Source organism: Bacillus sp. SG-1 (assembly GCF_000181495.1).
In the GTDB taxonomy this organism is placed as follows: Bacteria; Bacillota; Bacilli; order Bacillales; family Bacillaceae_B; genus Rossellomorea.
Genome location: NZ_ABCF01000001.1, coordinates 461,373 through 519,043, shown reverse-complemented (window position 1 = coordinate 519,043; position 57,671 = coordinate 461,373). Strand labels below are relative to the sequence as shown.

Genomic DNA, 57,671 nt, shown 5'->3' with positions numbered 1-57,671 from the left:
GTTATATCTATCACACTGCCGAAGAGCACCCGTTTATCGCATATGATCTCCATGTAGCTTTGAATTTCTGTGTATATTAACTTCCCTTGTTTATTAATGTTTCGTACACGATATCTCTCTACCTTCTTGTTCCCTTGATTCCTGCCTTCAATTCTAGCTTGAACCGTTGGGTAATCTTCCGGATGAATGATTTGTTGCAGGGAAACGAGTCCTTGAGTGAATTCTTCTCTTGTATATCCCAATAGGTCCGAATAATAGTTATTAATGTATGAAACAGACCCTTCCTCCAGTATATAAACACCAATAGGCGCTTTCTCTATTAAACTTTCAAACATAGACCGGGCAAAATCCGATTGGGGATGATCCTTTTCAAGTAAGGTCCCTAGCTGACTAAAGAATTGACGAGAATTCTGCTCCTTATTATCTGTTAACATTTACTCTCTCCTATGACAAATGATTCTATGGTGAAAAACAATTTCGATTGTCTGGATGATTAAAGGCTTGATGGAGAATCGATATATTGCCTTTTTAAAGCTGAACTTTTCTTTTATTTAAGCATTTGTCGTTTTTGGTTTTCAAATATTTGTATAAACTACCTAATTTATATTTTACGCTAAAACAAAATGTAAAGGAAGAAAGATTTGTATATACAAGTAATTCTGCAAAGTCCTTTCCTATTATTTTTGCACATCAAGTTATCTATATAACTCCTGTCAAACTTTAGACTCCTTTTGCCAGCAAGGTGTGATTCCTCTCAAAGAAACACGCGCTTTTTCATCATAAGACGCCTTCTATTTAAACTTTTTAAAAAACAACAACAAAAAATGATACAAAACTTCCCCTAACTGCCTAATAACCACCAGTTTCCCCTAGAGAAAGTCGCCGTACCCTGCAACATAGCCTCTCCAAGCCTCTTTGTCCTAAACACACCCCCTCCCTTATGCTGAACTCACCCGGGAATACATGAAAAGTGCGCGCCTTTTGGAAGGATAGCAGATTGAAAGAGTTTAATGAGGTGCTTGCCCAGTATGAGCCAATGATTCATAAGATCATCAATACCCTTCAGATATACAAGGAGAAAGACGAATACTATCACATCGGGATGACGGCCCTTTGGGAGGCTTGGGAGAAGTATGATGAAGAGAAAGGCAACTTCACGGGCTACGCTTACTCGACGATCCGTGGAAGGCTGCTGGATGAACTGAAACTTAAAGTGAAGTGGCAGGAGTCCTTTATTTACCCTGAAGAAAACTTTTGGGAGGTGGTTTCTGACGACTCCCGAGAGAGCTATCTTGAAGGCGAAACCTTGCTTACTTACTTTGAGCCGTTAACCGAGACGCAGAAGAAATGGGTGATGTACACCTTTATCGGGATGATGAAAATCAGTGAAATTGCCGAACGGGAACAGGTATCCGTCTCTGCTGTGAAAAAATGGCGCAATGGAGCCAAAAGCAAACTCTTAATACGGAAATAGACCGAATGAACACGAAGCCTCTCTGCCTAAGAGAGGTTTTTGTCGATTTATACCAGAATTTTGTCTGATTTTTCAGAAATGCACTCTATAGACTGTGTTTATTGCCAATTATATCCATAATAATAAACTAGTAAAGAAATTGAAACGACAGTCCGCTTGAGGAATGTGTAATTTCCCTCCCGCTGTACTGTCAATCTATTAGAGGAGCGTGTTACATGAAAGAAATTGTATCGAGCTACACCATATCCAAAAAAACAGCAGCATTGATTCCCGTAAAACACCCCGACTACCTCACAAAAGTCATCGAAACGGACAACATCTTCTATGTAACCAAGCCACCCCTGAGCATCATTAAGAAAGCCTGCTTGAAAGGATATTCCAGCTATGAAGGCCGACGGGAAGCTGTGAAGCATTATACAGGCTATCAACGGAAAGTGCCGATCCCCATCATTCCGAAACATAACATCTTTGCATTCCCGTCTCTTTCCCCTGAAGCCTTTGAATGTATCTGGCTGTTTCCTGCTCATATCAAATCCATATCTAAAGCAAATACAGCTGATAAAGCCATATCTTCTCTTGTCACATTAAAAAACGGCAGAACGGTTTACATGAGTGAATCCCCCGCTGTCATTAAGAAACAACTACAGCGGACTGCTTACTTCTCAATGATGTATTACACGGACAGTGTTGGAGTGTAAATGATAGGTAAATAACGCAGCAGCCAAGAAATTTTTTAAAAAAAGTTCAAAAAAAAACAACATTTTACCAATAACTACCTTTTTACACACTATAGACTGTGTCACCTTTTTTCTATCACTTTAATAATGAAGAAAAAAGGGTGATAACTATCAAACTAGAGGAACTTCTCAAACAAAGTTTCGGAAAAGTAATCAGGGCTCATCGAAAATACAAAGGACTTTCGCAGGAAGAGCTTGCACACCGCTCAGGTTTTCATCATAACCATCTAAATAATATAGAACTGGGCAAGGCTGGGATGTCTCACCATACTGTTTTTAAAGTTGCCGCCGGACTTAATGTGACTCCCAGCCAACTTCTAAAAGAAATAGAAGAAGATGTTTTTCCTTTATATAAAGAGGACGTAAAATCACGTACATAATGAATCTTTGGGGGAATGCTCCCCCTTTATTTTCTCGCACACCGCCCCCTTCTCAACGCCTATAATACGTTCCCCCCCTGAAGCACATTTTTACTGTGTCATTCCCCTCTTTTCTCGGTACCTGCCTCAAAAACTCTTAATCTTCTTTAAAACTTATGTACATTTCTTCATAGAAATTGAAACTTTCTGGTAATGGCAATCGTACATATACTATAAGCAAACAAAGGAGTGGAAAAATGAAAAGAATCTGGAAAGTCATGACAGCCGCCGCACTCGCTCTATCTCTGGGTGCCTGTTCAACAACCGCCTCACCGGAAGCTGATGTAAAAAATAAAAGTGATTTGACACTGGAACAGGTTTTTAAGAATACTGTACAAGCAGACTCTGAATTATCCAGCGTACATATGGATATGGAGATCAACCAAGTCACACATGATGAGGCGAATGAAGAAGGATCAATGAACATGAGCACCACCTCTTCCACCGATCTAGTCATGGAACCGATGACCATGTACCAGACTTCGACTGTGAACATGCAAATGGATGAAATGGAAGGCAATGAAATACCTGTGGCCCAAGTTGAAATGTATTTAACAGAAGAAGAGATTTATCTAAAAGACAACATGCAGAACGAATGGACGAAACTCCCCAATGAAATGGCAGACTTGATGAAGGACAGCGCCCTGCAGGAATCTTCTCTTCCAGAAAATCAACTAAAGCAATTTCAGCCTTACCTGGATCAATTCACCTTCAAACAAGATGATGATACATTTATTCTCCATCTCTCTCTGGAAGGAGCCCAAGCAGATGAGATCCTTGAAGAAGGAATGGGAATGATGAACGAAAAACTCCAAGCTTCTTTTGACGGTATGATGGAAGACATCTCTATCGCAAATATGGAACTAAAAATGTGGATTGATAAAGAAAGTTTCAACACCGTTAAAATGGAACTGCAGCAAAATATTGAAATGAAGCAAAACGGAGAAACTCTCACAATGGATCAAACCATGAAGAGCGAGTTCTCAAAGTTCAATGAAATCCAGGCAATCGAGGTTCCTGCAGAAGTCACTGAATCAGCGGTTGAGATGGAATCGCCTTTTGGGCAGTAATTGAGGCAGCCTTCAAGACCGAAAAGCAGATAAGAGTTAGATAAAATGATAAAGTTGACACCCTGCTAAATAGAGGACGAAATCCAATTGATTTCGTCCTCTTTTCCTATGGAAGAAACAAGAATTCTGCGTCCCGTCTTCAATCTGAGTGCACCGGCTCACTGGCTGACTGGCGTTAACAGGCTGCTCGTAAGCCGCAAGTTCTGCAGACGAGAAACCCCCGTTGCACGATGAAAAGACGAAAGTGACCGGCAGCGGGATGTATAATACCATTGAGTAGGCAGAAAAGTCCCTGGCATTAACACTTAAAGCGCCTATCAAGCATTCTAACAAAAATAAAAAAGCCAGCCATTACAGCCAGCTCACAAAACTTGGCAGACGGAGCAGCCCACCACTAGTTATATTTCGGTATTTCACCCGACATTTAATCGGCTCTATATAAACGTAATCTTCTCGCTCTTCCTTAATCTTACTACCACATACTTTTGCTCTTTCCTTCACCGGTACCCCTAGTTCCATCATTCCCTGTGGGTTCCCGGCTTCATCAGCAAGCAGCCAGCCGAACTTAGACTTGCGAAAACCAGTCACGAGCACATCGGCGAACTGATAATTAATGACCTTCAACCACGAGTGACTTCGCTTACCGACTTCATATAAAGACTCTTTTCGTTTCAGCACAATTCCCTCAAGCGCTTGCTGACAAACGGCTTCATAGTAAGCAGGTCCGGACCCCTCGACAAATTTCACCTTAGATACCGTCGCATCATCTTCTGCAATAATATCTGCCAGCAATTCCTTCCGATCAAGCAATGGTAATTGAGTGGTTCGGCTGCCAGCCCATTGCAGTACATCAAAAGCTACATAGCTGACAGGCGATTTGTCCTTACCGCTCATAAAACGAGCCATTGTCCGTTCGAAATCCGGCTTGCCTTTCGTGTCAGTCACAATCAACTCACCATCTAATACCGTGCCAGGCTGTATACTAGTCCCCCAACTGACGAGCTCAGGAAACCGGTTTGTAACTTCGTTGTTATGTCTGGTATATAGCCGGACCTTGCCAAGTAAATCTTTCGTATATAATAATCGGATGCCATCAAGTTTCAATTCCGTAATGTAGTCGGCTGAATCGAATGGCTCTTCCACTTTGTGTAACAACATTGGCGAGATAAACACTACACATCACCTCACGCCAATTCTAGCACGATACGGAGTTCCGGAGTTTAGTAGAATGATGGTAAATGAAATGATGGTCGGAAAACCAGCTGTAAGGACCACCCTTCTTCCTTGATTGCGTCCACTAAAAAGTGCCATCCACATCTAAAAATTATTGAAAACGACATGACAAAAAACCGTAATAAAGATTGGCACGTCTAATAAATTGTTCCTTAAATCACTTAATATTGCTTTGAAAGTGGCTCTTTTATCAAAATGAAGAATATCCCAAATTAGGTCTAATCAAAAAACACACTCTCTCTATTGATCAGACTTTTTCGCTTCTTTACTTAAATCATCCGTTTTCACAGTCACCATTGCTTTTTCCACCCGATTATCCTTTATTTCCAAAACTTCAAATTGTAAGTGTTTATAATCTATAACCGGGCGTTCCTGCACAGAGGGAAAATAGCCTAGTTCGTGTATAAGGAATCCGCTGAGTGTATCCAGCTCCTCGGTAGAGAAGTGGACCTTAAGTACCGCTTCCAGCTCCCAAAGTCTTGCGATCCCTTTAACTTCATACTGATTCGGCGATATCTGTTTAATTTCTTCCTCATAAATGCCTTCTTCTATACTCTCGCTATAGATTTCCCCGACAATTTCTTCGATGACATCTTCAATCGTAATCATCCCTTCCGTACCACCGAATTCATCGAGGACAATCGCAATATGAACATTGTTCGTTTGCATGGTTGTGAAGAGAACATCTATTGTCTGGGACTCCAGGACAAAGTATGGTTTTCGGATTACATTTCGCAGGTCAAAATCCTCATCTTTCCCGATATACTGGAATAGATCTTTTGAATGGAGCACGCCGACAATGTTATCTCTGACTTTTTCATATACAGGAAATCTGGTGTATCCCTCTTTGCTGACCATCTCAAGAACTTCCTCCAGATCTGCGTCGATTGAGAGTACACACATATCCGTGCGGTGTGTAATAATATCTGAGGCAATCTTATCATTGAATTCGAATATATTATTGATCATCACCTTTTCAACTGTGTTGATCGTGCCTCTCTCCCTGCCGATATCGACCATCATCCTGATGTCTTCTTCGGTCGCCTCTTCATTCTGCTCATTGGGATCAATTCCGAATAAACGTATGACAGTATTGGAAGAAAAGGTAAGTATTTTGACAACCGGCAATGTTATTTTTGCTATTAATGAAATCGGAGCCGCTGCAAAGTTAGATATTTGCTCCGCCCGCTGTAATGCCAGCTGCTTCGGTACGAGTTCCCCAAACACTAAAGTGAAATACGATAGAATGACAGTGATTGCGATAACGGAGATTGTATGCAATAGTTCCAGGGACAACGGTAATCCCACTTCATACAATTTCTGAGCCAATGGCTCGGCAAAAAAATCGGCTGCAAATGCACTCGACAGAAATCCTGCCAGCGTAATACCAATTTGGATGGTGCTCAAGAATAGGCTTGGCTTTGAGATAAGGTTATGTAACTTCTTAGCTTTGCTGTCTCCATTTTCAGCGAGCCGCTTGACTTTATTATCATTTAGGTTGACCAATGCAAGCTCGGAAGCCGCAAAAAAAGCATTGATTAAAATTAATACAATAAGCGTGATGATTGCTGTAGTCAATGATCCATCCTCCTAGCCATAAACATATAATTACTTAGTATAGGTTGTTGCTGAACCGATGCATTTATACTTGATGAGTAGTTGATTTCCACTTCAGGTGTGCGACTCCAATCAACCATTCGTAAAAAAACACCAGAAGAATTAGTTGAAAAGCTACTATCTTTTAGAAAACAGCCTTATAAAAAGATTAACCTCATTAATTTTGTGTAAACATATAAGTAGTTCTTTATTATAGGGAGAGGTAAAAAAGTGGTTTATATTTTATTAATTTTAGGCTTTGTATTATTAATTAAAGGTGCAGATTTATTTGTTGACGGCTCTTCCAACATTGCACGCGCTCTGCATGTTTCCCCGCTTCTGATTGGTTTAACATTTGTGGCCTTAGGGACAAGCTCTCCTGAGGCTTCTATCAGTATCATTGCCGCAATGGAGGAAAATGCCGGAGTTGCTCTTGGGAATGTGGTAGGAAGTAATATTTTGAATACAACTTTAGTAGTGGGGATAGCTGCATTCATTTATCCGCTGAAAGTGGAAAATGAAACGATTAGAAAAGAAATTCCATTTACGTTATTAGCGAGTGCAGCTTTGTTGATTTTGATTAGTGATATAGCGCTTCAAGGGGCCAGTGAAAACCTTCTTACAAGAGGTGACGGCTTCATCATCTTACTGCTTTTCTCCATTTTCTTGTACTATATATTTGAAGTGGCAAGAAACAGCCGGGAAAAGATCAAGGAGGAAAGCAAGGAACAGGCGCCTGCTTCTTGGATGAAGAATAGTTTACTTACGCTTGGAGGCCTTGTTGGAATAATAGTTGGTGGAGAATTAGTTGTAAAGAATGCCACTGAGATTGCACTTTCTCTCGGGATGAGTGAAACGTTAACCGGCCTGACCATTGTAGCTATTGGTACCTCTCTACCAGAGTTGATTACATCCATAACGGCTGCATTGAAGAAAGAAAGTGATATTGCTTTAGGAAACATCGTGGGCAGTAATATCTTTAATATCTTATTCGTATTGGGAGCTACCGCTTCTATACACCCGATCATCGTCGATAACAGGATATTGTTTGATATTCTAATAATGATATTCCTGACAGGGACATTGCTTATCTTTTCAAGAACAAACTTTAAAATTGGAAGATTTGAAGGAAGCTTCCTAGTTATTGCGTATATACTTTATATGGTTTTTATCATCATTAGAAATTAATTAATTGTCTAATGAACCAGTAACAATTTGTTTGAATCCTTTCTTTGCGCTTTATCAAATGAAATAATAGTCAGATGGGTGTTATGAGAACGCTGTTTTCGTATATATTGTTGCTCTCGGAAAAACCCAAAGCGCCGAATTTTTCCCATGGAGACAAGGGCTATTTTCTCTGAACAGGGTGAATTAGCTCTTTTCTTCATATTTATCAGCTATTTCTGGTACATTCTGGCGCGTTTCACCACATAAAAGACAAAAATCTTGCAGAGAGACAAAACACGGTGTGTCTCTATAAGCTGAGGACGTAATCGAACTGATTGCGTCCTCTTTTTTCATGCATAAAAGGAAAACTCTATTCCCATATTGGTTCTTTATGACCATACATAAGAGAATCATTCCCTTTTTCTCTGGCGAAGGTTTATCATGGCCTGGGCAGGGTAAGTAAAATGAGGCATTTCATTCAGAAAACATAGATTTTCAATCAATAATAGAGTTATAGATTGAGAACTCTTTGAATAGTGAAAGCCACCTTCAACACAAGAATTTTTAAAACAGGTGGGATAACATGAATAAGAGATTTAGAACGAGAGCTGGCCTCGCAGCAATTCCTTTCTTACTGTTAACGGGCTGTTCGCAAACAGCAAGTTCTGCAGACCAGGAACCCCAGCAGCATGAAAAGTCGAAATTGGCCGTCAGCGAGGAACATAAAGTTATTGAGAAGACAGAAACGTCACCGAGATTCACACAGGAAGCTCCCTATCAAGCTATCAAACCTTCCGAAAGTGCACAACCGTTGAAAACCAACTATACAGATAAGCAGCTGGCGGAAATGCCTAGAACGCAGGCGCATGGAGGCGACACGGCAAGAAGCGTGCCTTTAGGTCAAACCCTGCAAAAAGGCGCAGAAGATCTAACAGACGGGCCTCTTAAGGAACATAGAATCGTTTCCTATTATGGTCACCCCAATTCGGTCAATATGGGGATTCTGGGAGAACACAGCCCTGAAGTATTCATGGAGAAACTGATCGAACAAACCAGGGAATATTCTGAACTGGATCCTGAAAGACCCGCCATTCCTGCAATTGAATTGATATCGACCGTAGCACAGCGAAGTCCCGGAGAAGATGGTGATTACATACACCCGACATCAGCCGAAGATATCGAAAAATATGCTAAGCTGGCCAAAGAAAACAATGCCCTGCTGATCCTGGATGTCCAACTGGCCCGGGATACAGTCATGAATCAAGTCAAATCGCTGGAAAAATACCTGAAACTCCCTCACGTCCATTTAGCCATTGATACAGAATTTCGTGTGAAAGAAGGAGAAATTCCCGGAGTGGATTTGGGCACAGTCGACGGGAAGAATATTCAACAAGCGATTGAATATGTATCAAATCTAGTGAAAGAAAACGGCCTTCCGGACAAACTTGTCATCGTTCACCAATTTTCAAAACATGTCCTGACAAATAAAGATGCCATCCATCCTACAGAAAACGTGGAAGTGGCGTTAAACTTTGACGGCCATGGACTGGATGCAATTAAAAGAGCCGGGTACAATGAACATGTTCAGAAGGAGCCTATTCAATACGGCGGATTCAAGGTCTTTTACAAGAAGGACGAACCATTGATGACTCCGAAAGATGTGCTGGAATTGGACCCTGCACCGGCATTTGTTAATTACCAATAATCCAAATGATTATAGGATTTCACGATTATCATAGACAAAGAGGCTGGGAACCGGTAGTAACATATCTCCCAGCCTCTTTTCCATGTTGTTCTCTGTAGTAGCATTAAGACGAACAAAACCAGCTGTATTCCTTGATGAAATTCAATTTGACCGTCCCCACCGGACCGTTCCGGTGCTTGGCCAGGTTGATCTCTGTCACACGTTCCTCTGTATTCCGGTTATAGTACTCATCCCGGTACAGAAGCATGACAATATCCGCATCCTGTTCGATGCTGCCCGAGTCTCTCAGATCGGACATCATCGGACGCTTATCTCCCCGCTGCTCCACCGCTCTGGAAAGCTGGGACAGCAGGATGATCGGAACCTTGTATTGTTTGGCCATGTGTTTCAATTCCTTTGTGATCGCCCCGATGGCCAGGTCATGCCGGTCGAATTTCCCTTCAATCGGAATGAGCTGCAAGTAATCGATCACGACAAGATAGGAACCTCCTTCGATTTCCCTCCTTGTCTTCTGAATCCTTGCCCTTATGCTATCAAGGGTTTGCCTTCCCTGGTCATAAATCTGCAAAGGGAGCTTGTAACACGTATTCATGGCTTCATTCGCTCGTTTCCGGTCATCCTCGGTACAAAACTTGTATGGATTCTGTAGCTTCGAAGCATCAATCTGCGCCATTCTGCTAAGCAGCCGATGATACAGCTGCTTCTCACTCATCTCAAGCGAAAAGAAATCAACGGTTGACCCATGCAGCGCGGCATTCATAGCGAGATTGAGAACCAGTGCCGTCTTCCCCATTGAAGGCCTTCCGGCGGCAATGATCAGTTCTCCGGGTTTGAACCCTCCTGTCATCACATCAAGATGTTGAAATCCTGAAGGAACACCGAGATCTTCCGGCTCAGAGTAAAAGGACTCAATGATTTCATACAGTGCATCGCCTTTCTTTCCCTGCTGCTCCAACACAAGCTCCTGGGTATCCACGTACACTTGATAAAATTCCTCTGCCTTACCAATGGACGGATCATTCAAAAAATAGGATGCCGATTCCTGCAGCTTCCGGATTCTATACCGTTCCAGCACAATCTTCTGATAGTGATCAATCCCGCTGATCGACGGACAGCAGCAGGCAATATCCGTGATGTACGATAGCCCGCCAACATTCTCAATCCCATCACCAAGCTCGTCGACCAGGGTGACCGGATTAATTTCCTTTCCTTTCGATTGCAGGCTTTTCATCGCTTTAAAAAGCACCCTGTTTCTCACCTGTGAAAAGTAATCAGGTTTCAGTGTGATGTCATGAATCACAGATGGCTCAAGAAAAACGGCTCCAAGCAGCATGCTCTCCGCTTCATAGAGTTCCAGCTCGCAGGTCTGCCTTTCAGTTGAAAACTGGCTTGATGAATACTGGTGTTCTAACTGATTCGTTTGCAATGCGCTTCTCCCCCTCTCTTTTCCAAGCTTCCATCTTGGCAAGAAAATTATTGGTTTCAGTCAAAAGCACATTTGAAGAAACAGACTTTTTAAAAGGTTTACCTTCATTTTTGACCTTTTGCATCAAAGCTTTTTCGTAATAAAGAAACGACTTTATGCTGCCATTCTTGTTCCTTTTTTGATAATGAGCATGGACTTCCTCCATCCATGTCACAAGTTGCCTGGCGTCCACTTCCAGCTCACATACCTTTTCAATCGCACACAGCTCCTTGGGTGAAATATAGAATCCTGAATTTCGGAGACTAAGGAACTTGTCCGTCACTGCTGCCGTCTTTTCACTGCTCTCTTTCGATGTGGATTTTTCAGAAGTTTCTTCTTTAGTTTCTTTAAATTCGTCTTTAAGATCTTCTTTATCTTTCTTTTCTTTCTTACATTCTTCTTGTTGTAGTACAGCCATATCATCTATGTTTACATCCGGTTGCAAATCCGTAGTGCCGTTTTCATCGCAAAAAAATTCCTGGCAACCCGCCTCGGGTTTCAATAATGTGAACAGAGTTCCATAAAGAGTTGTCTCGGTCGTTATGTATCCAAACTTCACAAGGCGGTCCACACTTCGTTTGACTGTAGTCTTCGCTGGAATCTTCATGTTCCCATCCTGGACGTACAGCAAATCTTCTGCCAACAGAGAGAATGACCTCAAATACTGCCCCCTCCCAACCTTTATTTCTTTAACATACATACCTTCCTTTTGAAGTGCCCTGCAGCTCAGCAAAAGATAGAGCCTCAACGTAAATGGATCACTCCAAAGTACACTATCAATCGTTTTCCGTTGAAATTTAATCCAGCCAGTCATTTTCATTCCTCCTATATACGTTTCTACTTTGTATATAGGGGATGTAGTTTAATAAGGATACCCCTTTTGAAAATTTTTTTATAAAGGGCGCTAAGAGATTGTTTAAACAAGTGAGTAGTGCCTCTACTAACTTTCATTCAAAAATCACACAAAATTATGGCATTCATAACACGAACAAGCACAAATAGCAGACGGGATCGTTCAAAGTAATACAGGCGGACATTAGAAGCTAACAAATTCTATAGTGTATAAATTCCTGCATGTATTTGCCTGTTGAGATAAGCGAGGCTCTAGAGGAGAAACTCTAGCTCTTCTGATTAAAGCCAATACACTGTACTATCTGAGACATAGTATTTACCACCTAATAACAAAGAGTGTACCTCAGAATGACAGTCTTGTTACCACTGCATGGATTAACTTTTGTAGGAAACTAACAAAAAAATAATAAGTGGAGAAAAATGTATGTAAAAAAAATGGGGAGTGAAACTAATAAAAAGGAGTTTAAGGAGAAATTGGTTATGATAGCCCTAATAAAATTCATTTTATTTTTGTTCATAATTATGGTCAGCAAAAGGTACATAAAAGGGAATTTAAATCGGATTGACAGAACATCGTATCTATTTTTTAATATTTGTTTTGTTTTACTCCTATATAAATTTGTTTCTTTAAATACCAATTGGTATAAAGTCAAAGATAACATTTTGCTTGTAATTGCTTCTGACATTGACCGAATTTTACTACTGCCTTACATTACTTTAATACTGTTAGTTGTCATTAAGAAAATAAATCTGATTTATAAAATCGTTGTTTGTGGAGCATGGTTATTAATAGTACCTGCATTAGAACATATTAACGAATGGACAGGGATAGTTACGTTTGAAAATTGGAGGTTTTCTTATTCATTACTGGAGTCCACCGTACTTCTTATAGGGAACTTACTTTTCTTATATGGGTATCATTCTTTGAAAGAGGAGAAGCACTATGTTAAATGAGTTTATTGAACCCTTATTGCCTAAGTCTTTTGATAAGAATGAGTGGTATATCCTGGTTATTTCAACTATTATGGTTTTAATTTTTTTACTAATTCCCAAAAGGTTCCCTTCCAAATTAACATTGAACCTCATATTATTTAATTTAGTGTTAAGTTTTGTAATTGATCATCTTTTAGCAATGCCTCCTCATGATTTTTATGACATTATGGACAGGCCGAGTTTTGAACTATTTGACTTAATCATTTATATTTTTGCATACTCCTTCTTTGGATATTTCTTATTGTATATGTATGATATGTTAAAGCTAAACTACAAAAGGACTATAGTATTTATTTTAACATTCTCAATTATTGTAACCGGTTTAGAAGCTATCTCAACCTACATCTTTGAGGTGTATAAATATCATGAGTGGAATTTAATCTTCTCATTTCTGAGTTATATAATTCTATTCTTATTGAATGTATTATACTTTCGGTGGATCGTGTCTACACCTACTTAATCAGGTACTTAGTTGAAAAATGGTATGTCATTTATAGCTGATTAGTTTGCTGCGCATTAAAAACTAATTTACCTTAATCTTAACGGCATTCATTTAAGTCTAAAAGGATACACCGTGTGGCAAAAGAGTTTTGGAGCATTCAGGTAAATTAAAAGGATAATGCAAAAAACCTTCAATCGATTTTGAAGGTTTTTTGCATTTTTTAGTTAATGCTATCGATTTATTTTCAGAGAACCACCCTTACATCACTGGGATGATTCTTTTAGGCTTTCTAAAACAGGTTGCTTTTAAATAAAGCTATTTTCCTGCTAATTTACAGCTTTATATTACTGAAGCCCTTCTATTTCCATTTCACGGACAGGCAAGGAGCTTTCTCCTGTATCAAGGTAGGTGACGTTTACTTTGTCATTTTCTTTAAGATAGATGCTCATCGGACTGTTTTCCGAGGAAACGGTGAAGCTTTTTCCGCCATCTAGCAGGAAATAAACAGTTGTGTAATCACCGGTTTTTTCTTTATAGACCCTTAATACTGTGCCGCTGACCTGCTTTTCTTCTGCCTTTCCGCTGCCGTCAACACTTCCGCCTCCCCGCTGCAGGGCTGTTTTATACAGCTTGAGCGCTTGATTTGGCGTGTTGGCATAGACGGAGATTTCCGGATTGGCAGCCGATACGATAAAGTAATTCTGCAGGAAGCCATTGGGATCCAACACAGGCGTCAGCCAGCTCGCTTCACCGTAGAAGTTATACAGGATCGGCATTTCCCCGGTCCATTTTTTCTCAATGAACTTCTTCTCGATGATCTGGAGGGTTCCTTGTGAGTCCATATAGGATTTCTCCAGATTGCCTGTGTAGAAGGTTGCCTCGCCCGTCCTTGAGTTGGTCAAGGAATAGCCCAGCATACTGTCCACTCCTTCTTTCGGCGAGGTGAAATCGGTAAAGTAATACATTTCTCCGTTCTCATCGAAAATCGGGCTTACATTTGCCTCTGTCCCCTCATCTGAAGGAAGCTTCACTTCAGATTTCCCGAACACACTGTTCCAGAAGCCTTGCACGTAGTTTCCATAGTAGCTGTTCTGCATACTGACGGTTTCAGGCGAAACAGCACCATCGATGAAATCAGGGGCATCCTCCAGTTTATACGACTTCACGTCTCCCAGATAAGTTAACCGGCTGCATAATGAATTCCTCAAACCTCTTCCAATGCCTCAGAGGAATTATAATAATAATTTAAATACTTTAAAAAGATGGGCTTGAGCTCCTCCTTATCTAACATAGGAGACATAATAACTGGATAGCTCTTATTAAATTCAAAGATTACCCGTCTTCCAACCCGTTCGTCTTTCCCCAAGTCATCCCGATCCTTAATTTTTGCTTTTAGTACTTTAGATAAGTCCAACTCATCAATAATATCCAAAATGTTGATTAAAAATCTGTCATTCCGAAAAATTTCATACTTAATAATATAATTATAGATATCTAAGTTATCAACCAATAATGAATAGTATCGTTCTCTTTGCTCTGGCTCTGTTACGAAATCATTTATATATTGAGCACCCAACACACATTTATAAATATAATTCTCCCAGTCAAACTTCTTCAGGACTATGTTATTGAAATGATTGATTCCCTCAGTAATTTTAGGATAATTCTCTAAGAGAAATTCTCTTTTAGTGATCAATAGTGAATGCCAAAATTGTTCATTCAGGTGGACATCTCTATCTGTATCCAAGTAATAATCTGTTAATACACGAAACGCTTCCAAGAACAAATCCTTTCGTTCTGTTTCGTTACCCTGGGCTATATAGATCGGAAAGTCTGGTGCTTTATCTAAATGTACTACCTCTTTAGAGAAGTATTCTTCCTTCAAAAGGATCTGATCCTCTATGAAGTCCTTATAAAACTGCTCATTATTTTTGTAACCCTTTTCCAGTAGTCTAATTTCCACTTGAAATTAACCCCTTTACAACAGATGTATACTTTTCAATCATCTTATCGGAAATGGAATAGATCACTTCATCAATAGTATCGATACTTAACTCTTCCACCATCTTTTTCCTCATAAGATGATACAGTTTTAAGTCCAGAGGATTGTTTGGCGGATCGATATCAAGTAAATCCACGGACTCATTATCCTCTCCGTTATTAACGATGAATCGCTGCAGGGCCATATGCATTCCTGTGTAAACATATGGGTTATTTAAAGTATTACTTTTTGGTAAGTTATTAAATTGAAACTCTTCATTACGATATTGGATTACAATCGTTTCATGGCTAAGTTCAATTTTTATTGCTGAATTAAGATCCGGGTTTAACTTCTTTTCAAACAATTCCAAGGGCTTTGTAGTACTTCCTTCAAACATCACGACATTTGAAAAGCCAAGAATTGAATTTCTAGGCACCACTAATTCATCTTTAAACTTATCATAAAAGATACTTAGATCTTCATTATGTTTAAACGAAATATCCTCATTCGATTGAATATGCACCTGAATTGAAGTTCGGCTGCTGATTGAGATACGAGATTTTAATATCTTTATAGACCTTTGATTCGCACCCAGTTTATAAAACTTGTTGTCTTTAGACTGAATAATTAATATAGGCTGTGCTTGACCATTACTAAGCAGATTCATTATAAATTCTGAGTCAATTTCATAGTTAAAATCAAACTGGTAATGATGTACGTTCTCATGCAGCTCTACATCTAAAATAAACTGACTGGACGCATAACTATTAGACGTGTTTGTCAGCAAAGGATATGGAAAGTTTGCGTCTTTTTTATAGATCATGTTACACCTCGATGTAATAAACAAATTTTAATGATTTGTTGAAATTGTCTCTTAACCCTAATTGAAGTTCTGTAACTCCTTGACGTATTTTAACGTCCTTAATCACATTATTATCAATTTTATACTCAATTCCGGAGTACAGATCTGCAATCGAACTGTAGTTACCTAGTATATTAAACTCATCAGCATATTCGACACCCATTCCATCAATAACAGATAGTGAGATGTCACAGGTTGTTTCGTTTGCCATTAAATCACTCTCGGTAAAATTAAATTTAATCAGTTCTTTATTGTGCAGAATAATCCGCTCAACCATTTCCGGGTTTGCGCTATACTTCGTCTTTGACTGTTCTTCCGATTCATTCCCCTTGTCTTCTCTTTTTTTACGCTTTAGTGGATCACGTTTCTTTTCTGGTTTTTCTTTGCTATCTTTTCCTTCTGATTTCTTCTTTTTAGCTTTTTTCGGAACTTCTGTAGAAGCTTTTATGACAGATTTTCCTTTATTGATCATTACTGTACCCAAGCTATTGGACAAATCATTTTTAAATTGAGTCTCTACTACGTAGAGAATATCTTCAGTGTTTAGCACACCATCTGTTGGGTTGTTTTCTTTTATCGCTTCTTCTATGACTTTTGCAATCTCGCGGGAGATGTTATTAATAAATCGTTTAGCCCGCTTTTGTAGTTTAGCATCCTTTATATGTTCCCACGATAATTCTGTATGGGATTCATTTTCGAGGGATTTTATATATGCATCCTCATCTGAACCGCCAATTAGTACAGCATTGTAAGGTTTATTAGCATTTCCGGTCACTTTAAAATCCTCTATCTTCATACCAATGGTTCTTACAATAGCGACACGGCCTTTTGGTATACTTTCATCATATTTAAAATACAACTTAAAATGATAATCTCTTATACTATCTGAGACTGTTAACTCTCTGGGTGTTTCGTTCTGATAGGTATCTACATATAAAGGGGTAAAAACTTTCTTTGCTTCAGTAATGTCCTGTTCATAATACCTGGGATCTTTCACATAATTAATTATCGTCTCGCTTGTAATTTTCTCTTCATTAACAATAACCTCAAGCTTTCCCTCTAAAATAGAAACGAAGAAACTATCGCAAATACTCTTTATGATTTCATTCTCGTTATCATATTCTTCTCTTAGAAACGGAATGATGATCTTCAATCCTCGGGTGTTCTTTGCAAAAACCGGGTGAAAGTTGTTTCCGTATGGATAAAATTTAGACTTCCCATCATCAAACATATCGATATCTGTAAAGTACCCAGATGAACGATAGCATTTCTCCTCATATACATGCTCAATTAACTGAACTGTTCCACCCAAGTGTTGGTCTCCATGTTCATCACAGTTGGCAAAATACATAAGGTGCAAGTCTGATGCAGCATTCGAAGCTATTTTCCCCACACCATGTGAACCACCACGAGAAGTCTCTACTTCAGAGTCTTCTTCCTCAAAATGAACTCCCTTGTTATAGGCGTAAATTCCCCACGTATCACTCGTAGAGTTACTTTGACCATTTTTAGCACCAGTCAGGCCTCTTGTATTTGAATCTTCAAATGATATGTACCTGACTTCATCCTGGTCAATTTTATTGATCATATGCTGGATGGTTTCTTTCGTATAACTGTTTCTTCCTTGTAAACATTTGATGCGCTCAATTACATCATTAATGCCCGGGATGTTCTCTTTCTCAATACTCCCTGTGTTTATTGTCAAAGTAACTGGTCCATCGCTTCCAATCAAACGTCCATCCATGGAGTTTTGAGTATTTTCACGAGTTAAACCGGTTACACGCATATTATAAAAACGTTCAAGGATTTTATTAAAGTTTGATTCTTCTATATTGGGGATAGGTGAGAATTTCCATAAAGGATCTTTCTGCTGTCTATACATGATTGGCTCCTCTTCTACAAAAAAGCTTTAAATTTTCTTACATTTAATTTTACATGATCACAAAATATATCTACATTCACTGTAAATTTGATGGTGAAAAAGAATGGACAACTTAAGCCCATTCTTTTTTTATTAAAGCTCTCAGGTCTTCATCATGCATCTAGTTCTGCTAATCTATCATTTAAATATTTATTATTCACTTCAAAGTAAAGCGATTTCCAATGTTGCGCGTCCTTACCGGCAGCATTTGGATTATTTCCAAGAGTTCGTGAGCGCTCGACAGTTGAGTAGACTAAATCCGGCCCTAATATTTCAAGATACTTTATAGGGTCTGCTTTCCAAGTATAGTATCCTGTTTTAGCATCCTCTTTCACAAGTGTTCTAAAAGCCGCTACTATAGGTAAGATTAGCCCTTTCGGTGTACCATGGTCAATTTTATTTCCATACAACTCACTTTTCAGATTTCCAGTCTTGACACCTTTTACAGCACCGAACCTTCCGTTTTTACTACCCTTAACATAATAATTAGATATATTACATTCCAAGTGGTCATATAAGTCCAAAATCGATGGAATAATATTTTTCATTGCATGAAAAGGATTTCCGTATTGCTTAACCTCTTCATATTCCTTGAAATACTTTAAATATCTTTTTATCATAGTACCCTTTGCGGAATATGCAGAAACTGGTTGATTATTATCCCCATAAGCAGAAATATCAAAACATGACAGTATAGCTATGATATTCTCAACCGGTATCCTTTTAATGTCATTTTCTTTGAAGGCTATTTCGTTAACAATATTTCTTGGCATGCTGTCTTTTAACAAGAAGAATTTATTTTCTAACTCAGCTATTGATTTATCCTGTACTTGTACAGAAGTGTTTCGCGCAGCTGCTAATTCCTGGAAAATATCTTCACTATTGGTTATTACTTCGATTTTTACATATTTTGGTCCATTAACATCGTTTTTATGTTGTTTAATTAACTTGTAAGTATGTCCTCCGTCTACATTTCCATGATAAGTCATATCTGACATTGTAATGACCATCTCTTTTTTATGCGAATCATACGTCACACTTTCTGCAGTTAAGAGAATTCCCCTATTCTTAAGTTGGAAATTCAGATCTGACTCATCAATTAATGAGTCTTTTATACTTTTAGCTGTCTTTGTGTTCAATTTTTGCTCCCGAGGATTTGTTTCCATTGGAAAGTTATCTGGTATATCTTTAACATCTACATATGCCTGATAAGTTTGAGGGTTTAAGATTTTATTTTCGTCATATTCACCGTAAGGGTTTGGGATATGACGATAACCAACAGATTTAATTCTTAAAACTAATTTTTCTTTTTGCATATACATCATCTCCTTTTTTTGTTAATTTCATTGTATAATGTAAATCCCTAAACGAAAACCGCACAAATGCGGTATAGGAGGAATTCATTTGGCTATATCACTTTCTGATGCATTTAGATTATGGCTTGTGAAAAAAAGAAAACAAAATAACTTAACACAAGAAACTATTGCAGAACTCTCGGATATTAATGAAAAGCATTATGGTAGAGTCGAGCGAGGGGAAAACGGTGTAACTCTGGCTTTTATTGAGAAAGTCTGCGGCGGCTTTGGAATCAAATACCGCGATCTTTTTATAGAATTAGAAGAAATGTTAGAGAATAATAGTGAAGGTCATCATTCTTAGAACACCAAGAGAACATTTGAAAAAGAACTTATAGGCAGTGCCCTTTTATAAAAACCACTTGGGAATCTGCCTATAGAGCTTGAAATATTTTAAGTTTATATGGATTTTTATATTTTTTCTGATTTACCTTTCAAATCTTCACGTCTTTGGAAGAAATAATGAAGTCTGTATTGACAGATTTCTTTAGTAAACTCATATAATAAATCCTTATCTTGCTCTTCAGGAAAAACTTGCACATCAAACTCGTTGTTTTCAAGTTTAATTAATCCTTTTGAACTTCCACTCCACATGGTCATCGGCATTTTCTTAATTAGATTCGCAACCTTCTTCTCATCATATTCCCAAAGCTGCTGTGATGATTTATCTGAGAAATCGATCCTCTTACGATATTCTTCACTTGTAAGGTAGTGATGAAAGTATGGTGCTACTTCTTCAGGAGTAATTGGGTCATTCCAGTGATCGGTCCCTCTTTCTAGCATTGCAGACAATAAGACCATTTTATAGCTCTTGGCCATCCCTGTTTTCTCTACTTCTCTAAGCCACTCTTCAAACTTTAAGAAAACTTCCTCTTCTCGCTCTGTGAGTTCATCTGCGCAATCCAGGAATGCATGATAGGATTTCCATTCATCATAATAAGGTTTGGCTCCCATTGGACCTTTTAGGTGCATCTCCAGGTAGGTCGGTCTTCTGCCTAAATCCTTTTTTACGTCTCGGTAAGCAGCAAGTAACTGCTGCTTTCGCGGCTGCTGTTTGCGTGCCATTTCATTAATCAAATTGATAGCTTTGACATCAATTTCAAACGCACAACTCTCAGGAACGGTCGGGAGCGCTTCTCCCTTTTTCCTTTTACCTTCAAGTTCCTGGTCAAAGACGGAAAGCTTCACATCTGCATGACGGTAGTTACCGATAAGATCTATGATGACACAGTATTCTTTGGATGAATGCAATCTCAGCCCACGTCCTATTTGCTGGGTAAAAACGGTCAGGGATTCTGTCGGGCGGACAAACAGCAGTGTGTCAACAGCTGGTATATCCACCCCTTCATTAAATAGATCAACAGTGAAGATTGCATCAAGAATTCCATCTTCAAGTTGCCTGATGGCTTCTTTCCTACTAATATTTTTTTGCTGTGAATGAAGGCTTACTGTCTGGTATCCTTTTTTGTTAAAATAGTCAGATAAAAACACAGCCTGCCTGATAGATGAACAAAACACAAGAGATTTGGTTTGTTTATATTTTTCCCAGGCATTGATGATATTCTCGGCCATTTCTTCTCTCAACTGAACTTGTAATAACTGCTCCTCATCATATCTGTTACCAACCCATCTGATTTGCGAATAATCGGTTTCATCATATACACCAAAGTATTGGAACGGAGAGAGCCAATGTCTCTGAATGGCTTCCAGAAAGTCCATCTTAAAAGCAACATTTCCTTCACATAATGCATATACATCACGGTTGTCATTGCGGTCAGGCGTTGCGGTAATTCCTAGAAGAAATTCCGGTTGAAAGTAAGATAGGAGCCGCTGGTAGGAGTCAGCAGCTGCGTGATGAAATTCATCTATGACAATCAAATCAAAACTGTCCGGGTTGAATGCCTGAAGGTGTTTCTTCATGCTTAAGGTAAATACTGAAGCAAAGACGAAATCTGCCTCTCCTTCTTTCGTTCTTCCATTATAGATACCTTTTGAGGCTTCAGGCATGACAATGTTGAATGATTTCTCTGCTTGATGGAGAATTTCTTCTCTGTGGGCAATGAACAGCACTCTTTTGAACCGTTGCTGTGCAAAAAAGGCTGCAAGGTACGTTTTTCCTAGTCCTGTTGCCATAATAACCATTGCTTTCCTGTAGCCCTCTTCATAGGTTTTATCCAATTCTTCAAGAGCTTCTATTTGAGCAAACCTTGGTTCAACAGTCCCGTACTCACCTTTTTCTTCATGAATTACATCTGCATCTTTACATCTTTCTTCATCCTCAGGAAGCATTGCTTCGACTTCTTCCTGCTCGGTCCATTTGCGGATCAAGTTAGGATATTTTTCATGATACTTTTTATATTCTGTTTCATATTCCTTTAGTGTTTCTTTATTAACAGACACTGTCTTCTCATTATAGAAGAGACGCATAAACTGTTCCTGTACTTCCTCAAACAATTCCTTGTTATGCTGGACAGCAAGGTTCCATTCTACACCTTCTGTCAATGCTGATGAAGAGAGGTTCGATGATCCAACAACTAGGAACTCTCCTTCTGATGTTTCAATCAGATAGGCTTTAGGATGAAATGCCACTCCCCCGCTCTTCCATAAACGAATTTCAATACGATCATCTATGGACAGGAGTTCATGAAGTGCCTCCGGCTGGGTGATATGCAGATAGTCACCGGTCAACAACTTGATGTCTGCCTGTAGATCTGCCGCTATCTTCAAGGCATTCTTCAAGTACCGTACACCTGATTTCATTGAGAAAGAAGTCAGTATATAAACAGACTTCGCTGACTGGATCTTTTCTTTGATTGTTGTTCCAAGATGCGATGTGATTAACTGAATTTCAGACATTATTAATCCTCTACCTCTATTAAAAAGATCTTTTCTTTAAATGCTCCTCTTTTTTCTGCCTTCTTACGACGGATCTCTTCTACTTCCTCAAGAGTTGTATCATGAGATTTGGCAAATGCATGGACAATCTCCATCAGGTCTGCCAACTCCTCCATAGCGTCTTCCCTCGTTTCTGCATCACGGTATTCCTCAAGTTCTTCAAAGCTTTTATTCTTCAATTCTTTTATGTATTCTTCGTCGGTAAGGATTCTTGTTGAGAATTTCTTTCCGTTTGATTCAATGATTTCTGGAATTTTGTCACGTACTAGTTTGTTGTATGTAGGCATATGGATTCCTCCAAAATATAATATGATTATTATAAAAACTTCCTTTTTATTTTACCAAATCATACTAAAAAGAGCGAACTGAGGTATATCTCTTCATTCTCTTGTTTTTCCGCTACTTGCTCAACCACTATTGATCTCTCGAAGGACCTTTTAGGTTTTAAGTCAAACGTTGGGATAGGAGTGCTTGCTCCTACTTCTTAACCAACATGAATTCCTTTTAATATATTCATCAATAGCGATGACAGACGGAAGCTTTTCAACCTCTTTTAGACGAGAGACAGAGATTTGATCAAACTGCCGTATGACCGTAGATTGAGACGTGCGGAACTGTCGCGCTGTATCTTTAAAATTCTTTCCCTGAATCACTCGGAGGCCTAAGGCTTGATTCCACTCAATTGTATGTCTTTGATATCGTTGAACAAACATATTATCTTCTGCAAAACGTTTCCCACAAGGACAGCTGTACCTACGTTTGCGGTAATACAAATAAGATGTACGCTCAAAAAGCTTAAGGTGTTGAATCTTTTGAAGCCGATAGTCGTGGACCCTACAGGTCCAGTTTCTACAGGATGGGCACTGATGCTTTCTTTTTGCCAATTCAATATGGAGATGGAATGCCTCTCCCACTTCCTCAGCTTTTGAAATCTTAACCCCTTCTAATCCAGGCAAAACCATGTTAAAATGCATTTACACGCAACTCCTATCTTTTTCTTGTTTCTAGTCAATTCAAGTGTAAAAGATATGGGAGCTTGCGTGTATTTTTTTGCCTTAAAACATACCCCAACAAATATAATAGAGCCACCTTTTAAAGACGCACCTCCTGCCATAATTAAGAAAACACTTTCACCAGGTAATGAGGCGAAAGTGTTTTATATCATTAATTCAAACTCTCAATAGCGTAATCCGCCTCTTCCTGAGTGAATTTTTCTCCGTATTCAGAAGTCAGTTGGTCTCTTATTGCTTCTGGCGACATGCTCATTGTTTCCTGGTAATTTCTCGCTTTTTCCAAAGCATTCTTCTTAAAATCGGCTTCCAAATTGTCAATTGCATATTGGGCTTCTTCCTCAGTGAACTTTTCACCGTGCTCAGAAATTAGCTGCTCATAGATCCCTTGCTTTGACATATGCATTGTTTCTGAATAGGATTCAGCCTTCTTTAAGGCGTTTTCTTTCCAATCAAATTCAAGGTTATGCATTGCATAGTTTGCGGCTTCCTCAGAGAATTTCTCACCATATTCTGAAGTGAGCTGTTCAAAAATACCTTTTTTGGACATGTTCATTGTTTCGGCATATACTTCGGCTTTTTTCAAGGCTGATTTATGATCGGTAGGAACATTATCCTCTACCTTTGCTTCTTCTTTTGGCTCCTCTTTTTCTGTTTCTTCTTTCGGTTCCGCTTCTTCTTCCTTTGGTTCAACGCTTGCTGTTTCTGCTTCAGCTGGTCTGTTTTCATCTTTGTCTGCGTCAGCTGTATCACTATCATTTCCGTTCACAGTAGCTCCAATGATAAAAATTGCAAGCACCCAAACCCACCATCTCTTATAAAACGGCTTTTTTTGCTTTTGTTTTGACACTTTCTACACCTCCTAATTATTCACTTTCCAGATTTTAGTATATCACAACTATACCAATCTAAGCTTGCATTACCTTAAAAATGGAAGGAAAAAATTCCTCACAGGTAATGAAGACTTTTAGTTAAAATTTATAGTTTAAAAGACGAATTTTAATCATTTCAATGAGATGTATAGCAAGGTTTTGTTTGCAAGGTTGAGTCATGATAAAGTAAATCTAAACCGAAAAAAAAAAAAAAATAGCTAAAGCCCTCCTGCGAATTTACAGGAAGGCTCTAACGCTTCACATAATATCAAACTACTTTATTAACAATCGTATTAATGTTCTCTTCCCGTTTAATTTGACGCAGAACCCCCTTAAGCTCTCTCCCTCTCTTAAACACACCTTCTATCAGCTTAGCTGTTCGGTAGCACGCCTCCACATCCAGACTTTCCAGATCAGTATGTTCATGGGAATACCCAACTGAAAGGTTCACACTTTGGATACCATGGGATGCCCAAATTCTTGTATCGCTGCTCCCGCCTAGAGTGGTTTTCCATCCATATAAGCCCTCTTCACCAGCTGTTTCTTCAAAGAAAGCTCCGTAAGCAGGATGGCAGAAGGGGATATACCCTCCACATGAAGTGACGATGTCTCCTGTTCCCCGGCGGTCGACGACGATGGCCGCATCGGTGTTCCAGAGGAAGTAATCATCTACTTGTCTGGCTCCCACCAGACCGCATTCCTCTTCAACGGTGAAGATAAATTTCACTTTTCCGCTGAAAGAGGAGGAAGGGGTATTAAGGTATTCGGCAATATGAAGGAGTACTGCAACGCCTGCGCGGTCATCTGCACCTAGTATTCCATTACTGCTCGACCAGATGTTACCGTCTTTAATAATTTCCCGGTCACTTTCAATTTCAACTACAGTATCCAAGTGAGCATTTAACAGTATGACGGGTCCATGTCCGCCTTTGCAGGTTTTCTCCGCAAGTATGTTCCCTGCACGGTCTATCGTAATATGGTCAACCAGGGGTTTCAGTTTTTCTGCCACATAGTTTCTTATTTTTCCTTCGTTCCCGCTCGATCCCGGTGTCATCAGCAATTGCTCCACTTGACACTTAAATAATTTCTCTTTGATGAAATCAATACCTTGATCCAGCCATTTTTCTTGTATTAGATTCAGTTTTTCAGCAAGATCTAAAAGTTGTGGACGGTCCAGGTGAAGTGATAGATGGTAGCTGTTCCGTTGTTCTCTCCAATAGATTCTTTTGTTTCCAAGTGCCAGTAATAGACCGGCCAACTCTTCAATATCTTTTTCCTTCGTGACCATAAGATGTGCCGCTCTTCTCCATGTCCATCACAAGATCCCATGGTATGAAACCCTAATCGATTCAACTGTCGCACAATACCGCTGATATAGGTGTCGAGCTCTCCTATTTTCGGCTGGTCAGCTCCCGGCCTGAACCAAAGTCCTTCGACACGCCCGCGCCCTTCATAGTCAATTGCTTCAATCCACTCTCTTTCTGTAATTTGATTAGAATTAATGATTAATTCTCTATTAAATATGGAAAAGCTGACTTGTAATGACTCCAGGCTCTTCATTAAGAATTCAATATTGCCTTCTGTTTCATTGCTGCAGTCAAAGATGTTTTCTTCTTTCTCGGCCAGTAACCATCCATGTCTTACGAATAATTGATTCCATGTTTTTTTCATAATCTCATCATCTCCCTTTCGTTTGTAGCTTAAGCATACGAAAAGGGCGATGACACCCCTGTCATCAGTCGATGAGCAGGGAATCGTCATTGCGGTGGAGTATGATGTAGGGGTATTTTGGATTGAAGAAATACCCGGTTTCGTCTTTTACATTCTTGTTTGTCAGCATTTCCGGCATTCCATCAGCCTTTAGCTTGTTGGTAATCCTGTTCACATTCTGAGTAAATGTATTCTTTTTCACTTCACCTGTTTCCTTGTAAACAGAGATGATGTCACTGAAATCATGCCTGACCAAAGGGTGGTCGCTGGTGCTCTCGAGCATGAAGTTTCTTAGAATTTCAGCCTGATTCTTGCTTAAGGATATTCTCTGCCCATTAAAATACAGAGACAATTCTCGTTGAGCAAAATCCAACACAACCGTGTTCCTCGTCTCTTCACGATACATATGGCATCTTTCCTGACTGCAGTACTTCTTTTCCCCTTCCGTGATGAAGCAGTACTCATGACCTCTCAAGTACTCTTCATTGGTAGAGAGCAATTCAAACAAAGGTGACAACTCATAATTAGGGAGTTTTGCAGAATCATAGTGGAGCTTATCCAGATTTTCCTGGGCTTCCTTGGCAATGAACAGACCGCAATTTGACAAGTATAAATGACAATTATACAGCTGCTGCTCATTCATTTTATAATTCAAATTGTCCTCACTTTCCTGCCAGGTAAGCGCGTTTTGAAAGTACAGCAGGGCTCTGGCAAAGTCTTTCTGTTTATACTTAAGAAATCCCAGACGGTAGTTTGCAATGGGAAGATTTTCATCAAGACTGAGAGCTTCCTCCAAGGTTCTCTCAGCTGTATAGTCGTCCTGCTGGTAAACCGTCTTTAAGTACGTCCCATGGACAACGAGGTGATGGATGAGCTTATTTTTGATCTGCGGAAGACTGTCCCGGTAATCATTGTTTCTCTCTTTTGATATTCGACGGTAAAGGCTCCTGTATACACTGATGAGTTGATAATAAGATTGATCTTCTTCATTCTTAATCTTTTCCTTCAGCTCCGACTCAATATCCAGTAGGTCTTCAATTGTTTTATATCTTGCGGGCACTCGAAACACCTTCTTCTAGTTATTTGTCTTACGAGATAAATATTCAGCATGATTTGTTAAATTCCTGTTCAGGGATTATCGACATTTTTTGCAAACTAATGAATGCCGTCTATCTACACATTTTCACGGAATTATAAAGCCTGGTATCCCCTTCATTCACCGTCCTTCACCTAAACAGCATAAGGAAATTGATGCATGAAATGGATTAAATGTCACCGTGACACTTCGAAGATTTATCCTGTTCTCTAAATGAAATTAGAGACACTCCGCCTCATCCCGATTAACCTACATTAATGAAGCTGTTCCCCTCCACTCCCCTCCTAAAATATCGTGAATTCCCTCTTAGTCTTTGAATATACTGGTAAAATACAAGCTAGGGGGAGTGATCAAATGAATTGGTTTGGAATGCTAATCGTTCCTGGCAATAAGGAAATACCGAAAGTGACAGTTAGCGTTAAGGAAACGAAAGATGGCCAATACTATGCGAAGAGTGATTGTGGTGAGATAGAAGCAGAAGGATATGATGCTCTTGAAACTGCGAAGATAGTATACGAGTTCACTGTTCAATGGAGAAGGGGGTGAAGGCAAATATATATCCCACTGGATTACTGACTATGTTCTTTTCTAAACGTGATACAAATTAAATTAAATCTTCCGGAGAGATTCTCTTGTATCCCCTTGGTACATTACTTATTTAATGGTACCTCTATCTGTCTTCTAAATTCCCCCCCCTCACTCAGAACCCATGTTTTTGAAAAGTCCCTCCCTTTAAGCTTAAATACACAGACGCTTTAATACCCGTGCGAACACACAGATTCGCCTACCCCCTATTATATAATCCAGTTATGAGACATTTGTTGGGCAACTCCTCAATCTCAACCTCCTTTTGTTACATGAAAACAATTATAAGTGCCGACTTTTTCTCAGTAAATCAAAATCATTACTATTTACAAATCGTAATAATTACGATATATTACTTTGTGCGAATTAAAAAGGAGGATACATATGAAGAAAAAATGGATGATTTTATTTAGTATAATAATAGTCTTTACCCTTGCTGCATGTGGAGAAAAAAAGGAGATTAACAGCGAGGAACCTTCAACTGATCCGCTGAAAATTTTCACCACGGTATATCCCCTGCAGTTTTTTGCTGAACGGATTGCAGGAGATGAAGCTGAGATAGAATCCATCCTGCCGCCAGGATCTGACTCACATACATATGAACCCACTTCCAAAGACGTCATGTCTATAGCTGAAGCAGATGCATTTATCATGAACGGTGCCGGCCTGGAGGCTTATGCTGAAAAAACCGCGGAGGCTGTAGAAGGTGAAGATGTGAAGATCCTTGAGGCTTCCCAAGGGATTGAGCTCAGCGAAGGAGCCCACGACCACGATCATGGAGATGATCATGACCACGGCGATTATGATCCCCACATTTGGCTCGATCCGATCCGCTCGATTGAATTAGCTGCGAACATTAAGGATTTATTAGTAGAAATGAAACCTGAAGAAGAAACGCTATTCAATGAAAACTTTGAAACTCTCAAGAATGATCTTGAAGAGCTTAACCAGGAGTTTGCTGCTGAGCTGGGAACAGTTTCAGGCAATCACTTTATCGTCTCCCATGCTGCATATGGCTATTGGGAAGAAGCTTACGATGTCCACCAGCTTGCCGTTAGTGGATTGAGCCCGACGGAGGAACCGTCTCAGAAAGAACTGCAGACACTTGTAGAGACAGCTAAAGAATACGAATTGAAGCACGTTTTTTTTGAGCAGAACATTACGACGAAAATAGCTGAAGTTGTAAGGAAAGAAATAGGTGCAGAAACACTCAGGCTTCATAACCTGTCTGTACTGACAGAAGAAGATATTAGCGCAGATGAAGATTATTTTACACTGATGAGACATAACCTGGCACAGTTGCTTACAGCGTTGGAACAGGCACCTGCAATCGAACCGGAAGAAGACGACCATGATCACAGCCATGAATTGGATGAAGAAGCGCTGAAGATTTATGATGGGTACTTTGAAGATGATCAAATCAAGGACCGCGCGTTATCGGACTGGGAAGGCGACTGGCAATCCGTTTACCCTTATTTGCTGAATGGCACTCTTGATGAAGTATTTGCTCACAAAGCTGAAGACGGCGATAAGACGGCAGAAGAATATAAAGAGTATTATTCGATTGGGTACAAAACAGACGTCGAGCGCATCATTATTGATGGAGACAAGTTCACTTTCTTTGAAGATGGTGAAAGGTCATCTGGAAGCTATGTCTATGACGGGTATGAAATTCTAACCTATGAAGCTGGAAATTCTGGTGTGCGCTTTATCTTCAAACTAGATGAAGAACATGAAGGAAATATGCCGAACTATATCCAGTTTAGTGATCACAGTATTTTCCCAACGGATTCCCACCACTATCACTTGTATTGGGGAGATGACCGGGAAGCGCTGCTGAATGAAGTCACTAACTGGCCTACCTATTATCCATCTGACTTAAGCGGTGAGGAAATCGCGGATGAAATGATGGCGCATTAAACCTCCATACAAACTTAAAGTACAGTGCACAAAGTATCCGTTGTCCCTTTCTTTTGGGCAACGGATATTTTTATACAGATGCAGGACTTGGTGGGTCACACCCCTTTCCTATCAACTATCTAATGCAAACTCTTTAACTCCGGCATCTCATCCACAAGTGGAGATAGCTTCTCCATGCTTGCCATTAATTCATTAATTACATTTTCAAATCTATCACTTTTGTTAAGATTGATTTTTAAATCGAGTTACTTCCCTTTCTTTTGATATAGCCTTCATTTTGATTTAGTTTGTTAATGCCTTGATGAAAAAATGCTGTCCTTCCCTCACGAAGTTGCACATATTCGATGTATCCATCTACCTTTATATATTCCTTCTTCGGTTTATATGGGTTGGGTTCATAATGCAGGGCAAAATCAGTAACTGCACTGGAGTTTAACAAGTCGATCGACAGCTCGAAAAGGACGGAATGGAATCGGCGTTTAATTTGTTGCCATCAAAGTTATTTCGCACCCAGTCTTTTTTACTGAATAGAAAGACGGTGGCATTTCTTCCGAAACCTCCTGCCTCCCCGAATGTCATTGAAAGTTTACCAGGAAGGGAATGCTGAAGAGATTGAAGGAACTTAATCCAAATTAACTTCCTCTGTAATGAATTGATTTCTTTATACTTTGTAGAAACAACATCCGTCGTTTCGGTTGTAGTAATAGGTTCATAGAACTCTTTTAGCAATGCAGTATAATCGGAGATAACCTTTCTTGCCGCTTCATCCCTGATCATCTCATCCCAGTTCACATCAATGAACTCCTGGAAGTCCTTTTTCTTGAAGGATGGGTTTGCTGCGGGGGTGAACGGATCTAATGTTAGAAACAAATATACCATCGGAGTATCGGGGCCAGCCTGAAGTGCAGTGCGCAGCTTCTTCACCCCTTCCTCGGAGGCGTATCTATTTGTTTGTTCCTCCCCTTCAAGAGTACCTAGTTTATTTTCGATAACAATAATTAGGTCTGTTTCTGCGTTTTGCCTTCTCTCAATCACTAAATCAGGCGTACCTATCCCTCTTCCCAGTCCAATACGTGTCCTTGCAACAAACTCAGCATTAGTATTTGATACTTCACAGATGTGCTTAGCAAACCAACTGGCAAATTCACTTTCATGATTGATCAGATGACAGATCAGATCTGAAATTACATCTTCCCGGTAAAAGCTATTTAGTAATGTAATAGTGTTCATATCATTCCTGCCTCATTCATTGTAGAATTTTTAACTTAATATAGTTCTATATTTCCGCTCATCAGATTTCAATATTTCAAAAATATATGGCCTTTCTTAAAACAAAAAATTCACAAGCCTTCTGATTAGATATGCCTTTGCGCTTTCTTAAGCCTGTCTGAAACTAGGCTTAGAATTATATATGAAATAACAAGTAAAAAGGCACCCAAACTCACGACTTGCTAATAGCCATTGTTTAGACCTGAATTTGGGTGATCTTTGCTATGCATAAGTATTGTTAAGCTATTTTGTTAACCTAAACAACCGCCTTTTTGATTTTCCGCTTCTATCCCGGGCCAATGGGAATCTTAATCATGCCGCCAAACAAGCTCTACTTTATGGAAATGGTGCCTCTCGGTTTTTTTCAGCTATAGAAAGTTTGTTGTCATGATATTCATTAAGCCAGGGGTTAGTACTTTGTTCTATTTTGAGGAAAGGGGTATAAGACAATGGGAATCTTACCTGTCCCCTTTGTTATGCTCGGCTCAAAAACGCTAAAACCTACAGTTGCAATTTGGATGATAGGTCACATTACAAATTGTGGTAAACCTGTGTACCAAGAATACCAAATGGTCAATCCACAACTAAATATTGCCCCGCCCCTTCATCTAAAAAAACTTCAGCATCTTTATGAAGTTTCAAAACAGTTGCTGGAATAGCTTCAGTTGGGTCAGTATCTACTACTTTCTTCAGTATTTTTGATTTTTCTTTTCCATTAGCTAGTAAAAGAATTTTCTTTGCATCAAGTATATTCCCGATCCCCAGCGTGATTCCTCTATTAGGAACACTATTTTCGGAAAAATACTTTTTACCAACAGATGTTGTTGTTTCATCTAAATCAATAATATGGCTCTGTTTCTCAAAAGAGATGCCTGGCTCATTAAATCCTAGGTGTCCATTTAAACCTATTCCTAATACCATAATATCTACTCCACCAAGTTCTTTAATTTTCTTATCTATCTTTTCACATTCGAAATTTAAATTTTCCGATGTTGCATCAAAGAAAATTAGATTTTCTGGATTAACATCAATTTGGCTGAACAAATTAGTAAACAAGAAATGCTGACAACTTCCTTCATTCTCTTTTCCTAAGCCCACCCATTCATCTAATCCTATGAAAGTACATTTTTTAAAACTAACCTTATTTTCCTTATAAGCATCTACTAAGAAGTCAACCATTCGTGCGGGTGTGTTTCCCCCTGGAATAACAAATACAGAAAAGGGATTCTGTTTCACTTGGTCAATGATAATCTGACATGCATGTTTTGACATTTCTTCGTAATTTGTATAGATCTTAATATTCATTCTTTCACTCCTCCTGCCGTCATACCGGTGACTAAGTGTTTTTGAAATAAAATAATAATAATTAATGGAGGTAATGTTGCCAATATACCTCCTGTTGCTATCATTCCATAATCTACGGCATTTTTCCCACTAAATTCTGCTATCGCTACCGAAATCGTCTTTGCTTCTAGTGATGAAGTAAAGAGTAATGAGTAGAAAAATTCTTCCCAACTTAATAAAAATGAAAGAATAGCCGTTGCCATTAACCCTGGTCTAATGATTGGTATTACAACATACCAAAGTGCCTGAAGACGGCTGCATCCATCGATAAATGCTGCTTCCTCCATTTCTTTTGAGAACGATTTAAAATAGGATTGCATTACCCAAATGGTAAACGGAATAATGAATGTTAAATTTAATAGAATCAAAGTTCCTTTAGAATCTAACCACCCCAACTGACTAAAAAGTAAATATAAAGGAATGACAATAACTACCGGCGGAATCATATAGGTAAAGAGAAACATAAATACTAAATACTTCTGAAATGGAAATGTTAGCCTTGCAACTGCATAAGCAGCTAGGCTGCCAACCACTAAAGAAATAGTCATACAAGAAATTCCAATAATGATTGAATTCCCCATAGCTTGTTTAAACGTATACGCAACTGGGTTGTCTGGATTCGTGAAAATCTCTATATATCTACTAAAAGTTAAATCTGGTTGAATCCATCGTAGCGGAACTGTCGTTAAGTCTTTTTGAAAAGAAACACTTGATATAAATAACCAAACATAAGGAGCAAGGGTAAAGAAAACGACAATAATTCCAAATATATATTGAATAAGGCGAAAGCATTTGTTAGTTTTCATTCCTTACGCTCCTTTCTCTTTCATGATTCTTACATAGATTATCGTTAGAATAATGACAAAGAATGCTATCAAATAAGAGATGGTAGCACCTTTGGAATAGTCTAATTCAACGAAAGCTTTTAAGTAGGCATCGTAAGTTAAGGTTAACGTCCCATTTGCCGGCCCTCCACGAGTCGTCGCATAAATGATATCGAACACCTTAAACATCTCCATCGTTCTCATGACCAATACTACAAGAATAGTAGGTTTTAAATGTGGCAATGTGAGATGAAGAAAACGCTCTAATGGACCAGCTCCATCCACCACAGCAGCTTCGTACATAGACTTATTAACCATTTGCATAGACGCAAGCATAAACATGACAACTAACGGCGTCATTTTCCAAGCGTCTGCAAAGATAATCATATTCATCGCTAACCATGGGTCTCCGAGCCAGGATTTGTATTCACTAATAACCCCCAACTGACTAAACAATGCATTTAATGCCCCATACTCTGGATGATAAATCCACTTCCATAAAGCACCATTAACGATTGTGGGAACAGCCCACGGAAGAATAATGACAGTTCGCAAGAAAGCTCTTCCTTTGAGATTTTCATTTATTAATAAAGCAATTAGAATTCCCAGTGATAATTCCACTATTAAGGAAACAACCGTGAAATATCCTGTTCTTCCCACGGTGCTCCAAAACTCTGCATCAGAGAGTATTTCAATATAATTAGCTAATCCGAGGAATTGATCGTAGGTAGCAGAAATTAACTTCATATCCTTAAACGTGAAAATGAACGTTTGAATTAGTGGAATTAAAACGACTCCGAAAACAATTATGATCGCTGGTAATAGTATTGATAATGCGAACCATTTTTCATTTCTAGATTTCATTATTGATTCGCCTCCTTTATAAGAATAAAAGGAGGGGTAACCTCCTTTTATCCGAATTACTAGATTTATTAATTTGTAATTTCTTTGGCTTTATTTTGAATATTTGATAATGCCTCAAATGTCTTTTCACTACCTAATAATGCTTTTTGAAGTTCAACCTGAATCACATTTGAGAACTCTCCATACCAAGGAACACGTGGACGATTGACAAGATTTTCGTATTGTGTTTTAGAAGCTTCCACTACTTCTGGACCAGTTTTCACAACTTCTTCATCCTTATATAGTGATTTCCAGATAGGTAGAGCATTTTTAGCGTAATTTTTTTGTACTTCTTTAGAAGATAAGTATTCGATATATTTCCAAGCTTCCTCATCGTGTTTACTTCCTGATGTAACAGATAATCCCATTCCGCCATTTACACTTTTTCCAGTGCTTTGATTAGCACCTGGTACCGGAGAAATACCAACTTGGCCGGCTATACTTGATTCTTTTTCATCATTAGCCATATTGAACATATAGGTCCAGTTTAAAGCAAACGCTGCTTTTCCACTTGAAAATACACCACGTACATCTTCCTCTAAGTACTGAGTAGATTCTGGATTTGAGATTCCATCACTTAAGCTGTCCACCATAAAATTAACCGCTTTTTCATTTTCAGAAGACGTGACAGTTGGCTTTCCATTGTCATCCACCAGTGACCCGCCAAATGAACCTACTAGAGCGGTTACATCACAAACCAATGCCTCAGCTTGAGACCAACTCCAAACAATTGGATATTCAACAATCCCTTTATCTTTTATCACCTTCGCCTGTTCCATTAGTTCCTCCCAAGTTTCTGGGGGATTTTCGAAACCAGCTTTTTTTAGCATCTCTTTGTTATAAAATAAATACTTCGTATCATTTAACCATGGCATTCCATAATTCTTACCATCATAGCTAACCGAGTCTAAAGCACCCTGGAACACTTCGGATTTTACGTCATCTGAGATCTTGTCAGAAACATCTTTAACAAATCCGGCCTGCGCGAATTTTGCTGTCCATGGAGCATCAACGATGACAACATCATAACCACCTGATTTAGCTGAAGTTTGTATTTTTTGTTCTAATGATTCATATGGCACAAAAGTTGGATTTACTTTGATACCAGGATTTTTATCTTCAAATTCTTTTGTGATGTTTTTTACATCTTCTTCACTATACCCCGCCTGTTTCATAAAGAGCGCATTAAGAGTTACGCCTTCACCACTTGTTTTTTCATTGCTGGAAGAACACGCTGACATCCCAAAAACTAATAAACATACCATTACGACAGCCAACCATTTTTTCATACCTATCTCCCCTTTGTTTTATAATGATTCAAGCATTTCAAAAGCATAAGCAACAGCTCCAATTGCACCAGCATCTGTTTGAAATTGAGATGATTCAATTTCAACAAAGAATGGGGTCCACTGATTTGCAAGCCTTTGAATGTGTTGAATAATACCCACCATCGAACGTGAAACGCCTCCGCCTATAATGACTTTACTTGAGTTTAATAGACAAGATGCATTCGCAATAGCTATAGCCAAGTTTAGTGTGAAATCTTTAATAATTTCTTGGGCCTCTCTATCTCCTTGATAATATTGATCAAATAATTCTTTTGGAGTCATCCCATATTTGGTTAGAGCTGTTCCTGATGTTTTATTTTCAAAAGCACCAAACTCTCCAGGAACTCTCTTGTATCCGTTTTCAACATCAGACTTATCAACGAGATATCCTATTTCCCCGGCTGAGAAAGTTGCTCCTTCTACAATTTGACCGTTTGCATAAACCGCACTGCCTACACCTGTTCCAATGGCAATGAAGAGTAAGTCTGAACAATCACGTCCTGCTCCAAATCTCAACTCTCCATACATTGCGCAATTTACATCATTATTTAGAAAACATGGAAATTCAAATTTTTCCTTTAGGAAATCTAAGAATCTATAATCCCTCCATTTTAAAGCGGGGGCATCCACTACAATTCCTTCTTTCGTATTTATAATGGAAGGAACGCCAATCCCCATCGCAGATATAAGGTCAAGTGGTGTGTTCGAGCGATCTATGAAGTTGTAGATTAACTTCACGATTTTTTCAGGATTCTTTTCAGTTGGATGTTCCTCTTTAAATATGATTTCTCCATCCAAATCTGTTACAACCAGTAAGATTTTCGTCCCCCCAATATCTACTCCGATACCAAAAGAACATTTTGGATTAAAGAACAATTGAATGCCCTTACGTCCACCTTCTTTCGTCGATTCACCTTGTCCTTCTTCAATAATAAGTTTCTTTTTAATTAGCTCATCTACAATTCCAGAAACAGTAGATTTACTCAGTCCCAGTTCTCTAGACAACGCTGCTCTTGATACAGGCTGTTGGTTTCTTACTGCGGATAGAATTAAACGTCGATTAATTTGCTTAATTAATTCATAGTCTCCCTTTTTCAACGTTTCACCTCCATCTGTTCATAGATAGTTTGTTCGCAGACCAAACCAACTAGTTACAATATATGTGTAAGCGTTATTAGTTATTGATACTTTTTTTAAATTTAAACTATAAAGAAATTTCGACAAAAAAATGCCCCCCCATGTAGTACCCGCTATCATTAGGAAGTGCTGTCGTTTATAAAGAAATGCACATTAGAAATTAAAATATCTCTGAGACGGAGGGAAAGGTCCTATTATTCCTATAATTGCTCACTGACAATCCCTGAAGCCCCCTCCCCTTCATCCCTTTCAATGGTATGATATAATACAAAAGGAAAAATTAGAGATAGAGGTGACCGTCCTTGGCGATAAATGTAGTACTATATCAACCAGAAATTCCCGCCAATACCGCTAACATTGCCCTTACGTGTGCCGTAACGGATACAGCTTTGCACTTGATCCGGCCGATTGGCTTCTCAACAGATGAAAAAATGATTAAACGGGCAGGTTTGGATTACTGGGAGTCTGTCAACATCACGTATTATGACTCTTTAGAGGAATTTTTTTCAAAAAACCATGGTGAGTTTTACTATATAGAGACATACGGCGAAAAAGCTCATTCTTCCTTTGATTTCAGTGATGTTACAAAGGAACATTATTTTATGTTCGGGAAAGAAACAACAGGACTACCTGAAGATTTACCGGAAAGATATCACGGTCACTTCTTGAGAATCCCGATGAATGATAATGTTCGTTCCCTGAACCTGTCAAATACAGCCGCTATATTGGTCTATGAGGCTCTGCGTCAGCAGGGATACCCCCATTTAACGTAAAAAAATCTTCCAATGCGGAAGATTTTTTTGCTTATTCCTTAACCCTCAGACTTGAAATCATGGTATAGCCAAACAATATTCCAGTCACTGTCGGGAGAATTTCGGTTGAGCCGGCAAGGTATATGAATTGTCCCGTGAGGAACTGAAACAACTCAGGAATGACCCAGTAAAGAACAGGCACCAGCGTTATAAAAAGGGATGGAATTCCTATAATTGCACTTCTAATCCAATCATAAGTCCAAGCTCCATTTTTATAAAGGTTGTAAAATAGGTTGGGAATCGCAAGCAAAACACCTACAACAATGGAAAATACGACTGAATACCAATGCAGTGTTCTCGACAGAGTAAATGTTTCTTTGGATTTCTCCAGAAGGTGATGTTCATACTGTAAGCCGTAATAAAGCACAGTCAAGACAACGGAAATATACAGGATATAAAACAAGATACGTTTCAAAGGTGACATACTCTCTCCTCCTTTGTTACTACCTTATACGGTTCAAGACAATTAAAGTTTCAATTTTCCAAAATCAAACTTCCTTCAGCTGCTGGTATCCTATTTGCTTATTTTGAGTGTATGGCTTAAACTTTTTCATATGTTTATAGATAGCTGTATTTGAAATATTGTTGTTTTCGGAAACATGCAAAGGGCCGGATTGCCCCATTGGGTACAAGGGCTTGCTTGCTTATCAAGGTAAGTTCCGTGATTCTAAATTTCACATCATATAGCAACAAAGTTTCGAAAAGAGCCTTTTAGATCGTTAAGGAAGTGAAAATAGTGGAAAGTCATTTATTAGCAAACTTATATCGCCTCAGGTACATCGAACGCTGGAGTCTGATGAGGAATGTGATGAAGGAAAACGTAGCCGAACATTCATTTCATGTCTCGCTTCTCACACACAGCCTCTGCACTATCGCAAATGAGGTCTTCCATAAAAAAGTCAATACTGAGAAAGCCGTAACTCAATCCTTGTTTCATGATGTAACAGAAGTATTCACTGGTGATATCCCTACCCCGGTCAAGCACCACAACCGTGATATCCTCAAAAATTTCAGGGACATTGAGGAGCTTGCTGCAGAGAAACTGACAAATCAAGCGCCGGCACAATTAAAAGAAGCTTATAAAAGTGTCATATCCGATCAGTCTGATAAAGAATTGACTCAATATATTAAAGCCGCAGATCTTTTAGACGCCTACCTAAAATGTGTATCCGAATTATCTGCCGGTAATAGAGAATTTGTTGTTGCTAAAAAGCAAATAGAAGAAAAGATAAAAGGGCTGGAAATGCCTGAAGTGGAATATTTTCTCGAACACTTTGCGCCAAGTTTTGAAAAGACTTTGGACGAAATTTCAGAGTAAAAAAAGGAATCCGTGTGTATATAAATATACGGATTCCTTTTTTTTAGAGTGTAATTCACCCCTTAGGATCAATACCATCCTTCTTCCCCTTTTTGACTAATAGTGTTTCCAGACTAAATATACAAACTAGGAGCCAGAGAAGTCCTATTGCCAAACCTGCAAGGATATCTGTAAAAAAGTGAACGTCTATAAAGATCCTGCTCGCTGCAATCGCAAGTATCCATATCGACAAAAATGCAATCCAAACCGATTTTGACATATTTGTCAGATGGCTCCGGCCAACCAAGTAGATGATATATCCATATAATGCTACAGCACCCGTTGTATGGCCGCTTGGAAAGCTGAAACCCGTTCCATCATATTGAGATAAAACTTCGGGCCTTTCTCTTTCGAACAGCAGCTTTAAACCTTTCGTCAACGCACTTATGCCAAACATATTTATTAATAAAAAGATGATGAACCAGTTGCTCCTTTTCGTAAAGAAAAGATATGCAGTTAAGATGAAGGTTCCCACAGCGAGCCAAATGACCGCCCCCGCTTCAGTTATGTACCCCATCAAGCTTGAAATAGTAGATGTGTTAATGGAGGAAACAAACTCCCCGACTGCTTGATCCACTGCAAACTTTTCATTTTCCAATACATCTTCAGCAAGTGATATGAACAAATAAGTTGTCGAAAATATAGCTATGAAACCTGCGGCTAAAAGAGCTATCACTCTTTTTGACAGTCGATTTAAATTAGTATGTTTAAGCAAAACCCCTTCTACCTCCCAGGAAAACAAGCATTTCTTAACTTATATCCTGAGCGAACCATTGATAAACTAAATGCTCTTAGATAGGAGGCGAAACCACTTTTCAGTATCAGCATTATTTGGGGCAGCTTTCAGCCAACCTTCAAGAGGAACAGGTACCTTGTCCCTGTACCTTCCCTCTTATTTCATTTTTAAAAGTCTACTCCTGCGGAATGCTCTTTCCCTACTCGAATTCAATCCCAATACTTACAATTTCAGACCGGGTACCAATCCGGATAGGCGGTCCCCAAAAGCCGAAACCCGATGTTACGATGCTGTGCATTTGCTCCTTCTGTATGTGACCCCAATCGTTTTCATAGATGGCATCCGTGAGCAGGTTGCCGGGGAATATCTGCCCGCGGTGGGTATGGCCGGACACCATCAAGTCAATGCCTTCCTGTTGTGCTACGTTCAGCTCATAAGGCTGATGGTCGATTAAGATAACTGGTTTTTCAGTGTTTATATTTTTCGTGAGTAAGTTTAAAGGCAGCCTTTCACGGTCGATTCGGTCTTTGCGTCCAATCAGCGTGAAATCTCCTTGAACGTCTACCGTTTCGTCATATAGTACGGTGATTCCTCCCTGCTCCAGTGCTTCGATCAGTTCCATCATTGTGCCATCATGCCTATCATGATTGCCTAGTGAAGCATAGATTCCCATTGGGGCATGGAGCTTTGATAGTACCTTATCAATCTCCTGGTCAAGGAATGGTTGAACATCGTCATCAAAGAGATCGCCAGGCAGCAGAATCAGATCCGGATTGAGCTCGTTTGTTTTCTCCACAAAACGCTCTGCATGACTCTTCCCTGACAGCAGGCCAAAGTGCATATCCGCCGCCATCACGATATGCAGGGAATCGAGTGAAGAAGAGCCTTTCTCAATCTGTATTTCATAGTCACGTACGACAGGGCTGAATGCGTTAAAACTGCCGTAAGCCATAAAAAAGATCAGGAGCCCCAGCGTAATGAACCCTGCCCACTTCTGCGTCCCATGCCGCGGCAGCCGGGTGAGTCGTAAGAGGATGACCGTCACATGGGCAAGGGGAACGAGCAGTAACAGCAAATAAAAACAGGCCATCCAGTAGGCACCGATAATATTGATAAAAGTGAGTCCAGTCATGCGGCCCACGATAAATGAACTGGCTGCCAGCAACACGACCAGGCTATAGAGGATCGTGAATCGTCTGCTTGATGACTCCGGACGCAGCCAGTGCAGCCCCCTCCAGCCGATATAGTAGACGAGGCCGCCATAAAGCAGTAGTGAGATAATAAAAACGAGAATGAACATATGTATTTTCCTTGCTCCTTTTTCTTGTATTTTTAAAGTTTGTTTTGTTTGGAGCGTTTTATGTCATAGATTCCGATGGTTCCACACACGAATACCCCTAGTATAAGTATTCCTGTTAAAAGCCAGTTGTCTCCCCACTGCATAATGGCAACATTTAAACAAACGAGCGCTATGATCAGCGCAGAGTATTTTTCTCTCCATTTATTAAACTTTGAAGTTTCCTTCTCAGTGTTCATGACTTCACCCCTGACTATTCTGCAACATTCAGTATGAAACGTAATCCTCAGTCCTTTTCTCTCTTCCATTCATATGGCACATTCACCCAACTAGAAAAGAGGGAAAACAAGAAGATCATAGACCCTACCCCTATATTTTCAGTCCACCTGATATCATGGTTCACCAGCCATTGATAAGCAGTCATTAGTATAAAATAGGTAAGCGAATGAATGATGCTTTTTTACCATCTATTTTCACCCTTCACAATTTTACTCTTTTCCATCGTTTTTTATCTATATACGAGAACCGGCTCAACTAAGTTTCGCGTTTATATACGCGAAGATTTAACGCTTTAAAGCACGAAAAGGGACTGTCCCTTTTCGTGCTTTACAGTGTTAAATAATGAATGCACTCACATTCTCACCTCTTTATTTCTTAAGACCCTGAATGTAATGGAAGCCAGGATCATCGACAACACACCCATCCATAGAACTGCTGCAACAGGGTACAACACTGGATACCCGAAGAGGTTGAGGGTCTTGAACTGAGTGAACAGGAATTCAACTCTCATAATATAGAAATATGAAAATTTGACCATATCTGAAATCCATGCTTTCAACTGAATCATTTCCACCGCCATAAACGGCAGGGAGAATATCGCGCCTGATATGAAAAAAGAGAGAAGTGAATTCTTGCTGACCGATGAGATGAAAAGAATCAGAGTCGCAAATCCAAATGCCGCTGAAAGATGTATGCCCAGTTGGATCAGGTGGAATTCAAGCATATTCAGCCCATAAGGTGAAAAGTAATATTTGAACACAAATTGAAGCGGTGTTTCCCATCCTAAATTGCCCAGCATATAGAGCTTGCTGATGACATTTACAGCCTCCCATGCAGCAACCACTGTCAGAGCGTAGATCAACGCGGCACCCAGCTTGGCCCATGTTAAGGCGGTTCTTCCCTTTTTCGAACTCAATATATAATTGTCCATACCAGAACTGTACTCTCTTGTAAAAATTGAAGATAGTCCGATCAACAGCATTGCTCCGGTAACAAGAAAGGAAAATGTTCCGGTATAGTCAATGATTTCTGCCGGGCCTTTGTAATAGGAAAAATAGTAAAGGTCGACGCTTTCTAACATCCTTCTTTCAAGCTCGGCATTATACTTGGTTGAACCCTCCAATTCCTGCACCCTTTGATTGAAGGTCTCATGCACCCTCTGAATGAATGCAACATTTTCATAGATGCCTGACTTGATTGCCTCACTCTCTGAAAAGAAAGCCCCTTCTGTCCCATTCGCTTTCATTTCCTCTATCCGTTCTTCAGCCTTCGCCATTAATTGGTCATTTGCTGATTCAGCCTCCTGGATTTTTTCAGAAGTTAATGTCCCTTCCCAGTTCTTATAAAATTGTTTGGTCTGTTCATCCGTTTTTTCAAATTTCACCATATACATAGAAGAAAATAGGATGAGGACCAAGAAGGTAATATAAATCATTTTTTGACTGAAAATCTTATACAGCTCGAACTTTAACAGTCTCATTATATTCCCTCCCCTTCATCGAAGTAGTACAAATACAAATCTTCTAAATTAGGTTCCTCAATGGCTGCATGGGGATGCGGCTTTCCTTCGCTAATAATCCGCAGTTGAAATCCATTTTGTATTCGCGAAATGTTTCCCACCTTGAAAACGGATTGAAACCATTCCAGTTCGTCTTCCTTTGCTGTCAGGGACCACACTTTATCTGCGATTCCAGTCAACAGATGGTTCGGCGATTCTTTTTGAATGAGCTTTCCTTCCTTTAGTATCAGTACTTCTTTTGCTATGAACTCGATGTCCGATACAATATGTGTGGAAAGAAGCACAATCCGGTTTGTCGATATTTTCGATAAAAGATTCCGAAAGCGGATTCGTTCTTTCGGATCAAGGCCCGCTGTAGGCTCATCAACAATCAGGATTTTCGGATCATTCAATAAGGCCTGGGCAATGCCTATTCTCCGTTTCATGCCGCCTGAGAATTTCCCCACCTTCTTCTTCCGCTCTTGATAAAGACCGACTAATGCCAGTGTTTCATCCACCTTGTCGCTGGCCTCCTGTTTCGAGAGGCCTTTCAAGGAAGCAATATAGTGTAACAACTTTTCAGCTGAGAAATTCTTATACAGCCCGACATGCTGAGGAAGATAACCGATCAAGTCACGGTATTCGTGATCCATGCTGAAAATGTCCCTGCCATTCAGGAGAATCGTCCCCTCAGTGGGCTTCATCACACTGGCAATAATTCGCATGAGTGTGGTTTTTCCAGATCCATTGGCACCAAGGATTCCGTAGACTCCAGTGGTGAATTCCAAAGTAAGATCATCAAGTGCCTTTTTGTCAAATTGATTTTCTTTAAAGATTTTCGATACACCATCAATGGTTAAGTTCATAATTTACACCCCTTTTATAAAGCCTGCCTGCCTGCATGAAGATAAGAATAATGGCTGTTATAATGATCAGCAGATAGACTCCGGCTGGAATGGATTCCATTTTCCCGCTGACTTCTTCACTGCTCAAAAACACACCGGTCCCCAGCCATACCACAAGTGTGGCGGTAACTGCATGCATATTGCGCAGCCGATTCGCAAGCAGGAAGGAAATTAGCGTTATGACGGTAAAAGGAGTCATCCAATAGAGCAGCAGCTTCCCAGCCCATACATTTGGTGTAAAAATAGATAGGACAGCCATTGCCATCATATTGATGCCGATATTAAATGTGCCGATGATGATCATCTTGGACAGGATGATTTCCTGCAAATTGAATTTAAAGGAAAGCTCTAGTTCCGCCATTCCAGTAAGCCTGCTTTTAAGAATTTCGAATAAACCGGTGATGGTTGGCAGCGGTGCAAATAACATCAGCGTCACATAAGGATCTTGATCAGCAATGAACACCGCATACATACAGATAACTAGAAACAGGCTGTTCAATATCCAAAATAACGGACTGAAATAAAAGATTTCCTGATAAGCATTTTTAAATATTGGAATGCTGGTTTCCGCAATACTTTTCCACCGGTTTTCTTTTACAGGAACAAATGGCCTGACGGCTTCGATAGTCCTCATCATTTCTGCCTCACTCGGATACTCTACATCATAATCATCCAGCCTGAACCCAAGCTCCTTTTCCAACTCCTCCAACTCCAGGTCAAACTGGGGGTCATTTTTTCTGCTGCTGTCCATATTCCTCACCTCTTCCTAAAAGTTTGGCTAGTTTCCCAAGTCCCTGTTTCAGCCTCGACTTCACAGTAGATTCATTTGCATTTGTCACGGTGGCAATCTCATGAATCTTCATCTCATGATAATACTTCAGAATGATGGCATCCCGTTGATACTCTGGAAGCTCGTGAACCGCAGCCTTCACTCTCTCCCTTGTTTCTTTTTGAGCGAATATGTAGGAAACATTCGTCTTCTCATTTGTTAAAAATTCCGTTAGGTCAGACTGCTTTTGAATCCGTTTATGTTCAACACTTTTCCAGTAATCCCGGCAATGATTCATCGCAATTGAAAACACCCAGCTTTTGAAGCTGCCACTGTTTGAATAGGAACCGATTTTTTTAATCACTTTGATAAATATCTCCTGAGTCAAATCATATGCCAAATCCCGATTTCCTGTTTTTCGATACACAAAAGCAAAAACATCTTTATAATATTTACGTGTCAGGACTTCCATCGCCGCTTGGCTGCCGCGAAGGATCTCCTGAATAAGCTGCCGATCTTCAGACATGTTGCATCACCTCAATATGTATGACGAGATAAATTTCAAAAAGATTTAATGGAGTAAAAAAAATTCAGGCACAGGTACCATGCCTCTTCCAAGCTTAAAGGGACAGCTCACCACTGCCCCTTCGTTGTGCTTGTTCTCAACTAATATTTTAACACTCTGTTATGTATTTCCAGACTCTTTTTTCGGGTGGGCAGAGTGACAGGTTACCTCTCTATAGCCGGGTCACATATAAACCATCTTCCCCCTCGGGCCTTATTGAACTGAAGACCTCAAAGAGCTGATGCAGTTTATGAAAAGATAAATTCGAGTCATTTACCGCATTTCTTTCTCTCAAGCTCTATCGATTTTTAAAAAGAAAAAACATTACCTTTCATAAGAATTCTCCTCACCGAGTGTGAAAAGTTGATTTACATCCTCTTCAACCTTAATAATAAGGTAAGAATAAAAAGCAGAGGTGACTCACAAGTGGAAAACAACGCACACCCCCTATCAGAACCGTTAACCCTTCCTAATGGAAGCATTATAAAGAATCGTTTTTTCAAGTCTGCGATGAGTGAGGCCCTTGGAACCAAAGATCACAACGCAACACCTAATCTTGTCACTTTGTACAACACCTGGGCTGACGGAGGGACAGGACTTGTTGTGACAGGAAATGTCATGATTGACAGAAGTGCTCTAGGAGAATCCGGGAACGTAGTCATTGAGGATGAAAAAGATTTAGAAATGCTCACCCGATGGGCAAAGGCTGGAACGAAGAATGGTACTCATCTGTGGATGCAATTAAACCATCCCGGAAAGCAGTCACCCAGAACTTTGTCCAAAAAACCTGTAGCTCCAAGTGCCATACCACTGTCTGGCAATCTAAAAAAATTCTTTAATGAACCGAGAGCTCTTGCCGGAGAAGAAATACAGGAATTGATTATCCGGTTTGGAAACGCGGCCAAAATCGCTCAAAAAGGAGGATTTACCGGTGTGCAGATCCATGGTGCTCACGGTTATCTCATCAGTCAATTTTTATCTCCCTATCATAATCGGCGCAGGGATGAATGGGGCGGCTCTTTAGAAAATCGAATGAGGTTTGTTTTGGAAGTCTATCAAGAGATTCGGAAACAGACCGGCGAGGATTTTCCAATCGGAATCAAATTAAATTCCGCAGATTTCCAGCGAGGCGGTTTTACGGAAGAGGAATCATTGGAGGTCATTCGCAGCCTGTCTGACGCTGGCATAGATCTTATCGAAGTCTCAGGCGGGAATTATGAGAATCCTATGATGCAGGGGGCGAATGTCAAAGAAAGTACAAAGAAACGGGAAGCCTATTTTCTGGAATTCGCTTCAAAGGTAAGAGAAATCGTTTCTACACCATTGGTCGTCACCGGAGGCTTTCGTTCAGAAAAAGCTATGACGGACTCAGTTGCTCAAGGTGAAATTGATATGGTGGGGATCGCCAAGCCGCTTGCCCTGATCCCTGATCTCCCAAATCAAATCCTTCAAGGAACCTATAGAACAATACAGTTAAAGCCGATGAAAACAGGTTTGAAATGGCTCGATAAATCAGCGTCAATGTTAGAGATTGTCTGGTATGAGCAGCAGCTGGCACGAATGGGAAATGGAAAAACTCCTAAACCCGATCATAGTGTCTGGCTGGCGTTATTGCACACCATCACCACCAACGGAACTGCTGTTTTCAAAAAACGACGTGGATAATGACTATTTCACACTTTAAAGCACTAAAAGGGACAGTCCCTCTTAGTGCTTTAAAGCGTTAAACTATCGTGAGAAGCTCCAGTCATTCCGTCATTACCCTCTTGATTTGCGGACTAAATGAAACCATAAAAAAAGAGCCTTCTTCTACGTGGCTCTTCTAACTATGATTTATATATCTCCGGCATGACTGTCTCCATATAGTTTCCGTAACCTTCCATGACCGTGAGCCCCTGGTCAATCAATCCTGTCCAAATCTTGTGATCTAATTTGTATAGGCCTTTAATTCGCAGCATTTCAAGCTCTTGTTCAGTCAATTTCACCTCGTAATATTGGTCGGTAATCTTCACGACCACTTCATAGTCCTTAAACTTCATAAGGTAAACAGAATAATCCAGATCCCATTCATGAAGCTGTCTCTCGATCAATTCTGCTACATGCTTTAGAAAGTCCTCGTCGTTCATTATTTGCGCCATGTAGGTTCTCACAACACTATTTATATTCATGAGCTTTCCTCCTGGTAGTAATTCTAAAGGTCTCACACCTAGTGTTCCCTTTCTAAAATTCTTTGAAACTTTTTACCGATGACTTAATATACATTTGCTCTTATGTATCGCATCAATTGATCTTTTGCCAGAACTTTAAACATCTGAAGCTAATATAAGCAATGTACATGTCCTATCAATTAAAAATAGTGGACATGTTACTCTAACCTACCTCGCTCTCTTACACACCCAATTTTTTACAACCTTTTCACTTACACCTTGCTCCAATAATTTAGTATACTTGAGTGGGAGGTGATAAAATGGAAGAAAAAATGATGATTCTTCTAACTGAAATGAATCAAGAAATGAAAGGGCTAAGGAGAGATCTATCTAGCTTAAAAGACGAGACGTCATCATTTCGAAATGATGTCAACCATCGTTTTATTGGGATGGATACACGTCTCGATGGCATGGACCAACGCTTTGATGGCATAGATCAACGCTTTGACGGCATGGATCGGCGTTTCAATGGCATGGATCGGCGCTTTGACGACATGGACCAGCGCTTTGATAAGGTGGATGCTAAGCTGGATGGAGTTGGACTCCAGTTTGAACAAACATATGAATCAATAATGGAAGATGTTGATTTTGTGACTACCAAAGTCAATAAGCTGGAGAAGGAAATTTTCATTATAAAAAGTAAGAACAACATCTAATACTTCTTTACTAATCCTTTTGTGCTTTCCTCATAAATTTCCACTTTGTTTAGTTTTTCCCTTCTTGAGACACAGGAATAGGTATCTCATTCCTTTTAAACGGTTCAAATAATTCGAACACTTCTCCGCGGAAATGCACACAAATAATGACCGGCGCTCATTCAGCGTTGGGCATTATTTGTGTGCAGTTGGTACAATGATAGACCGCGCGAGCTTTACGCGGTCCATCATCCCAGACCAACCCGCCAAATGATGCACCGCGCACCATCAGCACTTGCTATCACTTCCGATCAACCAATACAAAAACGTGCCGCGGTCACCAAAAGAACGGCACATCCTTACGCAGAACTCTTTATGATGACTCACCAGAACCTTCACTTCAACCTGTTGACTAACTTTTAGACCCATCCCTATACAATAAGTATTTAAGAACGTTTGACAACTTCTGCAAACCGATGAAAATGGGGAGTAAGAAACTAACCCCTGCTCAACGATTGGGTATAGTGGACAAGCAATTTAGTTTCGAAGATATAATTTATTTTAAATGACAAAAAGAGCTTGGAATTGTTCTCAAGCTCTTTTTGTCAACTAAAGCATCCTTTACTTCAATAAGGTAATTCGTTTCCTTCTTTATCAAAATATTCGTAATCGGTTCGTTCCATTAAATCAGGTTCTAAACTGTGAAATAAAAATGCCTTAATATCTTCCTTACCCATTGTTATCAACTCAGCCTCTTTACTTCCAAGCATCACTTTATCTACTTCTTTTGAGGCAAGACCTACAATGTAATCATCTTTGCCTGAAGACAATCCAACATTATTTTTATCAAGATTACCGACACCAATTATTTCGTCAAAATGCCAACCATATTTATTCTTATTTACCTTTCCTGCCGCTAAGTTGTGACTGCTAAACTAAAGTAGACAGTTTTTGCTAGATAAGATGAAACACTTATTTACCCTAATATACCAGTAAAATATATGGCCCTTCCATTGTATGATGATGGTTTGATTTGTAAATCATTGGAGGGCTGAGAAAAGGTGGATAAGTGGGAAATGTATATGGAAATACAGCAGTTACTCAATAAAGGATTCAGTAAATCCAAAGTAGCAGATAAGCTGGGGGTATCCAGGGCGACTGTATATCGTCATCTGAAGAAATCTCCTTCGGAGAGGGCACAATGGGTTGAATCCTTACAAACAAGAAAGAAAAAGTTGGATCCTCATAAAGAGTTAATCCTAAGTTGGTTAAGGAAACATCCTGATCTTTCAGGAGCACAAGTAGAAGATTGGTTGATGGAAAGGTATAAAGAGCTTGAAATTGGAGAAAGCACAGTCCGTGCTTATGTTAGAGAGTTAAGAGTTGAATATAAAATAGCTAAGGAATCTTCACCAAGGGATTATGAAGCTATTCCTGATTCACCAATGGGGGAACAAATCCAAGTTGACTTTGGACACACCAAGCAAAAAACCTCCGATTATAAAGATGTAAAACTGAACTTTATAGCCTTTGTGTTATCAAACTCGAGATACAAATATAAAGAGTGGTTAGATCGCCCCTTTACAACTCAAGATGTTATTCAGGCTCATGAAAATGCCTTTCAGTGGTTTGGTGGGATTCCAGGAGAACTCGTGTATGATCAGGACAGCTTAATTGTGGTGAGCGAGAATGGAGGAGATCTCATTTTAACGAAAGAGTTCCAGCACTATAAGCAAACTCGAAAATTAAACCTAAGGGTTTGTAGGAAAGCCGATCCAGAAAGCAAAGGAAAAATAGAAAACGTTGTAGGATTTATTAAGTACAATTTCGCCAAGTATCGAGTGTTTAATAATATTGATTCCTGGAATGAACAAGGATGGGAATGGTTAAACCGTACAGGTAATAAAAAAATCCATAACACAACAAAAAAAAGACCGGTCGAAGTGTTCTCCTTGGAAAAGCAACACTTAAGACCAGTCACAGGAAACATTAATTTCCTAAACAATCATGAAAACAGTATAACAAGAAGCGTCCATAAGGACAATACCATACGGTATTTATCCAATAGGTACTCCCTTCCACTTGGAACTTTTTATAAGCATGAAACCGTCTCAATAAAAGAAACAAAAGACAGAGAACTATTAGTCTATCACTCTGAGACAGGAGAACTCCTGGCTAAGCATCAGATTCCGGATGGTAAAGGACAATTAATTAAAGACAGAAAGCATACAAGAGATCGCTCAAAAGGAATCGATGCATTCATTGATACTGTAGCAAACCGATTCGAAGAAACAGAAACGGCCTACAATTACTTGGAGAAGCTTCGTGAGAAGTACCCACGGTATATTCGTGATCAGTTACAAATGATTCTAAGAGAAACAAAACAACATAACGAGCATCTTCTAACAGCAGCCCTCTCGGAATGTATTAAGAGAAACTTATATAGTGCGACAGATTTCAGCGATATCATTTTATACCTTAAACGACAACGACAGGTTCATGATACAACAAACGACAAAGCTGATACTGTTTCACCACTAAATAGCATATCCGGTTGGATTATAGAAACAGAAGCACAAAAGAGAAATGTAGATGCCTATACTGTCTTATTAGAAGAAGGTGATCAAAGTTGAATCAGCTTCAGGAGGTCCAAGATATATTAAGGTCCCTTCGGTTAGCTGAAACAGCTGATCGATTACCAGAGTTAATAAGAGAAGCTGAGAAAAGGGACTTGTCCTTCACTCAGTTTCTACTAGATGTAGCAACCTATGAACAAAAGCGCAGAGATGAAAAGCATCTGGAAAGGCGATTTAAGTGGGCGACGTTTCCCTTCCATAGTACTGTGGATGAGTATAACGTGAACGAGCAAAAGTCACTGAGCAGTAAGAAGTTAAACCAGTTAAAAGACTTAACATGGATTGAGCAGCTATATAACATCATTTTTCTAGGACCGCCAGGTGTCGGTAAGACCCATCTTTCGATAGGTCTTGGAATTGAAGCTTTAAACCAAGGATATAAAGTTATCTTTACCACTATGGGAGATCTAATCCAGGCATTAAAGACAGAAGAAATAACGAGGAAATCCAAAACAAGAATGAAGCGAATTAGAGAAGCAGATTTGGTTATCATTGATGATTTGATGTTTATGGCCATGGATAAACAGGAAGCTAATATGTTCTTCCATCTCATTAACAACCTTTATAATCAATCCTCGATTATACTTACATCTAATAAAGGACCTAAAGAATGGGGTGAACTATTGGGCGACCAAGCCATCACGACAGCTATACTGGACCGGATCTTACATCGAGTGGAAATAGTTCATTTAAATGAAGATAGTTGGAGAATGAAACATCGAAAAACGATTTTTGGTGAACAAAGTGTCTCAAATTAATCAGCAAAAATTGTATCATTCTACTTGACGGTCACATAAGTAGTTCTTAGGAGTTTGACCTACTTCTGAATAGTAGAAAACATATGCAACATCATCGTAGAGCTTAGTATCAATAATTTTTAAAACTTCAAGTTTAGGAGCTTTAACATTACTTAATGCTTCTTCTGGCGTTGAATATGAATTATTCTTTTTACTGTTCTCTAAATAAAGAAAAGCAGCTACCACCAGTAATCCTACAACTACAATACCAATTATTATTTTTTTCATCTTCTCCCCCTTTATAGTTAATTACGATTTCTTCCTAAGAAAGTTTCAAAACCTGCTTCAATTAAATATCACCATTCAACAATAACGTTTTCATCACTGTCTATAACTTGGTAATGAATTTCATCCACTTTTTCGTATATGCCTTGGGGCAACTTATCAGCTACGGTGTTCTTTTCAGTTAAAAAGATAGTGGATTGATGTAAAATATTATCGTTTACATCCAAAGGTGTGTAAGAGATTTTTTCAGCATCTTCATAATTAAATACTGCACCCCATACGATACTATTTGAAGTATTTGTAACTTTACTAACCTTTAGAAATTCATATTCACCTTCTATATCTACATTTTTCGCGAATTCCCCTGTACCTGTTTCATATTTATATTTTCCGTCGGTTTTGCTAAAAGAATTCAATATATGTAGTGTTTTATTCGGCTTGTTCCGACTAGAAAAGATAACAATTTTATCAGTGTCGTCTTGGAATAAGACCTCTACATTTTTATTAACGGGTTCGGTTTTGGAGTACAAACATTGAAAAAATAATAAAAAGTAATGTAACATCTTGATTCACAACATAATTCGCACCCTAATTCACAACAGTCTGATGGCTAACATACTCCTGCGAATTGGCGTGTTAAAACGTCTGCAAATACGCGTGTGGAACAGGGGACAAAAATACCTGTTCAGCGTCTAGTTGTTGCCAAAAATACAATATGCAATAAAAAAACAGAAAAGACCGATTAAGAAATCGGTCTTTTCATTCTATATTGCCTTATTCAATTAAAGCCCCCTTTAGCTGAACAAGCAAAGGGCGACCACTCTGCACAATAATTGCACGAGTAATAATTCTATTTTTCAATACAAGTATCTTACTGAGAGTCTGTATTTTCCAATATAAAATTTTCCTTTTCGCCATTCCATTCAACGGTTACTTCAATAATGCTATCCTGCGGGATAATGCTGCCGTTCTTAGAACCCCCGTGAGACTCAATTACTTTTTTATCTAAGTCCTCTCTTGTCCCTTCACTACCTTCAGACCCCGTATCATAAGAATAGGATAAAGAGCTTCCAGCAATTTCACTTAATTCGCCCTTATATTCTAATTTAAAATCGCTTTGAGTCCTTGTGTTGTAATCGTTTATATCTCCTTCGGGGTCTTTGATGAAAATTTCTTCACCCTTGAAAACCAGTTCAGCCTCCCAGTTTTCACTTTCTCCCACAAAATTATAATTAAGTTCCTTAACTTCTTTTATATCATCCAGCGACTCATCTACACTATTTGATGTTGGATTACATCCACCTAAGATAAGAGAAAGAGATGCAAATACGATAATAATCCAGCTTTTCAATTTATCCCTCCTTTTTCTGGAAGTTGTTTCTTTATACAGGATAACACAAAATTATTTAACTTTTCTAATAATTACAGGTATTACCTTTTAGGATTTTCAATGTTCAATTAACCTGCCCTTTACTTGAACAAGATTTTATCTTGGGTTATCTAGTTTTTGTAATGCTTCAGACAATCTATTTTGTATCCTATCATTGTCACTTACATAAAAGACCAAAATATTATTTATTCCATATGCTTTATGTTCTACCACATCTGCTGTTGCTGTTATCTCTTCAAACCTTTGTATTCCCTTTCCTCTATCACTTGCCGAAGAAAAAACATAAACCGATAATGTATTGCCTTCTAAATTGTATACTTCAGGTGTAATACCGTTTAGTTCTTGTATAAAGACGTTTTCGCTTGGTAAATCTGTATTTTTATCTAATTCAAACCCTTGCTCAGCTATTTTGGTTTCTACATCTTCCAGTGTAATGCCTTTTTTTTCAGACGGAGTTCCTTCTGTTTCTTGTTGGCTACAAGCACCCATAAAAGATATGAATAGTACAAGAAATAATAGCTTTTTAATCATATATATACACCTCCAATCCTATTAGACGGACGCATTTATTTTTAGTTTCACCTTATTCAGCTATTCTGCCCAATAATTGAAGAAAGACAATAGCCAGACCAAGTAGCTGATCTAAAGTTATTGCCCCGCTTGATGGAACATTTTTAGTTGAAGGAAATATGCCATTTGTGTTCTTATCACCTTTATTCTAATTCGGGTGCAATTATAAAATAAATGGCAAAAAACACAGTTAGAAAAACAGCAGTGAATTTCAGAGGAATATTAAATAAATAGGTGATTATTGAACTACAAAGTATTGTGATAACTCCTAGAATATTCCACGGGAACGGTCTGTTTTTATTATCACCGAAGAACATCATTAATGCTAAGTAAGAGATGAAAAACACTACTGACAATACAACTGATACCTCAGAGATTAAGACAGCTAAAAGAGAAAATACAAAAAAACTTAGAAAGATAATAATATTACTTTTGTTTAAAATACTATTCCCCCCTTAAAACCTTGACCCTCAGTCTATGAAATTACAATACATACAAAACCCATTAATCATTATCCATTTATATTTTTTCTTGCTTTCTTAACCGGAGATGTTAACGTTTCTGATAATTTATCAATATCAAGAAGAGATTAATGATTATTGTTTGAATTTTATTATTACACTAATAACCATACTTAATATCAATGCCGGAATTGAGATGTAAAAAAGTATTAATTCAGAAATAGATTGATTCGATTTTAGTAAAAAAGCCACTATTGATAAACCGAAAAAACTTAATAAAAATAAAAGCTTCCCAACAAGGTGTTCAAAATTTTTCTGAATTACCATATTAATCGTCAGAGAGATTGAAAATATTAACAATATAATCCCAAATACAAAAGAAGGAGTATTTTCAAATAATGAGTACAAATTATCCCCTCCTCATTTTTTTATTGCTTATTCAATTAACCTGCCCCAATAGTTGAACAAGGGCGGCTGCTTGCTCAGCAAACGCCCCCTTATGTTTAATAAGAAGTATTATTTAATCGTCAAAGTTAACGGTTATCATATAAAGGTTTTTAAAATGTATTTCACAGTTTTCCATTGTTCTTGAAGATAAGTATTCATTGGGAAGCTCCTCCCACTTAGAAGCCATTTCGTTTAGAAATTTTTTGATAATGAAGACACTGTAATCCCATATTTACTCAATATGACTGTAAATTTTTCAATTAAAATATTTGTATAGTCTAAATCCTTTGATTCAAGAAATAGTGCAATTAGCATAAGTCCTCCACCAATTGCTTATTCAATTCTTGCACCCATTCGTTTAAGTACACACTTTCACAAACAGCAATTTTATATTCTACTTTTTTGTTTTGTCACGATATACAATGATTGTAATTATATTTAATAGGAGTGTAACGATAAGAAGAACTGAACTTGCAACCACCCAACCCTCTTCTATAAGATTAGACAAAGCCCCAATCTTAACCAGATTATGAGCATAGACTATCTGAAAATATAACGATATAGCACAAGCACTGATACTCATAATGGAAAAAGTGCTCCAATTATTAAGGTTATGGTTTTTATATCGCATAAGATTAACAATAGGAAGTGTCCAGGCAATAAGACCAAGAGCAAGACTACCAGCATTAAGCCAAAACCAATCAATCATTATTTACCACCCTTTGAGTTTTTTATTTGCATTTTTGTTCATTAATCAGTAAATATACTTCTGTTACTAAACTGCCCTTTAATTGAACAATTCCTTTATCTATATATTAACATAAAATCCCATAAAACCTTTGGAAAATCCTATATGAATAAAAAACGCACAGTTACCAATCACTGTGCGTTTTTTAATGTGAATTTAGTGAAAATTATATAGCTAATCGGGTAGCGAAAAGTGCTGCCATTTTACATTTTGTACTCCAAAACCGAACCCGTTACATTTTTATATCCTTTTTTATTTATTGCCTCTTCAAGTGAAGGTGAAGAACAACCAACTAATAAAGTGAACACAAAAATAAAGCAACAGATTTTTTCAAGTTACTCCCCCATATCGTTTTAAAGCAATTAAATTACTATCATGAATAACCAATTCATTGTTCAACCTTCCTGCTTCGGTAGTTGAATAACCTTATCTATATAATATAACATTTACGTAATATTCTTATAAATAAGATTCTTCTGTGATTTTAATTACGAATACATAGTAAAAAAGCAGTACTAAACGGACTGCTTTTTCTACTTTTGTACTCCAAAATGGAACTACTTACTATACAATTCATGGGCTTTCTTGAGGAAGTCCCCTTTCCCTTGATCTTCCACCCAAAGCTCGATTAACTTGTGCACATTATCATTTTCATCTGAAGAACGTTCAAATGAATGAAACCACCTGCTGGCTTTCTCCATCTCACTGATTTGCCGGTCAACCCAAAAATGTTTTAGCATTCTAATATCATTGGATGTTAGTGCAAATTTCTCGATATTATCACGATGTTTCGGAAATGACTCATAGTTCTCCCAGCTTGGAAAAATCCCATGTTCAAGAAAAGCTTCCATATGGGCTTCCACGACTGATTTTAGGATTTTCCGCTTTGAACCCGGGCCAATCGGAATCTTTATCATGCCGCCAAACAAGCTATACTTCATGGGGATTGCTCCTCTCTGGTGTTTTTCAGGTATAGGAAGTTTGTTGTAATGATATTCATCCAATCCGCGTTTAGTACTTACATATAAACTTTTAAGCGATGCAGGGGAAATTTAGCAATAGAATGACAGAAAAGAAGTTTCCCTCCCCTTGCTGAAAGAAAAAAACAGTAATTTCACCTAGTTTTCAAGAAGACAGATGGTACCATTCAGAGCAAAAATAGCATAACAAAAGGGACAGTTACCGCCTGTCCCTTTGGCAAAAAAACAATATTTCTATTTCCCCGATAACTTGCCGCACTCCTGCAGCAGCCCTTCGTATACCTTTTTATCACGCGGGTTAAAGTCAATGTTTTTGTAAACAATATCACCATTCTTATCGATTAAGAAACAAGAACGAATCGCCACTTCATCTTTTTCATGGAATACATTGTACTTCTTCACCGTTTCTTTATGCCAATCTGACAACAAAGGATACGGCAGCGTTCCAAGGCTTGCCTCAAATACATTATGTGAATAGATATGGTCAACGCCTATTGCCAAAATTTCAGTTCCAGTGTTCTTAATTTCCTCATAATCCTCTTTCCAAGAGGTTAGCTCCGTAATTCAGCCAGGAGTGAAATTAAGTGGATAAAAGGCCAGAAGGACATTTTGTTTTCCATGGTAGTCCGATAAAGAGATCTTCTCTTTTCTGGTCGATGAAAGTGTAAAATCAGGAGCTTTATCGCCCACTTTTAGTTCCATTTCTCTTCCCTCCAATCTAGATACCTTCGTTAGCATTATTCTTCCCTGTAACATTTTTTTAAAACTATCTATAAGGGAAAGCGGTGTTTGGTAAGCTCAAGCAATGCGTCAGGTCAGCTGTACTTTTTTTCTAAAAAGTGACATTACCTTACCAAGGGAATCCTATTTATGTGGTGGTCGCTTATCTTATAAAAATCCTGAAACCTATCCCCCGGTGAATCGTATATAAATCAAGGAGGGAATACCTTGAAGTATTTTATGTTTGGAATGATTTTAGCTGCAGCAGGCACCCTACTATCAGTGATCATTTGGGGAATGAACCAGGCTTATTACATTAGCGGCGGAATTGCCTTGATATTCGTGGGCATTTCGATGATTTCTTCCGGGGCCTTGGTAAGCGGAGACCAAATGCGGGCCAATTTTGCGACAGAAACGACTCAAGACAGACGCGCCCGCATGAGCATCTCATTTAAATCTGCGTCGATTGGGCTGCCGAATCTGGTTGCGGCAATTTTGATTTATGTTTATTTCACTTAATACGTTTACAATAAAAAGGCTTAGAGGTGAATTTCCTCTAAGCCTCTTTCGTTAGCTCTAACTCTCTTGATATTCCAACAAATACAACCCCTCTATCTCAAAGGTCCATTCCTTGTTCCCCATCAATTCATCTTTCTCAAAGACATAAAGGACCCTCTGTTCGAACCTTCCCTCATAATCTCCTACAGTGCCGCCGAAGTCCCCATCTTCTCCTCGTTCATTAATTGCTCGAATGTCAGTGAGAAAATTTGGGCCGGATGTATACGTGTCGTCTTCATTTAAACGGAAAGTACTCAACAAAGTACCCTTTTCCTCTACCTTCCCATCCAAGCCAACAAAAACGAGAATCTCATGTTTGTTATTTAATTCATTTACTTCCTCTTCTATGCCGGCCAGGAAAACCTCCGTGTCATGAACTGTAGTGATTTTTCGGGGCTCCTCCACCCCTTCTAAAATTTCTTTAGTAGTGAGCGTGAATTGAATTTCTTCCTCATATGGAACAGTTTCCGCTTGATAATCCTCCAGGTTCTGACGAATATGAATAATGTCTTTACCGTCACTGGATTTGCAAGCTCCTAATATAAATAGCAAGAATGTTGTCCACACCAAAATGAATTTTTTCAATTGAATACCACATCCTTATGAGTCTACTTACTGCCCAATCCGGCAAACCAGGCATCATCCATATAGTCGTTCCACTTCAAGGTGAATTTCTCTGCTTCTATCTTAACCAAGCAGAATTGCCCTTCACCCCAATGAGTACCTGCTATCTCAAATAAATAATTTGTACCATTAGAGGTTTGATTAAATTGTAAAATTTCTACCTCAAGTATGTCGGTAATCAAAACCTCCTTATCCCTTCCATCTTCACAATAAATAATAGCTTCATTCATTCTTACTCCACTAAATTCAAGCCTGCATCTATCCGTTGATTTAGCAGCTTTAAAAGGATT

56 protein-coding genes and 2 pseudogenes (2 of these 58 cut by a window edge) are annotated in these 57,671 nt (G+C 38.9%); 16 read left to right on the top strand and 42 right to left on the bottom strand.

The features are described from left to right. Positions 1 to 434, bottom strand: the beginning of a protein-coding gene (locus BSG1_RS02750; RefSeq protein WP_006835295.1) for a sensor domain-containing protein. It extends 1,687 nt beyond the left edge of the window; only the first 434 of its 2,121 coding nucleotides appear in the window; the start codon lies at positions 432 to 434; the stop codon falls past the left edge of the window. Positions 435 to 997: 563 nt separating this feature from the next. Here BSG1_RS02750 and BSG1_RS02745 point away from each other — a divergent pair. The 4 genes from BSG1_RS02745 to BSG1_RS02730 all read left to right on the top strand — a co-directional run bounded on the left by BSG1_RS02745 (position 998) and on the right by BSG1_RS02730 (position 3,700). Further along, complete coding sequence (locus BSG1_RS02745) at positions 998 to 1,474, top strand: sigma-70 family RNA polymerase sigma factor (RefSeq protein ID WP_044022239.1); 477 nt, start codon at positions 998 to 1,000, stop codon at positions 1,472 to 1,474. A 215-nt stretch (positions 1,475 to 1,689) separates the two neighbouring features. After that, positions 1,690 to 2,172, top strand: a complete 483-nt coding sequence (locus BSG1_RS02740; RefSeq protein ID WP_006835293.1) for a competence protein ComK — start codon at positions 1,690 to 1,692, stop codon at positions 2,170 to 2,172. Positions 2,173 to 2,312: 140 nt separating this feature from the next. Continuing rightward, positions 2,313 to 2,591, top strand: coding sequence for a helix-turn-helix domain-containing protein (locus BSG1_RS02735; protein ID WP_052302344.1), 279 nt, complete (start codon positions 2,313 to 2,315; stop codon positions 2,589 to 2,591). 236 nt (positions 2,592 to 2,827) lie between these two features. Next, a complete protein-coding gene (locus BSG1_RS02730) occupies positions 2,828 to 3,700 on the top strand; it encodes a DUF6612 family protein (RefSeq protein ID WP_006835291.1) in 873 nt (290 codons plus the stop codon). A gap of 351 nt (positions 3,701 to 4,051) precedes the next feature. Here BSG1_RS02730 and BSG1_RS02725 read toward each other — a convergent pair whose 3' ends face one another. Both BSG1_RS02725 and BSG1_RS02720 read right to left on the bottom strand, forming a co-directional pair. Beyond that, a complete protein-coding gene (locus tag BSG1_RS02725; protein WP_044022238.1) occupies positions 4,052 to 4,873 on the bottom strand; it encodes an ATP-dependent DNA ligase in 822 nt (273 codons plus the stop codon). 300 nt (positions 4,874 to 5,173) lie between these two features. Continuing rightward, complete coding sequence (locus tag BSG1_RS02720; protein ID WP_006835289.1) at positions 5,174 to 6,511, bottom strand: hemolysin family protein; 1,338 nt, start codon at positions 6,509 to 6,511, stop codon at positions 5,174 to 5,176. A gap of 249 nt (positions 6,512 to 6,760) precedes the next feature. On the opposite strand from BSG1_RS02720, the gene BSG1_RS02715 reads away from it, so the two are divergent. Further along, complete coding sequence (locus tag BSG1_RS02715) at positions 6,761 to 7,717, top strand: calcium/sodium antiporter (RefSeq protein WP_006835288.1); 957 nt, start codon at positions 6,761 to 6,763, stop codon at positions 7,715 to 7,717. A 562-nt stretch (positions 7,718 to 8,279) separates the two neighbouring features. Next, complete coding sequence (locus BSG1_RS02710) at positions 8,280 to 9,401, top strand: hypothetical protein (protein WP_006835287.1); 1,122 nt, start codon at positions 8,280 to 8,282, stop codon at positions 9,399 to 9,401. A gap of 103 nt (positions 9,402 to 9,504) precedes the next feature. On the opposite strand, the gene BSG1_RS02705 is transcribed toward BSG1_RS02710, so the two are convergent. From BSG1_RS02705 to BSG1_RS02665, 7 genes and pseudogenes are all read right to left on the bottom strand, one after another. Beyond that, on the bottom strand, positions 9,505 to 10,827 hold the full coding sequence (locus BSG1_RS02705) for a replicative DNA helicase (RefSeq protein ID WP_232214172.1): 1,323 nt from the start codon (positions 10,825 to 10,827) through the stop codon (positions 9,505 to 9,507). Beyond that, positions 10,775 to 11,680: a hypothetical protein gene (locus BSG1_RS02700; RefSeq protein WP_044022237.1), complete on the bottom strand. Its 906-nt coding sequence runs from the start codon at positions 11,678 to 11,680 to the stop codon at positions 10,775 to 10,777. Before BSG1_RS02700 ends, BSG1_RS02705 begins: the two co-directional genes overlap by 53 nt. 1,817 nt (positions 11,681 to 13,497) lie before the next feature. After that, positions 13,498 to 14,325 (bottom strand): annotated as a pseudogene (locus BSG1_RS02685) (hypothetical protein); the annotation flags it as partial. 32 nt (positions 14,326 to 14,357) lie between these two features. Next, positions 14,358 to 15,116, bottom strand: coding sequence for a hypothetical protein (locus tag BSG1_RS02680; RefSeq protein WP_006835281.1), 759 nt, complete (start codon positions 15,114 to 15,116; stop codon positions 14,358 to 14,360). Further along, the gene (locus tag BSG1_RS02675) at positions 15,106 to 15,957 is read right to left on the bottom strand and encodes a hypothetical protein (RefSeq protein ID WP_006835280.1); all 852 of its coding nucleotides are present in this window, start codon (positions 15,955 to 15,957) and stop codon (positions 15,106 to 15,108) included. Before BSG1_RS02675 ends, BSG1_RS02680 begins: the two co-directional genes overlap by 11 nt. A gap of 1 nt (position 15,958) precedes the next feature. Continuing rightward, positions 15,959 to 17,878, bottom strand: coding sequence for a hypothetical protein (locus BSG1_RS02670; protein ID WP_006835279.1), 1,920 nt, complete (start codon positions 17,876 to 17,878; stop codon positions 15,959 to 15,961). Positions 17,879 to 18,030: 152 nt separating this feature from the next. Further along, positions 18,031 to 19,233 (bottom strand): AIPR family protein, encoded by a 1,203-nt coding sequence (locus BSG1_RS02665; RefSeq protein ID WP_044022236.1) that lies wholly within the window; start codon positions 19,231 to 19,233, stop codon positions 18,031 to 18,033. 88 nt (positions 19,234 to 19,321) lie between these two features. On the opposite strand from BSG1_RS02665, the gene BSG1_RS02660 reads away from it, so the two are divergent. Continuing rightward, entirely contained in the window at positions 19,322 to 19,576 is a 255-nt protein-coding gene (locus BSG1_RS02660; protein WP_006835277.1) for a helix-turn-helix domain-containing protein, read from the top strand. 107 nt (positions 19,577 to 19,683) lie between these two features. On the opposite strand, the gene BSG1_RS02655 is transcribed toward BSG1_RS02660, so the two are convergent. From BSG1_RS02655 to BSG1_RS02630, 7 genes and pseudogenes are all read right to left on the bottom strand, one after another. After that, entirely contained in the window at positions 19,684 to 22,128 is a 2,445-nt protein-coding gene (locus BSG1_RS02655; protein WP_006835276.1) for a DEAD/DEAH box helicase family protein, read from the bottom strand. 2 nt (positions 22,129 to 22,130) lie between these two features. Next, positions 22,131 to 22,454, bottom strand: coding sequence for a nucleoside triphosphate pyrophosphohydrolase (locus tag BSG1_RS02650; protein WP_006835275.1), 324 nt, complete (start codon positions 22,452 to 22,454; stop codon positions 22,131 to 22,133). Between the two features lie 222 nt (positions 22,455 to 22,676). Then, positions 22,677 to 23,141 (bottom strand): annotated as a pseudogene (locus BSG1_RS02645) (helix-turn-helix domain-containing protein); the annotation flags it as partial. A 190-nt stretch (positions 23,142 to 23,331) separates the two neighbouring features. Next, positions 23,332 to 24,027 carry an Ltp family lipoprotein gene (locus BSG1_RS02640; protein WP_006835273.1) on the bottom strand — a complete coding sequence of 232 codons (696 nt, stop codon included), beginning with the start codon at positions 24,025 to 24,027 and terminating at the stop codon, positions 23,332 to 23,334. Between the two features lie 290 nt (positions 24,028 to 24,317). Beyond that, positions 24,318 to 25,103 (bottom strand): M20/M25/M40 family metallo-hydrolase, encoded by a 786-nt coding sequence (locus BSG1_RS21265; RefSeq protein ID WP_232214181.1) that lies wholly within the window; start codon positions 25,101 to 25,103, stop codon positions 24,318 to 24,320. A gap of 101 nt (positions 25,104 to 25,204) precedes the next feature. Beyond that, the gene (locus BSG1_RS21260) at positions 25,205 to 25,720 is read right to left on the bottom strand and encodes a hypothetical protein (protein ID WP_232214171.1); all 516 of its coding nucleotides are present in this window, start codon (positions 25,718 to 25,720) and stop codon (positions 25,205 to 25,207) included. A 64-nt stretch (positions 25,721 to 25,784) separates the two neighbouring features. Then, positions 25,785 to 26,819: a tetratricopeptide repeat protein gene (locus BSG1_RS02630; protein WP_006835270.1), complete on the bottom strand. Its 1,035-nt coding sequence runs from the start codon at positions 26,817 to 26,819 to the stop codon at positions 25,785 to 25,787. Positions 26,820 to 27,209: 390 nt separating this feature from the next. Between BSG1_RS02630 and BSG1_RS02625 the strand changes: the two genes are divergently transcribed. After that, positions 27,210 to 27,401: a hypothetical protein gene (locus BSG1_RS02625; protein WP_044022235.1), complete on the top strand. Its 192-nt coding sequence runs from the start codon at positions 27,210 to 27,212 to the stop codon at positions 27,399 to 27,401. A 423-nt stretch (positions 27,402 to 27,824) separates the two neighbouring features. Then, positions 27,825 to 29,360, top strand: a complete 1,536-nt coding sequence (locus BSG1_RS02620) for a metal ABC transporter solute-binding protein, Zn/Mn family (RefSeq protein WP_044022234.1) — start codon at positions 27,825 to 27,827, stop codon at positions 29,358 to 29,360. 432 nt (positions 29,361 to 29,792) lie between these two features. Here the strand turns inward: BSG1_RS02620 and BSG1_RS02610 are convergent, their stop codons facing one another. The 6 genes from BSG1_RS02610 to BSG1_RS02585 form a co-directional block, all read right to left on the bottom strand. Beyond that, a complete protein-coding gene (locus tag BSG1_RS02610; protein WP_006835265.1) occupies positions 29,793 to 30,590 on the bottom strand; it encodes a PD-(D/E)XK nuclease family protein in 798 nt (265 codons plus the stop codon). Positions 30,591 to 31,202: 612 nt separating this feature from the next. Continuing rightward, positions 31,203 to 31,934 carry a glucosamine-6-phosphate deaminase gene (locus BSG1_RS02605; RefSeq protein ID WP_006835264.1) on the bottom strand — a complete coding sequence of 244 codons (732 nt, stop codon included), beginning with the start codon at positions 31,932 to 31,934 and terminating at the stop codon, positions 31,203 to 31,205. Beyond that, positions 31,931 to 32,779 (bottom strand): carbohydrate ABC transporter permease, encoded by an 849-nt coding sequence (locus BSG1_RS02600; RefSeq protein ID WP_006835263.1) that lies wholly within the window; start codon positions 32,777 to 32,779, stop codon positions 31,931 to 31,933. Before BSG1_RS02600 ends, BSG1_RS02605 begins: the two co-directional genes overlap by 4 nt. A 3-nt stretch (positions 32,780 to 32,782) precedes the next feature. Continuing rightward, positions 32,783 to 33,661, bottom strand: coding sequence for a carbohydrate ABC transporter permease (locus BSG1_RS02595; RefSeq protein WP_006835262.1), 879 nt, complete (start codon positions 33,659 to 33,661; stop codon positions 32,783 to 32,785). Positions 33,662 to 33,729: 68 nt separating this feature from the next. Next, positions 33,730 to 34,989, bottom strand: coding sequence for an extracellular solute-binding protein (locus tag BSG1_RS02590; RefSeq protein ID WP_006835261.1), 1,260 nt, complete (start codon positions 34,987 to 34,989; stop codon positions 33,730 to 33,732). 18 nt (positions 34,990 to 35,007) lie between these two features. Next, positions 35,008 to 36,126, bottom strand: a complete 1,119-nt coding sequence (locus tag BSG1_RS02585) for an ROK family transcriptional regulator (protein ID WP_006835260.1) — start codon at positions 36,124 to 36,126, stop codon at positions 35,008 to 35,010. 341 nt (positions 36,127 to 36,467) lie between these two features. On the opposite strand from BSG1_RS02585, the gene trmL reads away from it, so the two are divergent. Then, entirely contained in the window at positions 36,468 to 36,938 is a 471-nt protein-coding gene (gene trmL, locus BSG1_RS02580) for a tRNA (uridine(34)/cytosine(34)/5-carboxymethylaminomethyluridine(34)-2'-O)-methyltransferase TrmL (protein ID WP_006835259.1), read from the top strand. Between the two features lie 31 nt (positions 36,939 to 36,969). Here the strand turns inward: trmL and BSG1_RS02575 are convergent, their stop codons facing one another. Further along, positions 36,970 to 37,401: a hypothetical protein gene (locus BSG1_RS02575; protein ID WP_006835258.1), complete on the bottom strand. Its 432-nt coding sequence runs from the start codon at positions 37,399 to 37,401 to the stop codon at positions 36,970 to 36,972. Positions 37,402 to 37,713: 312 nt separating this feature from the next. On the opposite strand from BSG1_RS02575, the gene yfbR reads away from it, so the two are divergent. Further along, positions 37,714 to 38,295: a 5'-deoxynucleotidase gene (gene yfbR, locus BSG1_RS02570; protein WP_044022233.1), complete on the top strand. Its 582-nt coding sequence runs from the start codon at positions 37,714 to 37,716 to the stop codon at positions 38,293 to 38,295. 55 nt (positions 38,296 to 38,350) lie between these two features. Here the strand turns inward: yfbR and BSG1_RS02565 are convergent, their stop codons facing one another. The 7 genes from BSG1_RS02565 to BSG1_RS02535 form a co-directional block, all read right to left on the bottom strand. Beyond that, positions 38,351 to 39,049 carry a phosphatase PAP2 family protein gene (locus tag BSG1_RS02565; protein WP_156791346.1) on the bottom strand — a complete coding sequence of 233 codons (699 nt, stop codon included), beginning with the start codon at positions 39,047 to 39,049 and terminating at the stop codon, positions 38,351 to 38,353. 220 nt (positions 39,050 to 39,269) lie between these two features. Beyond that, positions 39,270 to 40,370, bottom strand: a complete 1,101-nt coding sequence (locus tag BSG1_RS02560) for a metallophosphoesterase (RefSeq protein WP_006835254.1) — start codon at positions 40,368 to 40,370, stop codon at positions 39,270 to 39,272. A gap of 32 nt (positions 40,371 to 40,402) precedes the next feature. Beyond that, positions 40,403 to 40,606, bottom strand: a complete 204-nt coding sequence (locus BSG1_RS02555; RefSeq protein WP_044022232.1) for a hypothetical protein — start codon at positions 40,604 to 40,606, stop codon at positions 40,403 to 40,405. Between the two features lie 392 nt (positions 40,607 to 40,998). Then, positions 40,999 to 42,126, bottom strand: coding sequence for a hypothetical protein (locus BSG1_RS02550; RefSeq protein ID WP_006835252.1), 1,128 nt, complete (start codon positions 42,124 to 42,126; stop codon positions 40,999 to 41,001). Continuing rightward, on the bottom strand, positions 42,126 to 43,010 hold the full coding sequence (locus BSG1_RS02545; RefSeq protein ID WP_006835251.1) for an ABC transporter ATP-binding protein: 885 nt from the start codon (positions 43,008 to 43,010) through the stop codon (positions 42,126 to 42,128). Before BSG1_RS02545 ends, BSG1_RS02550 begins: the two co-directional genes overlap by 1 nt. Continuing rightward, on the bottom strand, positions 42,994 to 43,800 hold the full coding sequence (locus BSG1_RS02540; protein ID WP_006835250.1) for a hypothetical protein: 807 nt from the start codon (positions 43,798 to 43,800) through the stop codon (positions 42,994 to 42,996). Before BSG1_RS02540 ends, BSG1_RS02545 begins: the two co-directional genes overlap by 17 nt. Next, positions 43,778 to 44,344: an RNA polymerase sigma factor gene (locus BSG1_RS02535; protein ID WP_006835249.1), complete on the bottom strand. Its 567-nt coding sequence runs from the start codon at positions 44,342 to 44,344 to the stop codon at positions 43,778 to 43,780. Before BSG1_RS02535 ends, BSG1_RS02540 begins: the two co-directional genes overlap by 23 nt. 465 nt (positions 44,345 to 44,809) lie before the next feature. Here BSG1_RS02535 and BSG1_RS02530 point away from each other — a divergent pair, with 465 nt between their 5' ends. Then, a complete protein-coding gene (locus BSG1_RS02530) occupies positions 44,810 to 46,048 on the top strand; it encodes an NADH:flavin oxidoreductase/NADH oxidase family protein (protein ID WP_044022231.1) in 1,239 nt (412 codons plus the stop codon). A 161-nt stretch (positions 46,049 to 46,209) separates the two neighbouring features. On the opposite strand, the gene BSG1_RS02525 is transcribed toward BSG1_RS02530, so the two are convergent. Continuing rightward, positions 46,210 to 46,551, bottom strand: coding sequence for a hypothetical protein (locus tag BSG1_RS02525; RefSeq protein ID WP_044022230.1), 342 nt, complete (start codon positions 46,549 to 46,551; stop codon positions 46,210 to 46,212). Positions 46,552 to 46,850: 299 nt separating this feature from the next. On the opposite strand from BSG1_RS02525, the gene BSG1_RS02520 reads away from it, so the two are divergent. Next, positions 46,851 to 47,246 (top strand): hypothetical protein, encoded by a 396-nt coding sequence (locus BSG1_RS02520; RefSeq protein ID WP_044022229.1) that lies wholly within the window; start codon positions 46,851 to 46,853, stop codon positions 47,244 to 47,246. Between the two features lie 605 nt (positions 47,247 to 47,851). Here BSG1_RS02520 and BSG1_RS02515 read toward each other — a convergent pair. Continuing rightward, a complete protein-coding gene (locus tag BSG1_RS02515; RefSeq protein ID WP_006835244.1) occupies positions 47,852 to 48,055 on the bottom strand; it encodes a hypothetical protein in 204 nt (67 codons plus the stop codon). A gap of 231 nt (positions 48,056 to 48,286) precedes the next feature. Here BSG1_RS02515 and istA point away from each other — a divergent pair, with 231 nt between their 5' ends. After that, entirely contained in the window at positions 48,287 to 49,858 is a 1,572-nt protein-coding gene (gene istA, locus BSG1_RS02510) for an IS21 family transposase (RefSeq protein WP_006835243.1), read from the top strand. Beyond that, positions 49,855 to 50,619, top strand: coding sequence for an IS21-like element helper ATPase IstB (gene istB, locus BSG1_RS02505; RefSeq protein ID WP_006835242.1), 765 nt, complete (start codon positions 49,855 to 49,857; stop codon positions 50,617 to 50,619). Before istA ends, istB begins: the two co-directional genes overlap by 4 nt. A 15-nt stretch (positions 50,620 to 50,634) precedes the next feature. On the opposite strand, the gene BSG1_RS02500 is transcribed toward istB, so the two are convergent. The 7 genes from BSG1_RS02500 to BSG1_RS21255 all read right to left on the bottom strand — a co-directional run bounded on the left by BSG1_RS02500 (position 50,635) and on the right by BSG1_RS21255 (position 56,181). Further along, on the bottom strand, positions 50,635 to 50,886 hold the full coding sequence (locus BSG1_RS02500) for a hypothetical protein (protein ID WP_006835241.1): 252 nt from the start codon (positions 50,884 to 50,886) through the stop codon (positions 50,635 to 50,637). Positions 50,887 to 50,954: 68 nt separating this feature from the next. Continuing rightward, positions 50,955 to 51,446, bottom strand: a complete 492-nt coding sequence (locus tag BSG1_RS02495) for a hypothetical protein (RefSeq protein ID WP_006835240.1) — start codon at positions 51,444 to 51,446, stop codon at positions 50,955 to 50,957. 308 nt (positions 51,447 to 51,754) lie between these two features. Next, positions 51,755 to 52,234, bottom strand: coding sequence for a hypothetical protein (locus BSG1_RS02490; RefSeq protein ID WP_006835239.1), 480 nt, complete (start codon positions 52,232 to 52,234; stop codon positions 51,755 to 51,757). A gap of 135 nt (positions 52,235 to 52,369) precedes the next feature. Next, the gene (locus tag BSG1_RS02485) at positions 52,370 to 52,804 is read right to left on the bottom strand and encodes a hypothetical protein (protein ID WP_006835238.1); all 435 of its coding nucleotides are present in this window, start codon (positions 52,802 to 52,804) and stop codon (positions 52,370 to 52,372) included. Between the two features lie 1,341 nt (positions 52,805 to 54,145). After that, positions 54,146 to 54,460, bottom strand: coding sequence for a hypothetical protein (locus BSG1_RS02475; protein ID WP_006835234.1), 315 nt, complete (start codon positions 54,458 to 54,460; stop codon positions 54,146 to 54,148). Between the two features lie 596 nt (positions 54,461 to 55,056). Continuing rightward, a complete protein-coding gene (locus tag BSG1_RS02470) occupies positions 55,057 to 55,440 on the bottom strand; it encodes a hypothetical protein (RefSeq protein ID WP_044022227.1) in 384 nt (127 codons plus the stop codon). A 273-nt stretch (positions 55,441 to 55,713) separates the two neighbouring features. Further along, complete coding sequence (locus BSG1_RS21255) at positions 55,714 to 56,181, bottom strand: redoxin domain-containing protein (protein WP_232214170.1); 468 nt, start codon at positions 56,179 to 56,181, stop codon at positions 55,714 to 55,716. A gap of 246 nt (positions 56,182 to 56,427) precedes the next feature. Here BSG1_RS21255 and BSG1_RS02455 point away from each other — a divergent pair, with 246 nt between their 5' ends. Continuing rightward, positions 56,428 to 56,718 (top strand): DUF5316 domain-containing protein, encoded by a 291-nt coding sequence (locus BSG1_RS02455; protein ID WP_044022225.1) that lies wholly within the window; start codon positions 56,428 to 56,430, stop codon positions 56,716 to 56,718. A 57-nt stretch (positions 56,719 to 56,775) separates the two neighbouring features. Here BSG1_RS02455 and BSG1_RS02450 read toward each other — a convergent pair whose 3' ends face one another. Continuing rightward, positions 56,776 to 57,342 (bottom strand): hypothetical protein, encoded by a 567-nt coding sequence (locus BSG1_RS02450; protein WP_006835229.1) that lies wholly within the window; start codon positions 57,340 to 57,342, stop codon positions 56,776 to 56,778. A gap of 23 nt (positions 57,343 to 57,365) precedes the next feature. Next, positions 57,366 to 57,671, bottom strand: partial view of a hypothetical protein gene (locus tag BSG1_RS02445; protein WP_006835228.1) — the 3' portion only. Its footprint extends 141 nt past the window's final position; the window shows 306 of its 447 coding nt (coding positions 142–447); its start codon lies off the right edge, out of view; the stop codon is at positions 57,366 to 57,368.

Excerpts from the sequence above, each read along its gene's own strand:
- BSG1_RS02535 (WP_006835249.1), bottom strand. The coding sequence starts at position 44,344 with ATGTCTGAAGATCGGCAGCTTATTCAGGAGATCCTTCGCGGCAGCCAA.
- BSG1_RS21265 (WP_232214181.1), bottom strand. The coding sequence starts at position 25,103 with ATGACACCGGGATCGAGCGGGAACGAAGGAAAAATAAGAAACTATGTG.
- BSG1_RS02560 (WP_006835254.1), bottom strand. The coding sequence starts at position 40,370 with ATGTTCATTCTCGTTTTTATTATCTCACTACTGCTTTATGGCGGCCTC.
- BSG1_RS02625 (WP_044022235.1), top strand. The coding sequence starts at position 27,210 with ATGAATTGGTTTGGAATGCTAATCGTTCCTGGCAATAAGGAAATACCG.
- BSG1_RS02665 (WP_044022236.1), bottom strand. The coding sequence starts at position 19,233 with ATGCAAAAAGAAAAATTAGTTTTAAGAATTAAATCTGTTGGTTATCGT.
- BSG1_RS02590 (WP_006835261.1), bottom strand. The coding sequence starts at position 34,989 with ATGAAAAAATGGTTGGCTGTCGTAATGGTATGTTTATTAGTTTTTGGG.
- BSG1_RS02600 (WP_006835263.1), bottom strand. The coding sequence starts at position 32,779 with ATGAAAACTAACAAATGCTTTCGCCTTATTCAATATATATTTGGAATT.
- BSG1_RS02475 (WP_006835234.1), bottom strand. The coding sequence starts at position 54,460 with ATGATTGATTGGTTTTGGCTTAATGCTGGTAGTCTTGCTCTTGGTCTT.
- BSG1_RS02700 (WP_044022237.1), bottom strand. The coding sequence starts at position 11,680 with ATGACTGGCTGGATTAAATTTCAACGGAAAACGATTGATAGTGTACTT.
- BSG1_RS02500 (WP_006835241.1), bottom strand. The coding sequence starts at position 50,886 with ATGAAAAAAATAATAATTGGTATTGTAGTTGTAGGATTACTGGTGGTA.
- BSG1_RS02495 (WP_006835240.1), bottom strand. The coding sequence starts at position 51,446 with ATGTTACATTACTTTTTATTATTTTTTCAATGTTTGTACTCCAAAACC.
- BSG1_RS02655 (WP_006835276.1), bottom strand. The coding sequence starts at position 22,128 with ATGTCTGAAATTCAGTTAATCACATCGCATCTTGGAACAACAATCAAA.
- BSG1_RS02675 (WP_006835280.1), bottom strand. The coding sequence starts at position 15,957 with ATGATCTATAAAAAAGACGCAAACTTTCCATATCCTTTGCTGACAAAC.
- BSG1_RS02605 (WP_006835264.1), bottom strand. The coding sequence starts at position 31,934 with ATGAATATTAAGATCTATACAAATTACGAAGAAATGTCAAAACATGCA.
- BSG1_RS02555 (WP_044022232.1), bottom strand. The coding sequence starts at position 40,606 with ATGAACACTGAGAAGGAAACTTCAAAGTTTAATAAATGGAGAGAAAAA.
- BSG1_RS02610 (WP_006835265.1), bottom strand. The coding sequence starts at position 30,590 with ATGAACACTATTACATTACTAAATAGCTTTTACCGGGAAGATGTAATT.
- BSG1_RS02710 (WP_006835287.1), top strand. The coding sequence starts at position 8,280 with ATGAATAAGAGATTTAGAACGAGAGCTGGCCTCGCAGCAATTCCTTTC.
- BSG1_RS02545 (WP_006835251.1), bottom strand. The coding sequence starts at position 43,010 with ATGAACTTAACCATTGATGGTGTATCGAAAATCTTTAAAGAAAATCAA.
- BSG1_RS02740 (WP_006835293.1), top strand. The coding sequence starts at position 1,690 with ATGAAAGAAATTGTATCGAGCTACACCATATCCAAAAAAACAGCAGCA.
- BSG1_RS02520 (WP_044022229.1), top strand. The coding sequence starts at position 46,851 with ATGGAAGAAAAAATGATGATTCTTCTAACTGAAATGAATCAAGAAATG.
- BSG1_RS21260 (WP_232214171.1), bottom strand. The coding sequence starts at position 25,720 with ATGAAAAAAACATGGAATCAATTATTCGTAAGACATGGATGGTTACTG.
- BSG1_RS02485 (WP_006835238.1), bottom strand. The coding sequence starts at position 52,804 with ATGATTAAAAAGCTATTATTTCTTGTACTATTCATATCTTTTATGGGT.
- BSG1_RS02525 (WP_044022230.1), bottom strand. The coding sequence starts at position 46,551 with ATGAATATAAATAGTGTTGTGAGAACCTACATGGCGCAAATAATGAAC.
- BSG1_RS02470 (WP_044022227.1), bottom strand. The coding sequence starts at position 55,440 with ATGAAGTATAGCTTGTTTGGCGGCATGATAAAGATTCCGATTGGCCCG.
- BSG1_RS02730 (WP_006835291.1), top strand. The coding sequence starts at position 2,828 with ATGAAAAGAATCTGGAAAGTCATGACAGCCGCCGCACTCGCTCTATCT.
- BSG1_RS02575 (WP_006835258.1), bottom strand. The coding sequence starts at position 37,401 with ATGTCACCTTTGAAACGTATCTTGTTTTATATCCTGTATATTTCCGTT.
- BSG1_RS02650 (WP_006835275.1), bottom strand. The coding sequence starts at position 22,454 with ATGCCTACATACAACAAACTAGTACGTGACAAAATTCCAGAAATCATT.
- BSG1_RS02540 (WP_006835250.1), bottom strand. The coding sequence starts at position 43,800 with ATGGACAGCAGCAGAAAAAATGACCCCCAGTTTGACCTGGAGTTGGAG.
- BSG1_RS02550 (WP_006835252.1), bottom strand. The coding sequence starts at position 42,126 with ATGAGACTGTTAAAGTTCGAGCTGTATAAGATTTTCAGTCAAAAAATG.
- BSG1_RS02670 (WP_006835279.1), bottom strand. The coding sequence starts at position 17,878 with ATGTATAGACAGCAGAAAGATCCTTTATGGAAATTCTCACCTATCCCC.
- BSG1_RS02620 (WP_044022234.1), top strand. The coding sequence starts at position 27,825 with ATGAAGAAAAAATGGATGATTTTATTTAGTATAATAATAGTCTTTACC.
- BSG1_RS02595 (WP_006835262.1), bottom strand. The coding sequence starts at position 33,661 with ATGAAATCTAGAAATGAAAAATGGTTCGCATTATCAATACTATTACCA.